Genomic DNA, 55819 nt, shown 5'->3' on the forward strand with positions numbered 1-55819 from the left:
ATAGGACCACATACCAAGTATTTATAGATTGTAAGAAAAGGTATATTAGAAAACTTACATGCGACGGCTTAATTGCAAGGCTAGTAAAACAGATCGATCAAATATTTAAATCAAATATTTCTGCTCAGCTAGAAAAAGGAATAGATGCAACAGAAGTCTTAGAGAATGCTATTCGAAAAATACCCAACGGCCGTCGGCTATGTATTGTATTTGATGAAATTGAATACATCACTCCATTATCGCCGACTGACTTGCAATGGAAAGAAGAATTTGTAGATTTTTGGCAAGCGGTTTGGGCAATTCAGTCTGAGACTCAGAAGCTATGCTTCATTATTTGCGGCGTTAATCCTTCAATTTGTGAGATAGATAGATTTGCTGACGCAAAAGGAGGTGGCTCCGTCCAAAATCCAATGTTTGGCATCGTAAACGTGCAATATTTGCACGGTCTCGGGCGTAATGCTTTAGCCGATATGATGCATTTCTTTGGAAAACGGATGGGGCTTCGTTTTTCGGAAGAAGCAATCCAGTATGTTTTTGACCGATTTGGCGGTCATCCACTGCTATCACGATTAGCGTGTTCATTTTACCATGAAACTTTGCTGGCGCGTTCCGAACGCAGGCCTATTGAAATCTCCCGGGCTATCGAGGAGAGAATGGAAGCAGAGTGCTATGCGGAAATATCAGCATATTGCGAGCATGTTGTGTCCGAAGTGCGAGAATTTTATCCGGATGAATTTGAACTTTTGAGTTTAGCAGCTCGAGGAGAAGCGGAGCAATTTTTGGATCGCGCTAGGTCTGGTCGGGGACTTGCTCATATTCGTAACTATGGCTTACTCGAACAAGTAGATGCAGGTAAGCCGATAGTGCTGATCCCGGTACTACGGCAATATTTGCAAGAGCAATTCAAGAGAGAGTCGGGCGAGAGGCATTTCAGGGTCATGCTGCAATTCGAAGCAAGGCCGTCTTGGTTAGAGCGAAAAAAACGCTCTCTTGACGAAGACATTTGTATTCTAAACGAAGAACTTAGAGCTACGGGTATGTACGATCTTTTTCCTGGGGGAAGTTTGCGGAAGATTAGCGATTTATTGAGATTAGACGTAGTTCAGACTCAATCTGATTTGACCAACTTCCTGGTTGTTATTAATAGAATTTTCGTAGAAAATATTGAACGTCATTTAAAAGATAGCGGACGTAAACTGTTTGTAGATGTAAAGTCGGATTTTCCGCATCTTTTTGAAGCATTGATGAGAATCAAGCTATATCGGCACTACTCAGGGCACATTGAATTAGATGACAGTTGGTTGCAACGATTTAAGTCTTACGTAGCAAATGATTTCGGTGACTTGGGTGAGAGCGTTTTTGTGGAATGTCCATTTTTGGTTCAACAAGTTGTTTTGGAAGAAATGCATGTCGGTTTGCAGTATGAAATTGCGCGATATTGATTAATGCGTCATCTATATTTAATTACACTGATCTAACTTGGCCATATGTATTGGAATCTATGTAAAAAGGATTGCTATTATCTTTTGCCGAATATGTCTTGATTATCTACCTTTCACTATCAGCCTATAACTATCTCGCGCACCAATTAGGTGGATGGATGAATTAGCTATCCAATCACCATTTGCATCCGCCCCCAATCCCTCGCATAACGCCCTCGACGTCGTGACGCGCGGCGTTGGGGATTAGTACCCCCTGCATAGCCGGTTAAGGTGTTGTTCGTAAACAGCACCACACTCTCTTGACCTTATGGTCGGGGAGCCTGTGGTGTATGTCCAGGGCTCGCCTAAAGACCATAGGACCGTGCTATGCCGGGTACTAACTCCCCGATCACCAGTGAGGATCAAGGGAGACACAGAGGGCGGGGGCGGACCGCTTTCTTTCTCTCATGCAGGGAGAAGTTTATGCCGCTTGGCACCACTCACCAGATCAGCGGAACCATCGCGCGCGGGCCCTGGGGCTATGTCCTGCATGTGGGTAATGGCGGGGTGTGGGAGCTCGACTGCGGCCTGTTCACCCGCCTCCGCCTCCGCTCTGCCCGCGCGCGGGCTGTGCGGGTGGAGGGGGAGCGGGTTGGCTTTAATGCGCTGGCGGTGCGGCGGGTGGTGGTTCTGGATTGATGGGGGGTGTGGGGCCTCCCCCTCTCCACTGCGTCTAATGGCTAAAGCCATAAGACTTCGTACCTCTCCCCTGAAGGAGAGAGGGAAAGGTGCTCTCCTCTCTCCTTTAGGGGAGAGGATACGCAGCCTTGGCCGAAAGGCCTAGGCGGAGTTGGAGAGGGGCTTCGGCACCGCAAGGGCAAAAAGAAACGGTACTTCCCAAATTGCTTTTTCTGCCGCTATGTCTTTTGGCAAATGGGGCAAGGAAATGGGGGTTACCGGATGAAGGGGTTTGTTTGGGCGGCGCTTTTGGGGTTGGGCGTTGCGGGTTTTACGCCGGCGGCGGTGGCGCAGGGGCGCGATTTTTACCTGATGCAGTATAATTCGACCGTCCGCGATATGAACAAGCTGGTCGACCGGATCAACGCGCTGAAAACCGATATCCGGACGGAGAAGGATTTTACCCGCGGTTGCTCCATGCTGGCCAGCCTGATTTCCGATATGAAAGAGGCGCAGATTCTGACCGAACGGCTGGCGGACTATGCCTATCAGATCGACGATATGGAAAACCACCGGGCTGCGGTGGACCAGCATAATGCCTATCTGGAAGAACGGCGGTTCTGGGAGGAGCAGCGGGACCGGATGTGTAAGTAGTGGAGGTGGCGGGGGTGGTGTGTGGCCTCCCCCTCTCCACTGCGTCTAATGGCTGAAGCCATAAGACTTCGTACCTCTCCCCTGAAGGGGAGAGGGAAAGTGCTCTCCTCTCTCCTTTAGGGGAGAGGATACGCAGCCTTGGCCGACAGGCCTAGGCGGAGTTGGAGAGGGGCCTGGTGGTGCCGATGTTCGCACCCCATACCAGTCCATTTTGGTTCCATCTCCGCTTGCCAACAATATCTATGCCTATAACTTTGAGTCGACCACTACGTCTGGGGGAAGACAGTTAGATGGAAAATCGCATTGTCGAGATTGCGCGGAAAAAGGCGCAGAAAAACACGGGCAAAAGTCGGCAGGCCGACTGGAAAAGCCGAGATACCAATCCCGCTTTCTTTGTCCGAACCGATGCCATCCGTCCTCCCACTTTTCCGCCTGATATCAAGCTTGAACGGCGCACTCTTCCCACCGATTCCGGAACCGCGCTGATCATCCCCTTGCCCTTGCGGGCCGTCACACCATCGGCAATCGCGCTGAAACCTGCAAAGCCTGCGACCAAGTCCAAAAAGACACGCACCGCCACCAAATCCAAATCTACCGCCGCAAAGCCCAGGGTCGCAAAACCTGCGGTACACAAGAAGACAGCCAAGAAGGCTGCCCCCCGAAAACCCCGCGCGAAGAAAACGGATGAACTTCGCGCGGGGGCAGAACCCCTTGTCATGGCGATCACGCCGCCCGCCACCGCGATCGCCGCGCCGGCCGTTGCCGAAATGGCGATGCCGGTTGCTGGGCCAGTAGCTGCTCCCGTGACGATGCCCGATGACCGGACCCCGCTGCCCCGTGCAAAGGCGGTTGCGGTTTACCGCAAAAACAATTTGCTGGATGTTGTCGGCTATTGGATGCGGACGCGGATGGCGGACCTTGCCAAGCTGTTCGCGCCCCGGCCGAAAACACGCAAGCGCGTGCCCAAAATGGCCGACCTGATCGCGGAAAACACCGCGCTACGCCAGGAAATCGCCCGCCTGCGCGCGTTGCAATAGGCAGGGGCTAGCGCCTTACCAGCCCCATGGCGTGGGCGGCGTGCCGACCGTCTGTGTCAGGTCGAATTCCACACGGAACAGGCGTGCCGTCGGCCCCGCCGGACGGCGCAGCTCATAGACAAATACCGCTTTGGCGTCGCGCGCGTCGCTGACCTCCACGCTCCACACATTGGTCACCGAACGGTCCAGCCCGTTGGCGCGGAAGCTGGCGATGCTTTCGGCGTCGACCGGAAAATCCTGCCGCCCTGCGGTCCCGCTTGCCGCGGTGTCGCCGCCATACATGGTAACCTTGTCGGCGCTGCCATCCTCATGCCGGTGGTCGTGTTTCAGCCGCAGGCCCGTGCCTGTGCGGGTGATGACCCAGGTGCGGCTGCGGTCGGTGCCGACATGGAAGGGGATTTCGATGCGGTCGCGGTCGCACCTGCGCACATGCATGACAAGCGGTTTGCCCGCCATATCGGCGTCCGCCCCCGCCGGTTCGCTTCCCGCGATACGCCCCGCAAATGCCTTACCGCACAGCGCCGACATGCGGGCCATGAAGGCATCCTGCGGATCGGGCGCGGCAGGGGTGGAGGCGCAACCGCCGAGCAGGACGGTGGCCGCGATGGCGGGGGCAAGGATCTTGTAAAGCATAACGCATCCTAACGCCCCACCGGCGCGGCGCAAGCGGGGAAGGGGGAGGCACCAACTTCCAATTACATCTTTCCTACATGGGTATTACTGTGGCTTTCTGGGGGTCTATGGAACAGGATATTTCACCCTCAAACGGGCCGGATGAAACCGGCGACCGTTTCGACTTCACCCCCGTACCTTTGCAGCGCAGCCGTTATGATGGCTGGACGCCGCGGGTGCAGAAACATTTTATCCATGCGCTGTCGGTCATGGGCTCGGTCGGGGCGGCGTGCCGGGCGGTGGGCAGGGGGCGGGTGTCGGCCTATCGTCTGCGCGAGCGCGAGGGCGCGGAAAGCTTTGCCGATGCGTGGGATGCCGCGCTGGAGGCCGGACGGGACCGGCAGTATAATTATCTGCTCGACCGGGCGGTCAACGGCGTGACGACGGTGCGCGTGATGCGCGGCGGGTCGGTGTCGGTGGAGGGCGGGCCGGACATGGCGCTGCTGCGCGGGGCGCTGGCGCGTTAATTTAAAGCAACAAAGGATACAGTTTCAGTGCCGTTTTGCGTGTCTTTTGTATCTTTAGGTAAAGCTTCTTGCTCCCCATGCCCATGCTGGTCATAAAGGCGAACAATCATTGGAAAGTTTAACAGGTACCATGCGCAAGAAAGATAATCCCAACTGGTTCAGTATTGGAATGGATGCATGGGCGCTGGCGGCGGAATCGAACATGGTGATCGCGATGCGCATAGGCGCGCTCGCCTTTGGCGGGCCGTCCGCGGTGAAAGAGGCGGAGCGGATGGTGGCCGAAAAGGTGGCGGCGAACCTGTCGCTGGGCGCGGATTTGCTGACCGGAAAGCTTGGCACCAGCCCTGAACAGATCGTCAGCGGCAGCATCGCGCATTATTCGCGACGGGTGACCGCGAACAGGCGGCGGCTGGGCTGGTAAACAGGCGGCGCGCCGTTGCCGACGCGCCCGCCTCTGTCAGCCGAGTTTGGCGAGCAGGCGCTCGGCCGCTTCCTCCGACGATGCCGGATTCTGGCCGGTGATCAGCAGGCCGTCCTCCACCACATGGGCCGCCCAGTCCACGCCCCGGCTATACTGTCCGCCCTGCTCTTTGTGGGAGGTCAGCACCATCAGGATATTCATACGCTCGTTTCTTCCATCCAAAGGGAGAGGTTGCGCGGATTAACCGGCCGCAAGGCAACCTGCGGTGCCAAGGAAAGTTCCCGAAATGCCCTTTACGGTCGGCAGGACCGGGTCAGTGCTTTGTCATCCGAACCAGAGACCAGTCATAACCCAGTTCCTGCACCCGGGCCTTCAACAAAGCGGCGGTGGGTTCGCTTGGTTTGGGGGTACGGGTCAACATCCACAAATAGCGGCCGCTGGGCTCACCAACGATCGACCAGCTATAATCCTCGGCATGGTCAAGTACCCAATAATCGCCGTAGAAAGGCCCGAAGAACGACACCTTGAGCTTTGCTCCGCCACTTCCCTCGACAATCTTGGCTTTGCCCTTTGCGGTGGAAAGCTTGCCATCAACCGCGTCTTTGCGGCAACTGTTGAGCACGCTCACCGCGCCGTCGGGAAGGCGCGCATATTCGGCGGTAACGGCTTCGCAGCCCTTTTGAAAACCAGCTTCATACCGCCCATATTCATACCACCGGCCAAGATACCGATCCAACTCGACCGCCTTTGCAGGTTGCGGCACATTCTGGTTGCCGACTGGCCCGCGATCCAAGGCTGCGCAGCCGGGCAAAAACAAGGCTGCTGCGACAAGAGAGAGGCTGACAGGAATAAGCTTGGCAGATTTTGGGGGCGGGGCGGATATCTTGTTCTTGGTCACTATAGACTCCCTAACACGGCGCCACTCACAACGCCCTTCAAGAGCGGTTATTCCGTTCGGCACCACGACGATGCTTTGCCGAGCGCTTTTTCTGCACCATAACCAAACCGAAAACAGCAAGACATGCCATAAGTGCGATGAGCGTATAGGCAATGATTAACCGGGTTTCCATGCAATGCTTCCTGTCTGCACTGATCCCAAATCATGATGGGATGCGCAAAATCGAACGAATGACATTCTCCAACGCATTGATCGTTCCAATGGTTCCGCTTTTTTTTGGGGCTGGACGCCCAAATCACCCATTTAGGCGATGGACCCAAACGCCCAACCGATGCAGACTCACAATTGTCATGGCTCAATAGGGAGATGGATTATGGGACGCGTACTTGGCTTAGGTGGCCTCTTTTTCAAATCGGCAGATCCAGCCGCAATGCGGGAATGGTATTCCCGCGTCTTAGGAATTGAGGTCGATGAATGGGGTGCGTTTTTCACGCCGGACGCTGCCGCCGGGCATCCGGGGGCCGGAACCGTTTTTTCTCCCTTTAGTGCCGAAACAGACTATTTTTCGCCGTCGGAGAAAGAATTCATGTTCAATCTGATGGTTGATAATCTCGACGAGGTTTTAGTACGCTGCGCAGAACATGGGGTCGTTCCTGTTAAATCTTTCCCCGACGAAGCAAATGGCCGCTTTGCGCATATCATGGATCCTGAAGGTCGCAAGGTCGAACTATGGCAGCCTATGCCGATGGAATAGGGTGACGGAACCTCGTTGAGATTTTGGCGTTTATGTTGAAATTCCAACGGGAGGCATTCGTGACCGATATTTTTTCCATATTGAAATCAGACCATGATCTTCATCGTGCGATGCTTGCCAAGATTGCTGAAACAAGTGGCGATACGGCAGAGCGTCGCGACCTTTTCGAAGCTTTTCGGATTGAGGTCACAGCCCATGCCGCGGCAGAGGAACAATCTCTTTACGCTACAATGCTGGCGGATCCTGATCTTCAGGATGATGGTCGCCATTCTGTGGCCGAACACAAAGAAATCGACGACATGCTCGGTGAATTGCAGGAAACGGACATGGCAACAGGTGCGTGGCTGACGAAATTCAAGGAAATGCGTCACAGATACGAACATCACATCGATGAAGAGGAAGAGGAGATGTTCCCGGCGGCACAGGAGCAGTTTAGCAGGACGAAAAGCATGGAGTTGGGCGCAACCTTTGACCGCCGCAAACCTGCCGAACTTGAGGTCGCAGAAGCCAGCGATAACGGCGACCATAAGGATTAATTTAGGCTTCCTGTGGTTCCAATTTGCTAAATATCATGATTGGGCGTATGCTGAGCCTTGCTATCGTCGAACGCGACGGAATTTGAGGCGCGTAACTGGCGTAATGCTGGATCCTCGCAAACGTTTTCCTACCACGACTTGGCTTCCCATGTGGCGCTGTTGCCACATGGTCACCTGTTTCGTGAAAGGAACATCAATATGCCTACTGGCACCGTAAAATTCTTCAATGCCGACAAAGGTTATGGCTTTATTGCACCCGATGGTGGCGGTGATGACAGCTTTGTACACATTTCTGCTGTGCAGGCCGCTGGCATGCACTCGCTTGATAAGGAACAGCGCGTAAACTACGAAGTTGAAGTTGGCCGTAACGGCAAAGCGTCAGCTGTTAACCTGTCGCAAGCGGACTAATTCACTAAAGTTATGAAAAAGGGCCGCTCTGCCGCGGCCCTTTTTTTGTGACTAATTCAGTATGGCGCCGGTCATCCACATGAATGACAAAGCAATAATGGCCAAAATCAAAGAAATTGCCAGCACGTAGCGGACCCCTTGATTCTTGATGCCGCCACTGACCTCCTGTTCGGTCACATCGATTTTATCGCCATCTTTATGCATTGTTATTGCTCCTGCTCTGGCAATTCAGCATCATCGCTGCTGTCCAAGCGCAATATAACACACAAAAGGGTTAGCTTGTTTCACGAAACGGCCAATTAATGACCCCACCAACCCAAAGGGCGAGCCATATCAGTATAGGCTGAAATGCAAGTCTCGGCCCATGGTAGTACCAGCTCAAATTGGTGCCGCCGATGTTTATGTCGTTTAATGCGTGGTTGAAATTCGCGGGCCACACGCAAACTGCATATAGAGCCAAACTGATGCCAGAGGCTTTCTGAAGTCTAGGGATCAGCAGTCCCAATGCTCCTGCAATCTCCGCCAATCCAGTTAAGAATACGACTTGAGCCGGAAAAGGAACCCAGTCCGGCGTGATTGACAGAAAACCGGTTGGCGATCGCAAATGTGCAACGCCCGCAGCAAAATAAAAGAGCGCCACGATGATGCGAAATATTGTGCGGATAATTCCCTTGCGCTTCATCTTTTGCGAACGAACTCGGCCCGCAACACCAAGCCCTTGATACCTTCATACTTGCAATCGATCTCTTGTGGATCGCCAGTTAGCCTTATGGATTTGATCAGGGTCCCGCGCTTAAGAGTTTGTCCGGCACCTTTGACAGTAAGGTCCTTGATTAGTGTTACTTGGTCGCCGTCTTTCAAAATGTTTCCAACAGAATCACGTACTTCCACATCATCAACCGCGGCAGCACGGCTTCTTGCTTCTTCGGCGGAAATCCAATCGCCTGAAGCTTCATCGTAAACATAATCGTCGTTGTCGCTCATCAGTCAGTCCCGCCCAATTTTCGTCGCCACATTATTTTGGCGATGCGAGTTAATGTCCGTTGCAATTTGCAACCATGTAAGTAAGATTTTTCTACAAGAGCGGAGAGATAAAGATGGCGCAAGAGGAAACAACCATAGATGTTTTGATCGTCGGCGCAGGATTGTCGGGTATAGGGGCAGCAGCGCATTTGACGATGCAATGCCCAAATAAGAGCTTTGCCATTGTTGAACAGCGCAAGGATATGGGCGGAACATGGGACTTGTTCCGGTATCCTGGTATTCGGTCGGATTCAGACATGCATACGCTCGGTTATCGTTTCAAACCCTGGCTGCATGAAAAGACGATCGCTGATGGCCCTGCAATTCACGATTATGTTCACGAAACTGCAGCTGAATTCGGGATTACTCCCCACATTCATTTCGGCCATCGCGTCGTATCCGCAAACTGGTCCAGTGCGGATGCGCGCTGGTATGTCATAGCCAAATCCGTAGATGGCGGCGCAGACCGTCATTTTGCTGCACGCTTCTTGTTCATGTGCGCAGGCTATTATGATTATGATCAGGGATACCGACCCGATTTTCCGGGTGAAAAAAACTTCAAAGGTCAGATAATCCACCCTCAGCATTGGCCTGAAGGACTGGACTATGTCGGTAAAAAAGTTGTCGTTATTGGTTCCGGAGCGACTGCAGTCACCATTGTACCGGTAATGGCAGAAGAGGGCGCTGATGTGACTATGTTGCAGCGTTCACCCACTTATATGGTTTCGCGTCCCGCGCGAGATCCGTTCGCCAATAACCTGCGGAAATTTCTGCCAGAAAAAATTGCCTATGCAATCACACGGTGGAAAAACATCAATCAACAGCGGTTCACTTATTGGTATGCCCGCCGCAATCCGGCGAAACTTGGCGAAAAGCTTGTGGAAATGGCACGACAGGAGCTGCCGGAAGCGATCGACGTGGATAAGCATTTCGTTCCAAAATATGGTCCCTGGGAACAGAGACTATGTCTCGTACCGGACAGCGACATGTTTAAAGCGATCGCCTCCGGCAAGGCGAAAGTCGTCACGGATCACATCGAGCAGTTTACAAAAACAGGCATTCAGCTGAAGTCTGGTGATCATCTCGACGCGGATATCATTGTCACTGCTACCGGACTTAATCTTGTAACGATGGGCAAGACGGCAATGAGCATTGACGGCCAGCCGATTAACTTTGGCGAGCATTTCAATTATAAGGGTGTGATGTATAACGACATTCCAAACCTTGCGAGTGTCTTTGGATATATCAACGCATCGTGGACGCTGAAAACGGATATTGTTGCCGACTATGTCTGCCGCCTGTTGTGGAAAATGGACGACAAAAATGCCACGATTGCGACACCACATTTGGAAGACGTGAATATGCCGCGACTTCCATTCGTATCCGACTTTAGTTCGGGATATTTTGCGCGTTCGTTCGACAAGTTGCCGAAAAATGGCGACCGTCACCCTTGGCGCGTTCTGCAAGATTACAAGGCGGAAAAGAAAATACTTTCCGAAGATCCGGTCGACGACGGTGTGATGGTCTTTTCAAACCCTATTGCCGTGACACGCGAAGAGATTGCGGAAACGCTTTTAGCTGCCGAATGAAGTTTTCATTTGGCGGCTGACATTCAGTCCAAATGCCGCACGGTTGCTGCAACCCGTCTTGTTTCCTGCACGGGATCGGGGGCGATGATGTGGGTGCGTCGCTTTACTATCCAGATGAGCAAAGCCAGGCCGAGTAAGGCGCATGCGGCGATCCCGCCCATTAGCCATTTGGTGAAGGTACGCATTTGCTGTGCATGAGCCAATAAGGGCGGCGGCTTTTGCGCCTTTTTTACGTCCCAATACTCAATTTCGAATTTTCCGTCTTTCGGCCTGTACAGCCGTATTTCTGCACTAAACCAATACTTTCCATCATGTGCGACATAAGTGACACTAACGTCGTCTCTGTCCGGACCGAATGTTTTTTGTTTGGGCACATAAAGGGCCGGCACCATTGGAGGGGCCTTTTTCAACAAGGCAGACATTTGCTCGAACTGGACCCGGCTGTCGTCGGCAAACGAAGGGGCTATCATCTTTTCCGTATTTTTATAGTCGCCGCGTTTCACGGCTCTAATAAAGGGATCGGTTGTCGCCGCCACGTCGGCGTCAAGATTTACCTTCTCCACCGCACCGGATGTGCATGACGCCGTGCCTAGAAAGGAAGCGATGAGCGCGAACGCAAGAAATATGCGTGCCATTTCTGAAAATTCTCCCCTTCAAATCGCTTTGCCGCTAACGAAGCTTCCATGCGTTATGACGATTTGATCCAGCCTGACAACGGCCAACCTGCCACGCCCATCCAATTAATCGAGAAGAGCGGCTTTGAATCCTGGCTTGCCTCACAAGCCGATGCTATTCGAACGGCTGTCCAAGCACAAAAATTTGAAGGCAACACTGGTGATTTTGCAATCTTACCGGGTGAAAAGCCGAAGGACTGGTCTGTAGTAGCGGGCGTGGCCGATGCCAAAAAACTCGCGATATGGTCATTAGCCAAACTTTCCGACATACTTCCCGAAGGCTGTTATCGTTTAACTGATATCGATGCAGGCGATGCCATGGTTGGCTGGATGCTCGGACAATATCGCTATCAGGAATATCTGAGTGAACCGAAATTGACGGGCGCGCGAATTTTGCTTGTAAAGGAACCGGGCCGCATTGCCGGTTCGGCGTTGCAAGCAACGGCAACTGCGTTGGTGCGCGACCTCGTCAATCGCCCAGCGGCAGATATGGGGCCTAACGCGCTTGAAGCGGAAACCAGACGTGTTGCAAAATCCTATCGAGCAGAAGTTGCGGTCATCGGCGGCGACGCGTTGGAATCGGGCTTCCCGCTGATTCATGCCGTGGGCAAAGCAGCCATGCGCGAACACGCCCCACGCCTCATCGAGCTGCATTGGGGTGACGACCGGCACCCGCGCGTTGCGATTGTCGGAAAAGGAATTACGTTCGACAGCGGCGGTTTAGATATCAAGCCCGCCAGCGGTATGCGGATCATGAAAAAGGACATGGGTGGTGCTGCGCATGCGTTGGCACTAGCCGAGATGATTATGGCAGCGCATCTGCCGGTCCGGCTACACTTGCTTATTGCTGCTGCAGAAAACAGCATTTCGGGTAACGCTTTGCGTCCCGGGGATGTGATCAAAAGTCGTAAAGGGATTACCGTAGAGATCGACAATACTGACGCCGAAGGCCGGTTGGTACTGGCGGATGCATTGGCAAAGGCCGTGGAAGACAAAGCTTCGCTGATAATTGACTTTGCAACATTGACGGGTGCCGCACGCACTGCTTTGGGACCTGATTTGCCCGCCATGTTCAGCAATCAGGATGAAGTCGCAGAAGGTCTTCTGGTTGCCTCGAAAACAGTTCAGGATCCAGTTTGGCGGATGCCATTATGGGCACCTTATTCGGAGATGCTCGACAGCGACATCGCGGATACCGCGAATAGCGGAGGGAGCTTTGCGGGCGCGGTGACGGCCGCATTGTTCATGCAGAAGTTCATATCCGATGATACCGCATGGGTCCATCTGGACACTTTCGCATGGCGACCAACTTCTAAGCCCGGACGTCCGAAAGGTGGCGAAGCCTTGGGATTGCGAGCGGTGTTTCGTTATTTGACGGACACTTATCCGGTCCGCTAAGAGCGTGACGGAATTTCAATGTCGCGTTGGCACTTTGCGAACGCCTGTTTCGTTGACCGGTATTGCCCGGATAACGCAAGAGACCTAGCAATAGCTGGTGTGACGCAGTCGGGGAAATGATCATTGGGTATCGAAAAGACCGGTGAGCGGCCAATTTACAAGCTGACAGGACATAGTCTGGTCGGCGACAAGCGAACTACGCCAATAAGGGGTGATCTTGCTGATATTAGCTTGGCAGGCAAGTTGTTCGCGCCTCACTATGCCGTGCCGATGCTGCGTACCGGGATTGCACCAGTCACGGAAATTCGCGCCGAACCACACGCCACCGCGATGCCTGTAAGTGCGTTGATGCACGGCGAAGAATTTGCAGTTCTGGATGTGGCAGGCGAGTGGGCTTGGGGCTATTGCCTGCATGACAATTATCTCGGCTATTTACGCTTTTCAGAACTGGGCGCAGATTTTGACGCGACGCATATCGTAAGTGCGCCTGCCACGCTTCTGGTGGCCTCCCCTTCGACAAAGTCACCTGTTGTGGCACGGTATCCAATGGGTGCACAATTGGCGTGCGGCGCACTCAGCGAATGCGGTAACTATCTCTCGTCAGAGAATGGCTTTGTGCCGGTAGCGCATTTATCCGAAATCGGTGAAGTAGAAGCATCGCCAGCGGATCTTGCCGAAAGGTTGATAGGCACACCCTATAGTTGGGGTGGGCGCAGCGGTGATGCAATTGACTGTTCAGGTCTGGTGCAACTTGTCTTTGGCCTGAAGGGGCTCCTGGCGCCTCGCGATGCTGATATGCAACAGGCCGAATTCGGGGACGATCTGCCCGAAGACGTCCCATTGGTGCGCGGCGACCTTGTGTTCTTCCCCGGTCATGTGGGAATTATGGCCGATGCGGATAACATTATTCACGCTAATGGAACGGCAATGGCTGTCAGTTTGGAACCTCTTGTTGCAGCGGCTGCGCGGTTTGCCGAACATGAACAATCGATTATCGCGCGCAAAAGAGTGGCGATGTGATCAGTCGAAAGGTGAAGATCACCTTTTAAAGGCTTCAATTTATGACTCAAACTGTGTTTATCGATGGTGCAGCCGGAACTACCGGATTGGAAATTGCGGACCGGTTGGCGGGACGTGACGAATTTGCCCTGATTACGCTTGACGACGAAAAGCGAAAGGATTTGGAACATAGGCGACAGGCATTGAACGATGCCGATTTTGTCATTCTCTGTTTGCCGGATGACGCCGCGAAAGAAGCTGTGGCTCTCACGACTTCAGCAAAAACCCGGATTATTGATGCTTCAACAGCCCATCGTACGGATCAAAACTGGGCCTATGGTTTTCCCGAATATCGGAAAGGTCAGCGGGAACGCATTGCTGCGGCACGGCTGGTGAGTAACCCTGGCTGTTATCCGACCGGCTTTCTCGGATTGGTTGCACCCTTGGTCGCCGAGGGTTTGATACCGGAAGACTGGCCCTATTCGGTCAACGCCGTATCGGGATATTCCGGTGGTGGAAAAGCCTTGATTGAGCGTTTTGAAGGTAAAGATGGTGCCGACATAGGTTTTCGCACCTATGGTCTGGATTTAAGCCATAAACATGTTCCGGAAATGCAGACGCATGCCGGTCTCGGACTCGCGCCGATTTTTTCTCCGGCGGTTGTGCGGGCCTTTCGCGGAATGATGGTTGAAGTACCGTTGCCGATCTCGGTCATGCCGGGCAGTGACAGTCCGGAAGAAATGCGATCCTGTCTGGCGGCTCATTACCAGGGTTCCCCTATTGTCACCGTGCATGAGCAGCTTGCACCTTCGGAATTGTTGATCCTGAACACTCAGGAACCATCTGACCGGCTTGATCTCTATGTCCTGGGGTCACCGGACAATACGCAAGTTAGATTATTGGCCATGCTCGACAATCTGGGAAAAGGCGCAAGCGGTGCAGCGGTCCAAAATCTGAATATCATGGCCGGTTTAGAAGAAACGACAGGCCTGAGATTGTGATTCAGTCGTTTCAGGCTAAATGCCTGAATGTATCGGAAATTCACCCGACAGCGGTCAATTTGTCATTTTGGCATTGGAGCGACAAAGCGTCGTGCAAGGCCATCGTCAATGACCCCGAAGGAAGGCTATATTCGAAACAACGGGCCGCTCAATAAGGGGGCTTATCGAAGCCCTTCGGGCTGGCCGTAAAAATCTCGCATCCGGTTTCGGTAATGCCGATGCTGTGTTCAAACTGGGCCGACAGGCTTCGGTCGCGGGTTACAGCCGTCCAGCCATCTTCCAGTACTTTGCCTGCTGCCTTGCCGATATTGATCATGGGTTCGATCGTAAAAATCATTCCCGGACGAAGCTCTGGGCCGGTTCCGGGACGGCCGACATGAACGATCTCCGGCGCATCATGGAAAAGCTGTCCTAGGCCATGACCACAAAAATCGCGCACCACCCCATAACGATGCTTTTCTGCATGCGTCTGTATCGCATGGCCAATGTCGCCCACATGATTTCCGGGTTTCGCCTGTTCGATGCCGAGCATCAGGCATTCATAAGTTACATCAACCAGCCGCTTTGCTTTGACCGGGACATCGCCAACTAGAAACATACGGCTAGTGTCCCCGTGCCAGCCGTCCAGCATCGGTGTCACATCGATATTGACGATGTCTCCATCTTTCAGGCGCTTATCTGAAGGAATCCCGTGGCATATAACGTGGTTGATGCTGGTGCAGCAGCTATGTGTGTAACCGCGATATCCGAGCGTTGCCGGCACGGCCCCAGCACGCAAGGTCATTTGCCGTACAATATCGTCCAATTCTTCAGTCGTCACACCGGGCACGACATGCGGCACTAGTGCATCAAGGATCTCGGCAGCAAGGCGACCGGCCTTGCGCATACCTTCAAAGCCTTCGGCTCCATGCAATTTAATGACCCCGTCGCGGGCCAGACCGGCCTCGGCGGGCGTGACTTCTACATAATGATCCATTGGTGCGATATAGAGCGTTATTCCCCACTTTGCGAGAGGGGTATTTATGCTATCGCATTGGCATGACAGAATCCCGTATCTACACCGCCGCGCTTGTAATCATAGGCGACGAAATCTTATCCGGAAGAACACAGGATAAGAATGTCAGTCAAATTGCCCTCTGGCTGAATATTCAAGGCATCCGACTAAAGGAAGTCCGTGTCGTTGCCGACGATATGGATGCGATTATAGAAGCAGTGAACATTTTGCGGGCGCGTAACGATTATCTGTTCACAACCGGCGGCATTGGGCCGACGCATGACGACATTACTGTTGATGCCATCGCTGCAGCACTTGGGGTCGACGTCGTTATCCATCCCGAGGCAAGTGCTGTTCTTCATAAATATTACGAAACGCGCGGAGGTATTAATCCCGGTCGGTTGCGGATGGCACGTGTGCCTGATGGCGCGGATCTGATTCCCAACAAAATGTCAGGTGCCCCCGGCATTCGGCACGGGAATATTTTCATCATGGCAGGTGTGCCGCATATAACCGCTGGCATGCTCGATGCTCTTACAGGAACTTTGGAGGGCGGGGCCCCGCTGCTTTCGCACCAGGTTGGCTGCTGGGTTGCCGAAAGTGAAGTTGCAAAATTGCTGGGCGACACCGAAAAACATCATGAAGGGTGCCAGATTGGGAGTTATCCATTTTTCCGCGATGGAAAAGTAGGCGCCAATTTCGTGGTCCGTTCCACAGACGCACATAAGTTAAATGAATGCGTCGAAGCGCTGCGGCTGGGCCTGCGTGGTTTGGGTTATGACAGCGTCGATGGTGGAATTTAAAGGGCGGTTCGTCGGCTCGTTCATCTGCCGTCAACCGTTATCTAGGATAGTGAGGCCGTAATGCGTAAATTCTCCCAAGCTCTCGCCCTCGCAGCTTTACTGCTTTCCTCAACCGCTTATGCCCAAACCGCTGCACCTGCTGCGGCGTCAGCGCCCAAATCGGTCAAACAGCCCTGGCTTTACGAAGGCAGTGATGTTCCGGTGGATGAAAGTTGGACATTCGGTGTCTTGCCCAACGGTCTGCGCTATGCGGTGAAAAAAAATGACGTTCCCGCAGGGCAGGTGTCGATCCGCGTTCGAATCGATGCCGGTGCGTTGCATGAGAATAACGAAGAACAGGGCTTTGCCCATCTGATTGAGCATCTCTCCTTCCGAGGATCGACCTTTGTTCCGGACGGCGAGGCAAAGCGTATCTGGCAGCGTTTTGGTGTCACATTCGGGAGCGACAGCAACGCACAAACGACGCCTACACAAACGGTTTACAAACTCGACCTGCCTAACGCGACGCCAGAAAAGCTGGATGAGTCGGTCAAAATTATTTCCGGGATGATCCGCAATCCCCGTATCTCTGACACTGCGCTGAATGCTGAGCGTTCGATTGTCTTGGCGGAACTGCGGGAGAATAGCGGGGCGCAACTGATTTACAGCGACGCACTTCGGCAACATGCATTCCAAGGGCAACGACTTGCCAACAGGTCCACTATTGGAACGCCAGAGACGCTTCAAGCGGCTACCGCACAGGCGCTCAACGCATTTCACGATCGCTGGTATCGACCAGAAAATGCAGTCATCGTTATGGCGGGTGATATGGAGCCGGCCCAGCTCGCCAATTTGATCCAGAAGTATTTTTACGATTGGAAAGGTACGGGGCCGCGCGCTCCAGAGCCCGAATTTGGTGATCCTACACCAACTGGAACACCGACCCGCGTGCTGGTAGAGGCGACGCTTCCTACCACCGTCAGCATGGCATATTTGCGGCCATGGCGGAAAGTTGACGACACCATAGCCTATAACCAGCAATTGTTGGTCGATGCGCTAGCCTTGCAGATCATCAATCGCCGCTTAGAAGTTCAGGCGCGAGGTGGCGGTAATTTTCTTTTTGCCGAAGTCGCGCAGGAAGATATTTCGCGGACTGCGGATGCCACATTGGTATCGGTGACTCCCGTAGGCGACCGATGGGAAGCCGCCACAAAGGATGTCCGTGCCGTTATTGCGGATGCTGTCGCAACGCCGCCATCCAAAGCCGACATTGACCGCGAGTTGGTTTTGTTCGGTAACGCACTACGCACTATGTTGGACAGTTACCCGTTTGAAGCGGCGGCAAAACAGGCAGACGATATCGTCAATGCGGTCGACATTCGGGAAACCGTGGCTGCGCCGAAAACGGTGGTTGAAGTTTTTGAGGGCATGAAAGACAAATTCACGCCCGAACGGCTGCTTTCCTCAACTCAGGCTCTGTTCAAAGCCGATGTCACCCGCCTGATGCTCTCGTCACCGGTCCCTGTTGCGGATGCTGATAATCGGACGTTGGCTGCGCTGCAGGCGCCTGTGACAGCCAACACCGGTGCGCGACTGGCCAATAATGCGTTGGGTTTTGACGCTTTGCCGAAACTCGGTGCTCCTGGAAAACTCGTCAGCGAAGAGAGCATTTCTCGATTGGAAATGACGAAGCTGGAGCTTTCGAACGGTGTCCGTGGATTGTTGTATCCCAACAAGGCAGAAAGTGGACAAATCCGTGTTCTTGTCCGTTTTGGAAAAGGGTACCAGTCTGTCACGCCGACGAACGGCAGGTTGCTGTGGGCCGGACCTTATGTGCTGCCAGAAAATGGCATCGGAAAACTGAAACGCACCGATATAGACCAGATGGTCAATGGACGTCGTATTGAGCTGAATTTTGCCATAGATGACGACGCGTTTGAATTTTCGGCGAGTACGCGACCTGATGATCTTGCCGATCAACTAACGCTCATCGCCACTAAATTGGAACATCCTGGCTGGGACGCCGCCCCTGTCGAGCGAGCGAAGGCGCTTGCTACATCGGGCTATGACAGCTTTGAGATGTCGGCCACCTCGGTCTTGCAGCGTGATCTGGAATATCTGCTACGAAGCAAGGATCCCCGATGGAAAGCCGCAGCGCCTGCAGACATCGCAAAAATTAATGCCGCGACTTTTCAGGCTTATTGGGCACCTTTGCTGTCTCAGGGCCCAGTAGAAGTTATGCTGTTCGGTGATTTTGACAAGACAACGGCTATTTCTGCTTTGGAAAAAAGCTTCGGCGCAATGCGTCCCCGTGCGCCGGTTGCGGTAGCGCCGGCCGCAAAAACGGTAAGTTTCCCTGCACCCATTGAGGCGCCATTGCGTTTGACCCACAAAGGTTCATCGGATCAGGCCGCGGCCGTCATGGCTTGGCCAACGGGCGGCGGTATTGCGGGGATTACGGAAGGCCGGCAGCTCGAAATCCTGGCCGCCGTTTTCCGGGACCGCCTTTTTGAGAAATTCCGTGCCGAGCAGGCAGCCAGTTACAGCCCGGATATGGCCGCCAGTTGGCCAAAAGATTTCAATAGTGGAGGCTATTTGATGGCTTACACCCAGGTGAAGCCAGCCGATGTTGACCGCTTTTTCGATTTTGCGAATAAAGTTGCAGCCGACCTGTCTGCAAATCCGGTCAGTGCCGACGAATTGCAACGTGCGGTCGAGCCAATGAAGCAGGCAGTTGAACGCGCCGCGTCAGGAAACACATTCTGGCTAAACCAACTCAAGGGCGCAACCTATGACCAGACGCGCTTTGCTGCGCTCGGTCGGCTCTACAACGATTACACGCAAGTAACCCCCGAGCAGTTGCAAGGTTTGGCCAAACGCTATTTCGTGAAGGAGAAGGCGTGGAAGCTGGTGGTTAGCCCTCAGGGTGGCGGAATGAGTCAGACTGTTTCGCGATAATCGACAAAACCTGAACTAATAGAGGGCAGCGCATAGCTTGTTACCCCGGAAAACGTTCGAACTTCGGCAGTTTTTCCAGTTCCAATGTCCATTCTAATTGTTCGGTCGTCTGCACGTGCAAATCCGGTTTCAAGGCCTCCGGATTGTCCAATGTGCATGTCTGGATATCCACCAACCCTGGCATCATCTGCTCGTTCACATAAAATAGACCAGTCCCACATTGCGCGCAGAAATAACGCACGGCGTCTGTCGATGATCTGTAGGCCTTTATATCGCCATTGGATTCAAATTCTGCGGACGGAAATGCCGCCCAGCTCACAAATGGTGCGCCCGAACACCGCCGACAATCGCCACAATGGCATATCGAAACATGCTGGGGCGTTCCGCTGGCTTTAAACCGTGAAACTCCGCAGTGGCATCCGCCTTCGTAAATCATGCTCATTTCCATCAATTGCCAGAAATCTAGCAAATGCGATGGAACGTTTAAAGAACATATTTAGAAAGGTCGGTGTCCTTCGCAATACCGGAAAGCTGCTTGGCGACATATTCGGCGTCGATTGTCAGCGTTTGCCCTTTGCGATCTTCCGCCTCAAAGCTGATTTCTTCCAGTAATTTCTCCATCACCGTCTGCAAACGGCGCGCCCCGATATTTTCGACGGTGGCGTTCACGTCCACGGCGATGCGCGCAATGGCGTCGATGGCGTCATCGGTGAAATTGAGAGACACTTCTTCGGTCGCCATGAGGGCTTTATACTGTTGTGGCAGATTTGCCCGCGTTTCGGAAAGGATGCGAACAAAGTCGGCATGCTCCAGCGCACGTAATTCGACGCGTATGGGCAGTCGCCCCTGCAATTCTGGAAGCATATCGCTCGGCTTCGAGACATGAAAAGCACCAGATGCGATAAACAGAACATGGTCGGTCTTCATCGGTCCATATTTGGTGGCAACAGTAGTACCTTCGATCAAAGGCAGCAAATCACGTTGAACACCTTCACGGCTTACCGAACCACCACGAACATCAGATACGGCGATCTTGTCGATTTCATCAAGAAACACGATGCCATTTGCCTCCGCATCTGCCAGCGCTACGCGGTTGACATCATCCTGGTCCAGACGCTTTTCGGATTCTTCCTCGACGAGCTTGGCCCATGCATCCGGCACTTTCATCTTTCGACGTTTCAGGTTGTTCTGGCCGAAAGCCTTGCCCATCATTTCGCTCAGGTTGATCATGCCTACATTGCCACCCATGCCGGGTATTTCCATCGGCATTGACGGACTGTCCGAAACCTCGATCTCGATTTCGACATCATCCATATGCTGGTCACGAATCCGTTGACGAAATGCCTCGCGCGTTGCCTCGCTGGCGGTCTCCCCGGCGAGTGGTTTTAGGATTCGCTCCATTGCTGCTGCTTCTGCAGCTTCGCGGACATTGCCCCGGCGCCGGTCCTTTTCGAGCCGTACAGCTTCTTCCGCCAGATCGCGGGCAATTTGCTCAACGTCGCGGCCCACATAACCCACTTCGGTGAATTTCGTCGCCTCAACTTTGATGAAGGGTGCATCTGCGAGTTTCGCAAGCCTGCGACTGATTTCGGTTTTGCCGCAGCCGGTCGGGCCGATCATGAGAATATTTTTAGGCGTGACTTCATCACGCAAGTCAGCACCCAGTCGCTGACGCCGCCAACGGTTCCTCAAGGCGACCGCAACCGCTTTTTTGGCATCGGCCTGACCGATGATATGCTCATCAAGGGCAGCAACAATGGCTTTTGGAGTAAGATTCTGGTTCATTCATTCATTCCAAAGGAGAGGTTTAAGCGACCGAGTCCATGACTTCGACGGTCAGCTGGTCATTGGTGTACACACAAATTTCGGCTGCGATTTTCATGGCATGGCGGGCGAGAGTTTCAGCGTCTGCCTCATAGTCAATAAGGGCGCGAGCCGCAGAAAGGGCATAGTTCCCGCCCGAACCAATAGCGGCAATACCGTCATTCGGCTCCAGGACATCACCATTTCCTGTCAGGATCAAAGTGACATCCTTGTCCGCAACGATCATCATTGCTTCCAGATTGCGCAGATATTTGTCCGTGCGCCAGTCTTTGGCAAGATCAACCGCCGCCCGCATCAACTGGCCCCGGTGCTGCTCCAGCTTTCGTTCCAGCCGTTCGAACAGGGTGAAGGCGTCGGCTGTCGCACCGGCAAATCCACCGATAACTGATCCATCGTGAAGCTGGCGTACTTTACGCGCGTTGGGTTTCATGACGGTTTGACCCATCGATACTTGGCCATCGCCTGCAATGACAACTTTACCATTTTTGCGAACCGAGAGGATCGTGGTGCCATACCATGAGGTGGGATTATTATGTGCGTGATTGTCCATGCGCCGGATATGGGATCACCGGTGGAGGAGTGCAAGACGCAAGCGGTCTTTCTATTCGTCCGCTATTGTTCGGGCCAGTAAGATATGGTGCCGACGCGTACGTCCGAATCAGGACCGGCGCTCGTCTAACTGGCGTTCCCAAGCCAGTGCATGTTTGACGATGGTGTCGAGATCGTCATATTTGGGCTGCCAGCCGAAGCGGCTGATAATGGCGCGGTTATCAGAGATGAGCGAATCAGGATCACCTGCACGGCGACCTTCCAAAATGCGCACCAATTTGTTGTTGGTCACCCTGTCGACTGCATCGAGAACCTGCAGCACCGAATAGCCATGTCCATAGCCGCAATTTAATGTGTGGCTGGTTTTCGGATCCGCGGTCAACGCCTCCAAGGCTATGACATGTGCGGCCGCAAGGTCAGCGACATGAATATAGTCACGCACACCTGTGCCATCCTCGGTTGCGTAGTCCGTGCCATAAACCCCAACACTTGCCCTTTTGCCGAGAGCAGCTTCGACCGCGATTTTGATCAGATGTGTGGCGCCAACCGTCGACTGGCCGCTACGACCTTTTGGATCGGCGCCTGCGACATTGAAGTACCGCAGCGCGCAATAGTTGAAATCATGTACGGCTGCGACATCGCGGAGCATGAATTCGGTCATGAGTTTGGAAGTGCCGTAGGGATTAATCGGCAGGGTCGGCATGTCCTCCCGTACCGGGCTTTCTTTAGGGATGCCGTATGTGGCGGCAGTTGAAGAGAAGATCATGTGCCGAATCCCGGCGGTAATCACGGATTCGATCAGCGATCGGGTCTTGGCCGTATTATTGTGATAATATTTCAGTGGGTTCTCTACAGATTCCGGTACGACAATCGATCCCGCAAAATGCATGACGGCTTGAATATCTTCTTTTTTGAAGATTTCTGCGACCAAGTCCTTGTCCGATATGTCGCCTTCGTAAAAAGGCGTACCCTCAGCAACGGCCCAGCGAAACCCGGTCACTAGGTTGTCGATTACGACCGGACGATGACCGGCGTCTAACAAAGCAAGGACGGCATGACTGCCAATATAACCCGCGCCACCTGTTACCAGTACATTCAGCTTTTCGCTCATCAATCATTCCTTCAGGCGGTGGGCGCGTATCCAATGCGGTGGCATTAGCTAAATTGTTTAAACGGCAGGTAAAAAAAAGGCGACCCGAAGGCCGCCTTTTCTAAATCCAAAACCTGAAGAACTCAGGGGCTGGTGGGTGCGTCGTCGTCGTTGCCAGCAGCAATTACAATGCCGCCTACAACAGCAACAGCAGCCAGAACAGCGACGATAACGCCACTGCCACCGCCGAGCTTGCTTTCTTCCTTGGTAGCGGCGCCAGCGCGCTTTACCTTGGAAGCTGCAACCGCCTTAACGGAAGGCGAAAGTGATTCAGCCATTACGGGGGCGCTTGCAAGTGCAGCGGCCGCAACAGCAGCGAGGGAAATCTTACCGAAACGCATTATTGTGCTCCTTTTTTTGCGAAGTGCTGTGCACTCGGCAGTGTCATTTGCACAAAGCACCTTCAAATTCAAGCATTGAATTGGCACGCGCCGTAAAAATGTCTCAATTTATCGGACTGTTGCATATTTCATACAATATAGCGGACAAGTGGATTAGAGACAAAATTAACCACTTCGCCACTGACTTTAAGTTGTCGAGTAAAGGAAAACCAATGAAAATCGCTGTTCATCAGATGTGCAGTGGTATAGATCCAATCTGCAATGCCGGGAAAATGGAGCAGGGCATTTACCAAGCTTCCGAAAACAAGGCTGTCATGTATTTTGCTCCCGAAATGGCGATTGTTCTGGACCGTGATCGAAAACGCGCCGCATCGCATATAGTCTCCGAATCGGACAGTTCGGCTCTAAAACGCCTGTGTGAAGCGGCACTTTCATGCCGAATGTGGGTACATGCTGGATCTTTGCCGGTTTTGACCGACAGTGGAATGAAATACGCAAACAGGTCTATTGTCATTGGTCCCGATGGCCGAATACATGCGCGTTACGACAAAATGCATCTGTTTGATGTGGACCTGTCCACGGGGGAAAGCTGGCGTGAATCGGCTGCTTATATCGGTGGATCGGGTCCAGTGGCTGTGCAGACACCGCTTGGATTACTTGGCCTCACTATTTGTTATGATCTGCGCTTTCCGGATCTATACAGTGCCTATTCAAAGGCTGGGGTCGACATAATTGCGATTCCCTCGGCTTTTACCGTTCCGACCGGTCAGGCGCATTGGCAAACAATGGTGCGGGCACGGGCGATCGAAGCCCAGGCCTTTGTCGTCGCAGCGGCACAATCCGGAAGTCATGAAGATGGGCGGCAGACTTACGGACATTCGCTCGTGTTTGACCCGTGGGGAGAGACATTGTTAGAAATGGGTGACGGCGAAGGAGTTGGCTACGCAACCCTTGATCTGAACCGCATTAGTGAGGTGCGCGCCCAGGTGCCCATACATGCAAACCGGCGTGTCATCGATATGCGAGTGGATATACAATCCGGAGCTTGACCATCTCTTCTTCGCACACCACATCCCGCGCATGGCATGGTTCACATCCGCTTTTGAAGGGCTTCAGTTCTGGACTTCGATGTCCTTGTTTTCGGCCATGGTCGTGGCCATCAGCAGCTTTGCCGATTGGAGACGATCCCGGCGTCGAGACATTAATGCCGTTGGCTTCATGCCTTGGACCGCGATCACCTTACTCGGCGTACTGGCCTCGGTCATTTCGGCGGCGTTGGCTTTAAAGGGATTTTAGCCCAGGCACGCTTCTAGGAAGGGCTGGTCGAATCCAAATTGGCGGGCTTTTTCAAGGGTGTAGGGGCGTACGCCGCCGGCCACCCATTCGCCGTGAATCTTACCATCCGCGTCTTCGTCACGATATTCGAATTTGAACAAATCCTGCGTAACGATCACATCGCCTTCCATGCCGATAACTTCGGTGATCTGTGTCGTGCGGCGTGATCCATCACGAAGACGTTTTACCTGAACGATCAAATCGACCGATTCGGCAATCTGGCGTGAAATCGCTTCCTTCGGGATCTTGATGTCGCCCATCAAGATCATGTTCTCCATACGGCCAAGGCACTCACGCGGATTGTTGGCGTGCAAGGTGCACATGGATCCATCGTGGCCGGTGTTCATCGCGGCGAGAAGGTCGAAACATTCCGCGCCACGAATTTCGCCGAGGATGATACGGTCAGGACGCATACGCAGGGCGTTCTTCACAAGGTCGCCAATCGTAATCGCACCTTCGCCTTCCAGGTTTGGCGGGCGTGTTTCGAGTGGAAGCCAGTGAGGCTGTTGCAGACGCAATTCGGCGGCGTCTTCAATCGTTAGCACGCGCTCGCCAGGGTCGATCATTTTCGACAGGGCGTTGAGCATGGTTGTCTTACCCGAACCGGTACCGCCGGAGATTACGATGTTCATGCGCGACGCGCCGGCAATTTTGAGCGCAGTTGCCATCGGTTCCGACATGGAGCCGAAACCTTTGAGCATATCGATGGTGATCGGCTTTTCAGAAAACTTACGAATCGAAATTGCGGTTCCGCGAAGCGACAGCGGCGGCACGATGACGTTAACGCGCGAACCATCTTTCAAACGGGCGTCAGCAAGCGGAGTCGTCTGGTCGACACGGCGACCGACCTGGTTCACGATGCGTTGGGCGATCTGGAACAGATGCTCTTCGTCACGGAACTGGATTGGCGCGATTTGAAGCTTGCCCTTCTTTTCAATATAGGTCTGCAACGGGCCATTGACCATGATATCGGAAATATCCGGATCCCCGAGCAATTCTTCGAGCGGACCGAAACCGAGCAGTTCGTCCACCAGTACCTTTTCAAGCGCAAATTGTTCACGGCGGTTGAGGGTCAGTTTAAGTTCGGCCAGCACCTCAAGGATGATCGGCCGGAACTCTTCGGTCAGTTCTTCCTTATTCAGCGACGCAGCCGCCTCGGGATCGACGCGCTCCAAAAGACGGGGAAGTACCTGTTCCTTGATCTTGTGCACCGAAGCTTCGAAGCCTTGAGGGCCTTCATCGACTGGAGCAACCGAGGATGCACGTTCCGACAGGCGCGACATGGCGTCCTGCATCGGTGTCTGAGGATTAGGCGCTGTGCCGGGTAATTCTACGGAATGCAGCGGCGGAAACTGTTCTCCGCCTTCAGGAAGCTGGGGTTCGGGTATGGGAGCCGGTGCGGGCTGAGGTTGTTGATTCGTGGGGGAGGACCCGCCGCCCGTCATGGGCCGCGCAACGCCGAAAGAAGGGCGTCCCGGTGTTAGGCCTGGTTTCTTGCCAAATGCACTCACAGCTATACCGCTCCGATTTAATCCAGTTGCAACGTAAATGGTTGCTACCTGCAAATGGTGAATAAATCGGTAATGCTATCGGTCAGCCACGATTTCATTCGTCCTTTCATTGCCCTTTCCAATGCTATCGATGCACATTAAGGCGGCACCCAGTTTAGGGAAATTTCCGTGCATACTCATTCGGCCAGATCAGGCCTTCTTTTCGCTCTTTGTGGCTTTGCGTTATTGTCCTGTGGGGACGCCGTGATCAAATCGATCGCTGGCGCGTGGCCGGGCACGGCTGTTGCAGCCTTGCGTTATTCGGTCGGCGCAACAGGGTTAGGAATGTTCTTGCTGATAAAAGAAGGCCGGCGTGGCTTTGCGCTGCCTAATCCACGCATACAGTTAATGCGCGGCGCTGCCGTTGCGGCGGCAACCATCCTTTTCTTTTCATCTATTTTCCTCATGCCTTTGGCTGAAGCCACGGCTATCGGATTTACAACGCCTATGATCACAGCGTTGCTGAGCGCTCTTTTTCTGAAAGAACGCACGAGCAAGGCCACCTGGTTCGCGTCGCTGATTGCCTTTGCAGGGGTGCTCATCATCTTGCGTCCGAATGTCGCTGCACTTGGCTGGGTCGCGCTGATGCCGCTTGCTGCCGCGATATGTATGTCACTTATGATGATGGGAAACAGGGCGGTCGCTGGACAAGGCTCTCCTTTATTGATGCAATTTCTGGTGGCGTCCATCGCGGTACCTTTCGTATTGGGCGCGGCCATCATCGGACATTTTTCCGGCTTTGAACCGCTTCATGTCGGGGTGCCTGATTGGACAGTCGTCGCGCGGGCCTGCATTGTTGCCGTCTCGGCAAGCTTTGCACATTGGCTGATTTTCATGGGCACGACGCGTGCATCCGCCGCCGAGATTGCACCGATGACTTATGCCCAGTTGTTGATTGCAATGGCACTTGGGATCCTGTTGTTCGGCGACTGGCCAGACCTGACATCTTTGTTGGGGTCGGCAATCATCATTGGCGCAGGGTTGTACTTGTGGCATCAAAAGCCTTCCTAAAGGAGGGACGTGATGCAAATGCGTATTGGATTGGCTTTGGTGCTGCTGATGCTTGCACCTATCAACTCCGCCATCGCGGAAGAAGCGGAGCTACCCGGTTGGATGACCGGAGCATGGGCGCGCGAAGATGGTGATAATTGGGCCGACGAATATTGGACTCCACCACGCGCAGGTCTGATGATTGGCGCAAGTCGGTCGGGGAAGGGCGATACGCTCCAATTCTGGGAGCATATGCGTATAGTCCGGGAGGCTGACGGGAGTTTGGTATTCTGGGCAATCTCGGCCGATCAGAAACCGGTTCGGTTTGCGGCAACACGGAAATCAGCAGAGGAAATCATATTCGAAAATGCCGGACATGATTATCCGCAACGCATTCGCTATTGGCGCGAAGGCAAGCTGTTAAAGGCGCAAATTAGCTTGATAGATGGCAGCAAGCCCGTCGATTTCGAGTATAGGATGATGGGTCAGTAACTGGAATAAAATCGTCGAAGAAGCGCTGATCTGACTCCGTCATGGCGTTGACTTGGGTATCAACGCTACGGTGACGAAAACTTGAATTCCCCGACCTTCATCCCGGGTCATCTGTGGGCCGTTGACGATGGTGATCATATGTCCTGATTTGATTACCAGTTCGTCCTTCATATAACCATTCGCCGTGCCTGATCGCCGCGTGTCATAGATCCATGATGATGTCGCGCGCAGGCGGTCGACGAATTCGAGCCGTGCATTGAGTGCAGCATCGGTGTCCGACACCACCACCCGGCAAGCCGTTGAATCGACGGCGGTTACAACGAAAACAGTACTCCCTCCGTCACCGATCTTCGCAAAGAGCGGATTTTCAGGAAACAAAGGAGCCGAATTATCCCTTACGTCTTGTGGAACGCCTTCGACCATGCGCGCGCCGAGCTCTGCCAACTGATCGCTATGGTCAGCCGAGAGAATTCCGTCACGCAAAATATGTTTTGCGCATAGTTTGAACCCGAGCTCGATGCGGCCACTAACTTCCGCAACTCGTTCTTTAAAGGGGAGAGGTGCCTGAACAGCTAGGGCTGGCGCCAGAAAAAAGCTGGCCAGCATCAGATCTATGCGGCCTCAACCACCTGTTCGGCGAGGACGGTCAGGCCTTTTTCGTTCACTTCAGCAAAGCCGCCTGCAACGGTGAGCTTTTCAGGGGTCGCCCCTTGCGAAGCATAGATTTCTAGGGCAGCATCGCTGCGCAACGTGCTCATCATGGGGCTGTGGCCTTCAAGCACGCCAAAATCGCCTTCTGTGCCGGGGACCACGACCATATAGACGTCGTCCGAGCGATAAAGCTTCTCTGGGGTTACGAGTTCAAATTTGAGTGCCATCTGCTTTTCCCAATCTTCCCCTCTCCATCGGGAGAGGATTATGAAGACTTGGCAGCTCGCTGCCTAGTCGTAGCTGGGTGAGGGGCTTTCCCTATACCGGGGCAGTACCCCTCATCCAACTTTGCCAAAGCTGCTAGGCAGCCAAGGCTTTCTGTCCTTATCCCAGCGGGAAGAGGTGTTTAAGCCGCTTCGGCCGCCAGCTTGGCTGCCTTGGCAACTGCTTCCTCGATGCCACCAACCATGTAGAAGGCTGCTTCGGGAAGGTGGTCATATTCGCCGTCGACGACTGCCTTGAACGATTTAACTGTGTCTTCGACCTGAACAAACTTGCCGGGGATGCCGGTGAAAACTTCGGCCACGTGGAAGGGCTGCGACAGGAAGCGCTGGATCTTGCGTGCGCGGGTCACGGTCAATTTATCGTCTTCCGACAGTTCGTCCATGCCCAGAATCGCGATGATGTCCTGGAGCGACTTGTACTTCTGCAGCGTTTCCTGAACGCGGCGGGCGGTGTCATAATGCTCTTGTCCGACAACCGCAGGTGTCAAAACGCGGCTGACCGAGTCAAGCGGGTCCACAGCGGGATAAATACCGAGTTCCGAAATGGCGCGGTTCAACGTTGTCGTTGCATCCAAGTGAGCGAACGATGTTGCCGGTGCAGGGTCGGTCAAGTCGTCTGCAGGAACGTAAATGGCCTGAACCGAGGTAATGGAACCCTTGGTGGTCGAGGTAATGCGTTCCTGCAACTGACCCATGTCGGTTGCCAAGGTTGGCTGATAACCCACAGCCGAAGGAATACGGCCGAGAAGCGCCGACACTTCGGAGCCTGCCTGCGTGAAGCGGAAGATGTTGTCGACGAAGAACAAAACGTCCTGACCTTCCTGGTCACGGAAATATTCCGCCATTGTCAGACCCGACAAGGCAACGCGTGCACGTGCGCCAGGAGGTTCGTTCATCTGGCCGAACACCAGAGCAACCTTTGAACCATCAGGGGTCGGATTACCGTCGGCGTCTTTGGCAATAACGCCAGCGTCAAGGAATTCGTGATAAAGGTCATTACCTTCGCGGGTACGCTCACCCACGCCAGCGAATACGGACACGCCGCCATGGCCTTTTGCGATGTTGTTGATCAGTTCCTGAATAAGAACGGTCTTGCCCACGCCTGCGCCGCCGAACAGACCGATCTTGCCACCCTTTGCATAGGGAGCGAGCAGGTCGATAACCTTGATGCCCGTCACCAGAATCTCGGCTTCGGTCGACTGGTCCGTGAACAACGGAGCTTCTGCGTGGATAGGTGCAACCTGAGCCGCGCCAACGGGGCCACGTTCGTCGATCGGTTCGCCGATAACGTTCATGATTCGACCAAGAGTCTTCGGGCCAACAGGAACCGAAATCTGTGCACCGGTGTCGCGAACAGGCTGACCGCGGGTCAAACCTTCGGTCGCGTCCATAGCGATTGTACGAACCGTGTTCTCGCCGAGATGCTGCGCAACTTCGAGGACAAGGCGGTTGCCGTTATTGTCCGTTTCCAGTGCGGAAAGAATAGCGGGCAGGGTGCCGGTAAAGGTTACGTCGACAACAGCGCCGATGACCTGACTGATACGACCGGTAGCGCCAGCAATGTTCGTCTTTGTTGCGCTGGAAGTTGCCTTTGCGGCAGCTTTCGGTGCAGCAGTCTTTGTGGCAGCAGCCTTGGCTGCGGGAGCCTTTGCAGCGGCGGCTTTAGGAGCTGCTGCCTTCGGTGCTGCGGCCTTCGGAGCGGCGGTTTTCTTCGGGGCGGTTGCCATTTGCTTCTTCCTTGCCTTGGGATGTCGTTAGAGCGCTTCTGCGCCCGCGATGATTTCAATGAGTTCGGTGGTAATCGCTGCCTGACGCGTCCGGTTGTACTGGATCGTCAGTTTATTGATCATTTCGCCCGCGTTGCGTGTTGCGTTGTCCATGGCGGTCATTTTGGAACCCTGTTCCGACGCCGCATTTTCGCGATTTGCGCGAAGCAACTGGACAGCCACATTACGCGGCAGCAGGTCGGCGAGAATTTCTTCCTCGTCCGGTTCATATTCGACCGACGCAGACGCACCGGAAGCCCCGCCGTCCGGAGCAGCAACAGATACCGGCATCAACTGGATCGCGGTAGGTTCCTGTGTCAGGACCGTCACAAATTTCGAAAACAGCAGGTGCGCGACATCAAATTCGCCGGCTTCGAACCGGGCAGTAAGGTCTTCTGCCCAGACTTGGACATCGGCGAAGCTCAACTTGCCCAGATCACCCGGTTCAATACTATGGATGATATCGCTGCGGAAGCTGCGGCCAAGCTGGTCTTTGCCCTTCTTGCCGATGGTGTAGAATTTGACCGTCTTGCCCGCGGCCTTCAATTCTTCAGCCTTGCGGCGGGCGAGGCGGACAATATTGGTGTTGAAAGCACCGGCCAAACCCTTGTCGGAGGTGGCGACGACAAGAAGGTGAACATCATCCTTGCCCGAACCAGCCAGCAATTTGGGCGATTGCGGACCAACCGTCACCTTCGATGCGATGCTCGAAACGACCGATTCCAGCCGCTCGGCATAGGGACGTGACGCTTCGGCCGCATCCTGCGCACGGCGCAGCTTGGCCGCAGCGACCATCTTCATCGCCTTGGTGATCTTCTGGGTCGATTTGACCGAGTTGATCCGGATTTTAAGGGCCTTAAGGCTCGCCATTCTGGTTTCCGATTATGCGAAGTTTTTCGTGAACTTGTCGAGTGCAGCAACCAGCGCTTTCTTGCTGTCATCGCTGAAGTCGCGGCTATCGCGGATGCCCTTCAGAACGTCAGCATGGTTGGCGCGCAGATCGGCCAGCATCGCTTCTTCATAACGGGTCACTTCGGATACCGGGATATTGTCCAGATAGCCATTGGTGCCGGCGAAGATCGAGGCTGTCTGCTCTTCGAAGGGAAGCGGGCTGAACTGCTTCTGCTTCAACAACTCGGTCAGTCGTGCACCGCGGTTCAGAAGCTTCTGAGTCGATGCGTCAAGGTCCGAACCAAATTGCGCGAACGCAGCCATTTCGCGATATTGCGCGAGTTCGAGCTTAATCGACCCCGACACCTTCTTCATCGCCTTGGTCTGTGCGGCCGAGCCAACGCGGCTAACCGATAGACCAACGTTAATAGCAGGGCGGATGCCCTGGAAGAACAGGTCGGTTTCAAGGAAGATCTGGCCGTCGGTGATCGAGATCACGTTCGTCGGAATGTAAGCTGAAACGTCGCCGGCCTGCGTTTCGATGATCGGCAATGCAGTCAACGAACCGCCGCCATTGGCGTCGGACATTTTTGCAGCGCGTTCAAGCAGGCGGCTGTGCAGATAGAAAACGTCACCGGGATAAGCTTCGCGGCCGGGAGGACGACGCAGCAGAAGCGACATCTGACGATAGGCCACAGCTTGCTTCGACAGATCGTCATACACGATTACGGCATGCATGCCGTTGTCGCGGAAATATTCACCCATTGCCACGCCGGTATAGGGTGCGAGATACTGCAGCGGCGCAGGCTCGGATGCAGTCGCTGCGACAACGATCGAATATTCCATCGCGCCTTGCTCTTCCAATGCCCGGACGATCTGGGCAACGGTCGAACGCTTTTGGCCAACAGCAACATAGATGCAGTACAGCTTCTTCGATTCATCTGTGCCCTTGTTGACTTCCTTCTGGTTGATGAAGGTGTCGATGGCAACGGCGGTCTTGCCGGTCTGACGGTCGCCAATGATAAGTTCGCGCTGTCCACGGCCCACAGGTACCAGAGCGTCAAGCGCCTTAAGACCAGTTTGCACCGGTTCGTTAACCGACTGGCGCGGGATGATGCCGGGCGCCTTGACTTCAACGCGGCTGCGCTGGGTCGTTTTCAGCGGGCCTTTGCCGTCAATCGGATTGCCGAGGCCGTCTACAACGCGACCGAGCAGTTCCTTACCGACGGGAACGTCCACAATCGTACCGGTCCGCTTAACGACGTCGCCTTCACGAATTTCGCTGTCCGAACCAAAGATAACGACACCGACATTGTCGGCTTCGAGGTTCAGCGCCATGCCCTGAATTCCGTTAGAGAATTCAACCATCTCACCAGCCTGCACATTGTCGAGGCCGTGGATACGGGCAATACCGTCACCCACGGACAGCACGCTGCCTACTTCCGAAACCTTTGCTTCGGTGCCGAAATTGGCGATCTGGTCCTTAATGACCTTTGAAATTTCTGCGGCACGGATATCCATGATCTGTACTTAGCCTTTCATCGCAGCTGCGAGGGTGTTGAGACGGGTTTTGATACTATTATCGATCATCTGGCTGCCGATACGGACAGTCATGCCACCCAAAAGGGAGGGATCGACCTTGGTTTGAATGGCAACGTCGCTACCGACGCGGGCCTTGAGCTTTGCCGACAGCGCCTTCATTTGCGCGGCGGTGAGCGTGTGGGCCGAGGTTACTTCGGCGGTTACTTCGCCGCGATGCGCAGCGGCAAGGGCGGTGTAAGCGCGGGCGACGGAAACCGTTTCGCCGAGCCGACGGTTTTCGGCCAGCACGCCCAGTGTCTTTGCCGACAACGGATCCAGCTTCATTGCCTTGGCAACGGCAGCAATAGCCTTTTTGGCATCGGCGCGTGTCAGAACTGGGTTGGAAGTCAGCGCTTTCAGGTCTGCCGATTCGCCCACCGCTTTGGCCACTGCCGACATGCTTTTCTCGACGGCATCAATCGCCTTGGAATCGCGTGCCAGTTCAAACAACGCAGTAGCGTAACGCCCAGCTAAACTGGCCTGTATATTAGCAGATGTGCCGCCGGAATGATCCACGCGTGAAAGTCCTCGAATGTGAGACTGAAGAAATGTGCTGACCGGGCCGAAAGGTTACCCTTTCACTGAAGTCGACGCGCGCCTAGCAGGGGTTTTGCTGCGATGCAAGATGGGGATTTCCAGAAACTCCTTGTCTTCGGTGCGGTTCGGCGCGTCTCCCTCTTTTCAACGGCATGCCCGATGCGCAATGTAGGCGAAGAAGAGGAGTACCCTATGGGCAAAATGATTCGCATGGCCATGGACGACGGCGTAGAAATTGCCGTCTACCATGCCGAACCGGAAGGCGAGCGGCGCGGCGGTCTGGTTCTTGTTCAAGAGATATTTGGCGTTACGGACCATATTCGCGAATTGTGCGACGAATATGCAGCCGACGGATATGAGGTATTGTCTCCATCGATCTTTGATCGGGAGCATCCGGGATTTGAGGCGGAATATACTGGACCCGATTTTGAGCGGGCCGTGCAATTGGCGCGGGAACTGCATCCTTTTGTCAAAAGCCTGGATGACGCGCAGGTTTGCATTGACGCATTAAAAGATAAAGGGCCGGTCTTCATTACCGGTTATTGTTATGGCGGCTCTGTTGCCTGGGCCATGGCTGGCATAAGTGACGATCTGGCCGCAGCATCCTGCTACTATGGCAGTCTCATCCCTACTCTCTATGCCGACAAGACGCCGAAATGCGCCACTATCGCCCATTTCGGCCGCTATGATCAGGGTATCCCTATGGAAGGGGTCGAAGCATTAATCGCCAAAAATCACCCGACGGCGCAGATTTTTGTTTATGATGCTAATCATGGTTTCAATTCGGACCGACGTAAAGATTATCACGAACCAAGTGCGGAACTTGCGCGCGAACGGACTTTAGCTCTTTTTAAGGCGTGTGGCGGTTGATCTGCTTTGAAAGCAAGTTTCGGGAAGCACCGGGTTTATAGGGCTTCTATTCTGGGTTCATTGAACAAGGAGCCGGAATATGAGCTATAGAATTATCGGACTGGATCATGAACCATTCGCACATTTGTTTGAAATGCAGGATGACGCGCTAGCGGAACATGGTGCAATTCGCGTTACTGCTGCTGCCGATAGAGGCTGGCCTTGCCGCATCAGCCTCGAAGATGCAAAGGCAGGCGAGGAACTGATTTTGCTCAATCATATCAGCCATGATGTGGCGACCCCCTATCGGTCGGCTTATGCAATCTATGTTCGCAAGGCCGCTCGCAAAGCGGCGGAATTTGTCGATAAAACACCCCCCGTCTTCGACGGCCGTCCGATGGCGTTACGGGCTTTCGATGCCGGCGGCATGCTTCGTAATGCCGCTCTTGCAATGCCGGGTGAGGCGGACGACAAAATCCGTGCGCTTTTTACCCAACAGGAGATCGCCTATATTCATGCGCATAATGCCGCGCATGGTTGTTTTTCGGCGCGTATCGAGAGGGCTTGAGTATGACCTCTTTCCTGTTGTTAAGCCTGGTCGCGAACTGGAGGCGTTTCGAAAATGGCTGATGCACTTGCCATCGACCCAGACTTTGCCTGGAGAACATTTCTTGCACGCGATCGGTCTTATGACGGCCAGTTTGTTGGCGCGGTCAAAACGACAGGAATTTATTGCAAGCCGAGCTGTCCGGTACGGCATCCCAAGCGTGAAAATGTGCGCTTTTATGCGACGGCCGCAGAAGCGAAAGAAGCCGGATTCCGGGCATGTTTACGCTGTCGACCCGACGATATTGCGCGGGACGAGGTTGCTGTGGTGAACGCCCTCAAGCTGCTGGCACGCGAAGAGCCGATAAGTTTGGAAGAACTTGCCGCTGCTGTCGGCTATGCACCCCATCATTTTCATCGTTTGTTCAAGCGTGCGACAGGCGTAACGCCTGCCCAATATGCGCGGGGGTTACGGGCAGGACGCGCCGAACAGGCGCTCGCTTCCAATGACCGGGTGACAGATGCGATATATGATGCCGGATATTCCGGACCGAGCCGCTTTTACGCGGCAACAAAAGGACGATTGGGAATGACACCGAGTGCATGGAAAAATGGCGGGGCCGGGGCGGTGATCCGATGGGCGGTTGTAGAGACATCGCTCGGAACCATGCTGGTCGCCGCGACAGATAAAGGGATATGCCGCCTCTCCTTCGATGAAGATGAAACTGAGCTTCAACGACGCTTTCCTGCCGCGACAATCGAGCAGGGCGGCGAGGCGTTGACAGACCTCGTCAACGGCGCGATCGCGGCGGTCGAAAATCCTGCGAATATGCCGGATCTACCGCTTGATATCGCCGGAACAGTTTTCCAGCAGGCCGTGTGGAAGGAATTGCAACGTATTCCGCCGGGTGAAACCCGCACTTATGCCGAGATCGCCGCGGCGGTTGGGAAACCCAAGGCCGTTCGCGCCGCCGGAAGTGCCAATGGCGCGAATAATGTCGCTGTTCTCATTCCATGCCATCGGGTGATCCGCACCGACGGTAGTCTGGGGGGATATGCCTATGGTCTTGAGCGCAAGGAGAAATTGCTTAACGCCGAACGCAAGATGTGACGTTATTTTACATGTAAACAGATGGTTGGCGCTATGTCCCGAAACGGGACCGCGCTGAATTTGCGCCAAAATTTTGGTTAATACTAACGGTCTGTTCACCCTTTTTGTCCATAGCACAGTCCATTCTGCGAGAGTTGCAGGTCCGTCAATGGGGGCGTGACTGTCTGATTCGTCGCAGGTTCAGAAGGACTGGCGATGAAGAACGCGTTGAAAATCAGACTGATGCTGGCGCTAGGCGCAACGGCCACGGTGGTGACGGGATGCAGTTCTATGGCTGGCGGCCCGGAGTTGCCCCAGGCGCCGACTGTTTCGGTTCGCGAAGGTCCGGGTGAAGATTACATGATTGGTCCGCTGGACCAGTTAACGGTTTTTGTATGGCGGAACCCGGAGCTGGGTGCGAAGGTGCAGGTCCGACCTGATGGACGGATAACCACTCCGCTGATTACGGATATGCCTGCTGTTGGCAAAACGCCAACCATGCTGGCGCAGGATATCAAGCTGCAGCTCTCCCAATATATCAACGATCCCATTGTATCGGTCATCGTCAATGAATTTGCCGGAACCACATCCCAGCAGGTGCGCATTGTGGGCGCCACGGAAAAGCCTGCATCAATTCCTTACCGGGCAAATATGACCGTGCTGGATGCCATGATCGCCGTAGGCGGCCTGTCGGAATATGCCGCCGGGAACAAGGCCCGCTTGATCCGGCACAATAAGGGCACGGGTGTTCAGAAGGAGTATTCTCTTCGACTGGGTGACTTGCTGAAGCGTGGCGACAGCAAGGCAAATGTTCTCCTCGAACCGGGCGATGTCATCATCATTCCCGAAAGCATGTTCTGAAAATAGTTGGACCGAAGAAAGCCAATCCCCTGACATGAACAGCCTTTACGACGAATTTCGAATTGCTGTGCACAGCGTGTGGAACCGCCGCTGGCTTGCGCTGGGCGTTGCGTGGGGAATCTGCCTTCTGGGTTGGCTGGTGATCGCGATGATCCCCAACAAATATGAATCCAAGGCCCAGATCCAGGTACGCACACAATCGATCTTGTCCGATCAGGTTGGCATCACACCACAGGACCAGCGTCGCAATATCCAGCAGTTGGAACAAACGCTCACTTCGTCGGAAAATCTGGCGAAGGTGGTGCGTGGAACCGATCTTGGTGCATCGATTGCAACCGACCAGGAACTCGCGGCAAAGGTAGAAAGCCTGCGTGCCAATGTCGAGGTAAAGGCAGAGCAGGACGACTTCTTCGCAATCAGCGCACAATTGCCGAGTGGGAAGCTTGCGCGCGACGTGGTGCAGAAGCTGATCGATGTTGCCGAAGAAGATAATATTGCCGGGGACCGCAAAACGACCAGCCAGACTTTGCGTTTTCTGGATGCCCAGATTGAAGGACGGCAAAAGGAACTGGCAGATGCCGAGGCCAAACGTGTTGCTTATGAAACCCAGAATCTAGGCTTGCTACCCGGCGTGGGTTCGGTGTCGCAGCGCATGGAAGCAGCACGAGCAGAGTTAAGTCAGATTGATTCCCAACTGATCCAGGCCCGCAGCGCATTGGCGGCTCTAAACGGGCAACTGGCAGGAACGCCTGCAACACTAAACACCCCATCTGCTGGTGGCGGTTCGCCAACGGCTTTGGGCCAAGCACAAGGTGAGCTGGCTTCCATGCGGGCGCGCGGCTTTACCGACAGCCATCCTGATGTGGTGGCGATCCGCAACCAGATTGCCAATCTGCGCGCGCAAGGTGGCAATGCGGCGGCAGGCGGTTACAGAACGCCCAATCCGGCCTATAGCTCACTACAATCGATGCGCGCCGAACGCGAAGCGGCGGTTACCGCGTTGCAAGCACGCAAATCTGCCCTGCAATCCGATATGGCGCAAATGGCCGCAAAGCAAACGGCCGAGCCGGGTGTTGCTGCCGAATATCAACGCATCAACCGCGACTATGAAGTGCTGAAAACGCAATATGACAAGCTGGTTACCGAACGTGACCAAATCCGCTTGCGCGGTCAGGTCGAAACGCAAACCGATGCCGTGCAGTTCAGGGTTGTGAAGGAGCCATCGCTGTCTAACGTTCCTGCCGCACCCAACCGCCCCCTGTTGCTCGCCGCCGTATTGATCGCCGGTGTTGGTGCAGGTGTCGGCGCCGCTTTTGCCTTGGGCCAGTTGCAGACGAGTTTCCCGACCGCAGCCAAACTGGAGCGGGCGAGTGGTCTTCCGGTCATCGGTTCGATTTCGCAAATGCTGAGCAGCGAGGAACGGGCGCAGCGCAAACAGAAGATGAAATTGTTTTACGGCGCCACAGGCGGGCTTGTCTGCGTCTTTGCGCTGCTGCTGGTCGCCGAATTTGTCCAGCGCGGTTTGACGGCGTGAGAGGGCAAAAGACATGAACAAGCATAGCTCAATCAAATCGTCGGGTTCGCTGCTGGAGCGGGCATCCGAGCTTTATGACTTTGGTGCGGCGCTGCGCGGCGGGGCTGCTGCACCAGCCGTTCCGCCAGTGGTCGAAATACAGGCGGTTGCACCAGAGCAGACGCACGCTCCCGAGCAGGCTCCCGTAATAGCGCCAGTCCGGCCGGCCATGGCAGCAGCACCTGTTAGCCGCACGCAAGTAACCATCAGCCGTGAGCGGTTGGCGGCGCATAATTTCATCGTACCGGACGACCCAGTTACTGGTCTTTCTGAAGAATTCCGTATCGTAAAGCGGCAACTTCTTCTCGCTGCGCGTGGTGGCAAGGGTTTCGATGCACTCCCCCATGGTGAACGCATCCTTATCTGTTCCGCCAATCCCGACGAAGGCAAAACCTACTGTGCCATCAATCTGGCACTGTCGATGGCCAGCGAAAAGGATAACCGCGTCCTGCTGGTCGATGCCGATTTTGCCAAGCCCAGCATTCTTTCAACATTGGGCATCGAAAAACATCGTGGTTTCATGGACGCCTTGGCTGATCCTGAATGCGATGCGGAATCGCTCGTCCTGCAAACGGATATTGATGGCCTTTCGATTCTTCCGGCAGGTAGCCAGACCAATCAGGATACCGAATATCTTGCCGCATCCCGTACGGCGGAAATCATCGATCAACTAACCCGGAACGATCCGGCGCGAATTTTGATATTCGACTCGCCGCCTGCACTTGCTGCGTCGCCGGCTTCGGTTTTGGCACTGCATGTGGGGCAGACCCTCATGGTCGTTCATGCGGATGTGACGACCGAAAGCGCCCTGCGCGACGCGCTCGGCCTTCTGAGTGGCTGTGAACATATCCAGCTTTTGCTCAACCGCACCAAATTCTCCCCGACCGGACGCAAGTTCGGCAATTACTACGGATATGGAGCTTCGTAATGCACATGCCTGTTTTCAAGATTGCATTGCTGGCAGGGGTCGCACTCTCGCCGTTACCGGCCTTGGCACAACAGATTGATTCAAGCTGGTCGCCGGTCGAAGATAACTATGCCAGTTCCGATGAGGCGCCCGACGATGCGGCACCTGTAAGCAAAAAACGCGGCAAGAAGCGCGCCGAACCCCGTTTGGAAGTCGTACCCTATATTGAGGCGCAGCAGGTCTTGGTCGCCGACCTTAAAAACGGCGGGGATGTATTGACCTATTCTACGATTGCAGCGGGTGTGGACGCATCCATGTCGACCCGCCGTGCCGAAGGTCAGGTCAGCGTTCGTTACGAGCGGCTGATTGGATATGACAATGACGTTGACGATCAGGACATCGTGACAGGTCTTGCGCGCGGTTCTCTGGCGGTCACACGGAACCTCAGTCTGGAGGCAGGCGCAGTTGCTGCGCGGTCACGCGTTGATGGCCGTGGTGCGGCACCTGTCAATCTTGTTGGTAATCCCGACAATATCACGCAAGTCTATTCGGTTTATGGCGGGCCTACATTTGCCACACAGGCGGGTGATCTCAGCATTAATGCCGCCTATCGGGCTGGCTACACGAAAGTTGAGACGAAAGATAATGTTGTGCTTCCCGCGGGACAGCAGCGTTTTGATCAGTTCGACGACAGTGTCAGTCAGCTGGCAACGGCATCGGTGGGGATGCAGCCGGGGCCTTTACCGGTCGGCTGGGCTATTAGCGGAAGCTGGCAACGCGAAGACGCAGGGCAGCTTGATGGCCGATTTGACGGCAAATATGTCCGCGGCGATGTGACAGTTCCCGTTTCGCCGACCTTGGCGATTGTCGGCGGGATCGGTTATGAAGATATCGAGATCTCGGAACGTGATGCGCTGCGCGATGCAGGCGGCGTCCCGATTGTTGGTTCGGACGGACGGCTCGTCAAGGACCCGAACTCGCCCCGTTTAATTGCCTATCAAACCGATGGCCTGATTTGGGATGCGGGCGTATTGTGGCGCCCCAGTCCACGGACGTCGGTCGAGGCGCGTTATGGACGGCGTTATGGATCGGATATCTATATCGGCAGCCTCAGCTATCGGCCCGGTCGCGACTGGGCGGTGAATGTGTCGGTTTATGACACGGTAACCGGCTTTGGCAGCCTTCTGAACGATAATCTTGCGGCATTGCCGACCCAGTTCAGGACCACGCGTAATCCGCTTTCGGGTGATATCGGCGGATGCGCCTTCGGCCAGAGCGGGGGACTGTGCCTGAACGATGCGTTGCAAAACGCTTCTTCGGCAGCATTCCGCCAGCGGGGCGTAACGGCATCGTTCAGCGGTACGACCGGAGGTTGGGATACCGGCGTGGCGCTCGGCTACAACCGGCGCAAGGCGATTGCCTCAAGCCTGGGTGCGCAGGCCGTGGTGAACGGTGTAACCGATGAATTTTTCTTTGCCGCTGCCTATCTGGGAACCAATATCGACCAGCGAACACGATTTGAATCAAATATTTATGCAAGTTATTTCGATTCAGGATTTGCAAGCGCTAACGATGTTCTGCAAACTGGGGCAAATGCAGCGCTTTACCGCCAGATTATTCGCGGACTTTCTGCCAAGGCCGCGGTCAGCCTCGACAGCTATCGCCAAGAGGATTTCGACAGCGAACTGACGGCGTCGGCTCTGCTGGGTCTGCGGTATAGTTTTTAAGGGGCATCACGATGTACGACCAATATTACAATCTATCCTCCCGCCCTTTTCAGCTAACCCCTGATCCGCAATTCTATTTCGAAAGCGCAACGCATCGCAAAGCCTTGTCCTATCTTGGCTATGGCCTTGCCCAGGGCGAGGGGTTTATTGTCATCACCGGTGAAGTTGGCGCTGGCAAATCGACCTTGGTCAGCCATTTGATGCAGAGTGTCGATAAAGCGCGACTGACCGCGGCGACGATTGTTACGAGCCAGCTCGACGGTCTGGATATGGTCCACATGACGGCGGAATCCTTCGGCATTGATACGCGCGGACTAGACAAGGCGGCTACGCTTAAAAGCATCGAAAACTTCCTGCATGCCGAGGCGCGTGCAGGACGCCGTTGTCTTCTGGTAGTGGACGAAGCACAGAATCTTTCGGTGGATGCATTGGAAGAGCTTCGAATGCTGTCCAATTTCCAGCTTGGTTCCTCCGCTTTGCTGCAGATTTTCCTGCTCGGCCAACCTGAATTCCGCGATCTGGTCCGCGATGCTCCAGAACTGGAACAGCTTCGCCAGCGGGTCATCGCGACGCACCACCTTGAGCCGATGGATGCCAATGAAGTCGAGCCCTATATCGTGCACCGCCTTTCGCGTGCCGGCTGGAATGGTCGGCCTGAAGTGACGGCCGACGCATATGCCGCGCTTTATGCAGAAACGGCGGGCGTGCCGCGGAAGCTCAATACGGTGATGAACAGGGTCATGCTGATGGGCGCAGTGGAACAGGTTGATGTTTTGGATGGCCGTATGGTCGCCGCCGTTATTGCGGACATGGCTGGTAAGCCTTTCGCTTATGAAGCGCCGATGTCGACCCATGCTCCCATTCAGGACAACTCCCGCGATGTCGAGATTCCGGCCGTCACTGCAGCCAGTGACATGACCGATGTGCCGGTCGAGGAAAAGACGTACGAGCAGGTTGCCAATAGCGTTCAACCGGCACCGTCCATTGCAAACAGCGCGGAATTGGAGGCTCTGACGGCCCGCATCGCTTTGCTGGAACAACGTGTGACGGAACAGGAGGCGGCGCTCCGTCGCGTGCTGTCGATGATGATTGATTGGATGGACAAGGAAACACGCCTCGACGCGCGGTTCATGCAGAATAATCGCGCAGCCTAAACGCGACGCGCATGTCGCTTGTTAAAGGGATTATCCGTCTGTGCTTAATGCGCTCTCCGTGGATGTTGAAGACTGGTTTCAGGTCGGGGCGTTTGAAACCGTCATCGACCGGAACAGTTGGGATTCGCGGGAGTGCAGGGTCGAACGCAATACCGATCTTGTATTGGAATTGTTTGACGACGCAGGTGTAAAGGCAACTTTCTTCACGCTGGGATGGGTGGCTGAACGCTATCCCGCCCTGATCCGTCGCATCGTTGAAAACGGGCATGAGATTGCCAGCCATGGTTACGGCCACGACCGGGTATTTACCTTCACCCCCGAACAATTTGCCGCTGACCTTGTCCGGTCGCGTAATTTGATTGAGAATTCTGCAGGCGTTGCCGTCACAGGCTATCGTGCCCCCAGCTTTTCCATCGATCAGCGCACGCCATGGGCGCACGAGATTCTGGCCGAGCAGGGCTACGCCTATTCCTCCAGCGTCGCGCCGATCAAACATGACCATTATGGCTGGGCAGAGGCACCACGCTTTGCGTTCCGTCCCGTCGCCGGGAGTGACTTTCTCGAAATTCCTGTGACCACGGCCGAACTGGGCCCAAAACGTCTGGCAGCGGGCGGCGGAGGCTTTTTCCGTCTTTTACCCTATGCCTTTTCGCGCTGGGCTATCCATCAGGTCAATGAACGCGATGGACGGCCGGCAGTTATCTATTTCCACCCGTGGGAAATCGACCCTGAGCAGCCTCGGGTTCCAAATGCCCCGCTGAAATCCAAGATAAGGCATTATACCAAGCTGGATGTGATGGCCGCCAAATTGCGGCGCTTGCCTCAAGATTTCCAGTGGGAGCGACTGGACAGCATTGTCGCGCGGGAAAAAGCAAGGCTCGCGGCATGAACGCTCCTTTGTTACGGTCCAGAATGACGGTGCGCCTGGCCGATCTTGGAGCGGCGGATGAGCTGGCGCGCCTTGATGCCTGGGTAATGGCACATGAACTCGGATTGCCCTTTCACAGGCCGGACTGGCTATTGGCGATCGAGGAATCAACCGGGCAAAAGGCACATTGCCTGATTGCCGAGCGGGCAGGGGATATTGCGGCAATCCTGCCATTTCATCTCGTTCACTCACCGCTTTTCGGGCGCGCACTTGTGTCTTCTGCCTTTGCCGTGGGCGGAGGCATTTTGTCGGTTAGCGATGCAGCCACACGGCGATTGGCAGGGCAAATCTGTGAACTTTCCGAACGGTGGAGCTGCCCGACGGTCGAACTGCGCGGCGGGGCGATGCCCGGGCGTGGCTGGATTGAAAAGCGGGATTCGCACGCAAATTTCTTGAAACCCCTGCAAACAGATAGCGAGGCAGAGCTTTTGGCGATACCGCGCAAACAGCGTGCCGAAGTGCGTAAAGGTCTGGAAAACGGGCTGACCATTGTTACGGGGCGCGAAGAACGGGATCTGGAATGGCATCATGGCGTTTACGCGCAGAGCGTGCGCAATCTGGGTACGCCCGTTTATCCCAAAAGCCTGATGGCAAAGGTGTTGCAGCGTTTCGGTGATAATGCTGACATTCTAACGGTGCTGCACGAAGGCCAGCCGGTCGCCAGCGTCTTTAGTCTGTATCATAAGGGCGTTGTCATGCCCTATTGGGGCGGCGGTATCTGGGATGCGCGACGGCTACGGGCAAATGACGTCATGTATTTTGCCCTCATGGACCACGCGCGTGGACGTGGGTGCGACACTTTCGATTTTGGTAGGTCAAAAACAGATTCAGGAGCCTATCATTTCAAGAAAAACTGGGGGTTTGAGCCCGAACCGATGGCCTATGCCATCCATACCGCCGATGGTCAGGAACCGCGCGACATCAATCCAAATAGTCCAAAGTACCGGGCGCAGATTGCGCTCTGGCAAAAATTGCCTTTGCCTATAGCCAATTTTCTGGGGCCATGGATTGCCAAAGGATTAGGTTGATGCGCGAGATCCTTTTTCTCGCCCACCGCATACCTTGGCCAGCCGATCGGGGCGATAAAATCCGTTCGCACCACATATTGAAACGGCTGTGCGAAATGGCCCCGGTGCACGTCGGGACTTTTGCCGATGATGATCGCGATATGGGCTTTGCAGAGGCCATGGATGGACTTGTAGCCTCCCGCCATGTCGAATTGCGCAGCAAGCCGCAATGGCAGGCAGGGATTGAGGGGCTCTTGACCGGACAACCGATATCGGTCCGAAGTTTTGCCAGCCCATCCATACAAAGCTGGGTGAATGCACGGATCGCGTCCGGCGTAGTCAGCCATATCTTCTGCTTTTCCGGACAAATGGCGCAATATGTCCCCATGGATTTTCGCGGTCGTTTCATCATGGACTTTGTCGACGTCGATAGCGCCAAATTCGAAAGCTATGCTGGAGAAGGGCACAGCTTGATGCGGTGGGTGAACCGACGTGAAGGACGCGTTCTGGCGCGGTTCGAAAGCGAAATAGCCCAGCGCGCAGATGCCAGTTTGCTGGTGAGTGAGGCAGAGGCGAAACTGTTTCAGGATCGCACCGGTGCCAGCACCGTTATGGCCATGGGGAATGGTATCGACACCGGCTTCTACGATCCCGACGGCCAGTATAACAAACTGCATCCGCCTTTTCCCGATCCGTTAATAGTCTTTACCGGCCAGATGGATTACCGGCCAAATGTCGAAGCCGTTTCGGATTTTGCGCACCATGCCATGCCCATGATCCGCGCCCAGCATCCCGAGGCTACATTTGCCATTGTAGGGCGCAATCCGACGCAGGCCGTTTCGGATTTGTCCATGTTGCCGGGTGTACAGGTCACAGGTGCCGTAGATGACGTACGGACATGGCTTGCTGCCGCGGATGTAATTGTCGCTCCGTTACGGATTGCAAGGGGTATCCAGAACAAAGTGCTCGAAGCGATGGCCATGGCGAAACCTGTCATAGCTTCGCCCGCCGCAGCGGAAGGCATTGATGCCGAACATGGGCAACATCTTTTCGTGGAAGAAAATATTGCTGCGGAGGCCGCACGTGTCTGCGCCCTCTTGGCTGAGCCCGGTTCGGGTCTTGCCATCGGACAGGCCGCGCGTATGCATGTTATCGCCCATTATGGATGGCGCAGCCAATTGGCGCTTCTTGATCGCCTGATGGGCCTTGTCACGGACGATCCGCAATGAGCGATGCTGTGCCGCAAAACGGACCGGAAGAGGGCATTCAACCAGAACCCATTCCGGTCGAGGCTGAAGAGGTAGTTTCCCTCGCGCCCGCTGATTTTACCGAACAATGGAATCGCCCGCTCAGGTTTCTTGCGGCGATTTGGGGTGCTCTGCTCCTGCTGTTCTGGCGGGACACAGCGGACATGGTGGCCATTTGGTGGAACAGCTCCACCTTCAATCATTGCCTTTTGATCGTACCAATTCTCGGTTGGCTGGTCCTGCAACGCAGGGAATTGCTCGTCCAGTTGAAGCCGGAACCTTGGACACCGGCTATGCTTTATGGTGCCGTAGGCGCAGGCGGCTGGCTGCTCGGCGATGCAGCAGGGTTGGCGGTCGCGCGGCAATTAGGCCTGATCATGATGCTGCAGGGCAGCGTTGCTGCGGTGCTGGGTGCGAACGTCGCCCGGGGTCTGCTCTTCCCGCTCTTCTACATGTTCTTTCTGGTGCCCATTGGCGAAGAGGCCGTGCCGGCACTGCAAACGCTGACTGCAAAAATGTGCATGATACTGCTCGGCTGGACAGGAATCCCTGCGCATATCGACGGGATATTCATCACAACACCCACGGGCTATTTCCGTGTGGCCGAGGCATGTTCGGGCGTCAAATTCCTGATTGCAATGATTGCCTATGGTGTTTTGGTTGCCAATTTGTGTTTCAACCAATGGCCACGGCGTATAGCCTTTCTTGCGGCATGTGTTGTCGTGCCCATTCTGGCCAATGGCGTTCGCGCTTTTGGTACCATCTATATTGCCCATCACAGCAGCAATGAATTTGCATCCAATTTTGACCATGTCTTTTACGGATGGATATTTTTCGGCATCGTTATCGCGCTCGTGATGGCTGCAGGCTGGCCCTTTTTCGATCGCAAGGCGGATGCACCCGCCTTTGATCCGGCCGCGCTGCAGGCCCCTGTCGGCCAATCCACTACTTATCTGCGTGCCGCCGTCGCTGTCATGTTGATTGCCGCCCTGCCTTTTGGATGGTCCACCTACAGTGCCACCAAATTCTCACCGACGCCGGAACGCATAGCATTGCCGCAGGTAGAGGGTTGGGACATTGTTCCTTATGCGCCCACAGTCCACTGGACCCCGCGGTTCGTTGGTGGCAGCCATTATTTGTCCGGCAGATATCGTAACGAGGCGGGGCAAGAGGCCGATCTGTTCGTAGTCGTCTATGACCGGCAGAGCGAAGGTCGCGAATTGGTCGGCTTTGGCCAAGGTGCCATTGATCCTGATGGATTCTGGTCCTGGACCGCAAATACACCGGCACCACGCAACGGGAAGGCAGAGCGTATAAAGACCAAAGGTGCTGCACGCGAAGTGGTTAGCTTTTACCGCGTAAATGGTGTCACGAGCGGCTCTGCGGCTCGTATCAAATTGGCAACATTGCAGGCCCGTCTCCTGGCGGGTGACCAGCAAGCGGTGGCAATCATTGTATCATCCGAACAGATCGGAAATCAGTCCCCCCGTCCCGCTATCGACGCCTTTGTCAAATCCTTGGGGGATATCAATAAAATGGCTGACCGCTTCGCCGGTTTGCGATAGGGACCGCCCCCATGTGTGGCATTGCGGGTATATTTCATATCGAAACGGCCAAGCCGGTTGACCCCGAGCGGGTAAAGCGGATGACCGATGCTATCGCGCACCGGGGCCCCGACGGATCAGGTATATGGACTGCCCCGGGGGTGGGGCTAGGCCACCGGCGCTTGTCGATCATTGATCTTGAAGGCGGCGCACAGCCCATGCATTCGGACGATGGTGCACTATCCCTGAGTTTTAACGGGGAAATCTATAATTTCCGGGAATTGCGAACAGAACTGGAAGCGGCGGGTTACAGTTTTGCCACCCAGAGCGACAGTGAGGTCATCCTGCATGGCTGGCGTCACTGGGGATCCGCCTGTGTTTCACATTTTCACGGCATGTTCGTGTTCGCGATCCATGATGCCCGAACAAAGCAGCTTTTCCTCGCCCGGGATCGGTTGGGGGTAAAGCCGCTATTTTACGCGGCGATTCCGGATGGCAGTATCCTCTTCGGCTCAGAGCTAAAGGCGCTGACGGCCCATCCGGCATTGCGCCGTGAAATAGACCTGTCCGCAGTCGATGACTATCTTACCTTTGGTTATGTGCCCGACCATAATTGCATTGTGCGCGGGGTCAGCAAACTGCCGGCCGGGCATTATCTTCTGCTGCAACTGGGACAACCGCTTGGCAAGCCGGTTCAGTATTGGGATCTGGACTTTAGCAAGCGGATGCGCGGCAGTCAGGGTGAACTGTCCGAAGAACTGCTGCGTCTTATGCGGCAGGGTGTGACTTCACGTATGGTGGCGGACGTTCCGCTCGGGGCATTTCTGTCCGGCGGTGTGGACAGCAGCAGTGTCGTCGCACTCATGGCGGAAGCATCGCGACAGCCGATCAAAACCTGCTCCATCGGTTTCGATGTCGGCGCGCTTGATGAAAGCGAATATGCCGAAACGATCGCCCGCCGTTTTGCGACAGACCACCGCAGCCGCAAGGTTGCCGCCGATGATTTCGGCCTGATCGACACACTCGCCCATCATTTTGACGAACCCTTTGCGGATGCATCGGCCCTGCCAACATATCGGGTCTGCGAACTGGCGCGCGAACAGGTAACCGTCGCCTTGTCGGGGGACGGTGCGGACGAGGCTCTTGCCGGGTATAGACGGCATGTATTTCATCATAAGGAAGAACAATTGCGCGGGCTTCTCCCGCAAAATGTGCGCGGCCCGTTATTTGGCACATTGGGCAATATTTACCCAAAGGCGGATTGGGCACCGCGACCTTTCCGGGCAAAGACAACATTGCTGTCGCTGGCCCGCACCGGGGCCGAAGGTTATACCGATGCCGTCAGCCTGACCAATATGGACCAGCGGCACAGATTATATTCGCAGCGTATGCGTAGCGCACTGGATGGCTATCGTGGCGAAGCGCATATGGAAAGCCTGATGGCAAAGGCGCCTGCGCAAAGCGGTCTCGATCAGGCACAATATGCCGACATGAAGATGTGGCTGCCGGGAGATATCCTGACCAAGGTCGACCGCACCAGCATGGCCGTGGGTCTCGAAGCACGCGAACCCTTATTGGACCACCGCCTGCTGGAATTCGCGGCCAGCCTTCCGGAACGAATGCGTATCCGTGGCGGGCAGGGCAAATGGCTGATGAAGAAGACGATGGAAGACCACCTTCCGCATAACATTCTCTACCGGCCCAAAATGGGGTTTGTAACGCCAATTGACCAATGGTTTCGGGGGGCGTTGGCCGATGAAGCGCGTGCCCTTTCGGCCAGCCGCTTGTTTTCGCAAATGGATCTGTTCGACAGCAGGATGATCGCAAAGGCAGCGGAGGACCACATCGCGGGCCGTGTCAATAACGGCCGCCTATTGTGGCAACTTGTCATGCTGGAAAAGTCGTTGGCCGGTCTATTCGGCTGACGGAGATAACATGTCCGTTTTTCCAGTTACGGATAACGCGCCGACACGAAATACAGGCCTTCCGGCGGGGCATTTTCTGCCAGCGCAGAACGGTTGCGGGCGGCTAGGGCGGCCTGCAAATCATCTGCGGTCCAACGACCCAGTCCGACCGCGGCAAGGCAACCAACCATGGAACGAACCTGGTGGTGCAGGAAGGATAATGCAGCGGCTTCCACGATGATATGATCGCCCTCGCGTCGCACATCAAGACGGTCGAGTGTTTTGAGTGGGCTCGCAGATTGGCACGCTGTTGAACGGAATGTCGTGAAGTCATGCTGGCCTACCAGCAATTGGGCGGCATCGTGCATTGCCGCGGCATCCATTTCTGGCCCGATCCGCCAGACGCGTCCTTTTTCTAAGGTAAGAGGCGCGCGGCGGTTGAGGATGCGATATTCATAGGAACGGCCGATGCAGGTGTACCGGGCGTGCCATTCCGGATCCACTTCCTCACAAGCCAAAATCGCGATTGGATGAGGACGCAGATGGGCATTGATTGCGCCCATCAGACGAAAGGGTGGCAGCGGCTTCTGGATATCGACATGTGCCCGCATACCCAGGGCATGCACGCCCGCGTCCGTCCGGCCTGCGCTGTAGACAAGGGTTTTTTCGCCGGTGGTTTTGAAAATAGCCTCTTCAATGGCACCTTGCACGGATGGGCCGTGGTCCTGCCACTGCCATCCCATATAGGGACCGCCGTCAAATTCGATGGTGAGGGCAAACCGGGTCATGCGAGAATCGTACCCGGCGCAATAGGCTTGCCGCGCAGCAGATCGGCAGTGGGCATGGCAGGCTTGCCAGCACGCTGGATCAAGGTCGGGCGAATGGAATCGGTTCCGCAGGCTATAGTGAGGTGATTGTCCAAAACTTCGCCGGCAACATTGGGCTGAGCGGGAATGACCTGCGCCTCTAATATGCGATAACGCTCGCCTTCATATTCAAACCATGCACCGGGGGCCGGGTTGAATGCCCGCACTTGCCTTTCGACCGCTGCGGCAGATTGTGAAAAATCGATGCGCGTTTCGGATTTGTCGATCTTTGCGGCATAGGTGACGCCCTCGCCGGATTGGGGGATCGCTGGATGGGCGGCCATGTCTTGCAAGACGACGACCATCAATTCCGCCCCGAGCTCGGCGAGCTCGGTGGTAAGCTCGCCTGTTGTTTTGCGGCCGATTTCAATTTCGGTCGTCGCGCGAACGGGGCCTGTGTCCAGCCCTGCCTCCATTTGCATGACCATGACGCCTGTGGTCCGGTCGCCAGCCAAAATGGCCCGTTGCACCGGTGCCGCTCCGCGCCAGCGCGGAAGGAGGGAGCCATGGACGTTGAGACAACCGAACTTCGGTGCATCCAGAATTGCCTGGGGCAAAATCAGGCCATAGGCTGCGACGATAGCTGCATCGAGGTCGAGTTCGGCAAATTCTGCCTGCGCTTCGGCGTTGCGAAGAGACAGCGGGCTTCGGACCGAAAGGCCAAGTTCCTCCGCGCGCGTTTGCACCGCCGATGGAGTCAGCATTTTGCCGCGATTGGCGGGACGCGGGGGCTGGGTATACACCGCGACAACCTCATGCCCCGCGGCAACCAGGGCATCAAGGCTTGGAACGGCAAATTCCGGTGTTCCCATAAAGGCAAGGCGCATCGTGACTTTTCCTTTGTTTGAAAGCCCCCTAAGACGTGGTGCATGGCATCGCAAGAAATAGACGCACTGGCACAAGCCCTGTCGAAACTGCCGGGTCTTGGCCCCCGTTCGGCGCGGCGTGTGGTTTTGCACCTCATGAAGAAACGCGAAACCGTACTGCGGCCGCTCCTGCGCGCGTTGGAGCAGGTGGAGCAGCGTCTGGTCGTCTGCGACATCTGCGGTAATATCGACACAGGAAACCCGTGCGGAATTTGCGTCGACCCCCGTCGCGATACGCGTTCCATTTGCGTGGTCGAAGATGTGCCTGACCTGTGGGCGCTGGATCGTTCACGCCTGTTTCCCGGCAAATATCATATTTTGGGCGGTCGTCTGTCCGCTCTGGACGGCGTCCGGCCGGAGGATTTGAATATCGACGGCCTTATCGCCCGCGTCGCCGCAGGCGGCGTCGACGAAGTCGTTCTGGCGATGAATGCGACGCTGGAAGGGCAGACCACCGCACATTATCTGGCGGAACGGTTGGAGGAATATCCTGTACGCCTGACGCAATTGGCACATGGTGTGCCGGTCGGCGGAGAGCTGGATTATCTCGACGATGGGACATTGGCGCAGGCGTTGCGCGCACGCCGTCCGGTGGGATGATAAGAGGGCGTTGATTTCCCCCTCAGCCATGCCTATCTGCGACCCATGGCCATTTTACCTATTCTTGAAGTGCCCGATCCGCGGCTGAAAACAATCTCCACACCGGTGGAAAGCTTTGACGCGGACCTGAAAAAGCTTGTCGATGACATGTTTGAAACCATGTACGCCGCGCCCGGTATCGGTCTTGCAGCTATCCAGGTCGGGGTGCCCAAGCGCCTGTTGGTCATTGATTTGCAGGACGAAGGACCTGATGGCGAGAGTGTCCGCAATCCGCGCGTTTTTGTGAATCCCGAAATACTTGATCCATCGGAAGAGCTATCTGCCTACAATGAAGGCTGTTTGTCGGTTCCCGATCAATATGCCGAAGTAGAGCGCCCGGCGAAGATCCGTGCGCGCTGGCAGGATCTGGAAGGTAATGTGCACGAAGAGACGATGGACGATTTAATGGCCACCTGTCTGCAGCACGAGATGGACCATCTTGAAGGCATTTTATTCATCGACCATCTGTCGCGTTTGAAGCGGCAGATGGTGCTGAAGAAGATCGAAAAAGCCCGCAAAATGGGTGGCGGCCACGTTCATAACGAACATTGCAATCACTAAGTTTTTTCCGAGTGGTGCCTATTTCGTAAAGGCAGTCGGCGCCGCGTCGATCGTAACAAACTTGCCCGCCTGAATTTCCTGTACCTCCAACGTACGTTCGGTCAGTCCGTTCGCCATGAACCGGAACGCGCCGTCTACGCCGATAAAGCCTTGCGGATCGGTCAGTTGTGACACCGGAAAGGCCGTGCCGGGGCGCCAGTTGCGTGCAACGCGCGCCATCAGCAGGATGGAATCATAGCCAAGGCTCGACAGGCGAAGCGGTGCGCGTCCGAAGCGGGTGCGGTATTTGGCCGCATATTGGTTGTATAGCGTGTCCGAAACGCTGGCAAACCATGCGCCGTACATCGTGCTGTTGCTGGCGAGCGATCCGTCGATATTCCACAAATCGGTTCCCAATATCTTTGCATTGCGCAGTCCGTTACGCCGAAGAGCCGGAATGGTAATAATGGCGGCACGCCCGCTGTCGGCCACTAGGACCACATCCATCGCTCCGCGTGCTGACAAGCGCTTTGTCGCCGCATCGACTGATGCCGCGCCACCTTCAACCTCTTCGACACCCACCAGAGTGCCACCGGCTGCCCGTACCGACTGGGTCACCGTCGCATAGGCGCGCTGACCATAAGTGCTTTTGGGGACCAGTGCGCCAAAACGTGAAAAACCTTTCGCCCGGGCATAGCGTACCACACGGTCAATCGACTGGTTTGGCAGATGTCCCAGCAGGAAGACATTGCGCCCGGCAACGCCGATATCATTGGAAAAGCTAAGGATCGGGATGTTCTTCGGACGCGCGATATTCGCTACTTCCAGCACCTGATCGCCACGTAGCGGTCCAAGGATAACCTTGTTTCCATCTGCTACAGCCCGGTTGGCGGCGGCCGTGACACCCAAATTGGTGTCGTAGGACGTCAACTGAATGTTGGTTGATTTCGTATCGCTGAGCGCCAGAGCCGTCGCGTTGGCAAGCGAGAGGCCAACATCTCCGTCAGGCCCTGTCAGCGGAAGCAACAGCGCAACACGGTGCATTCCGTCGAGCGGGTCAGGCGAAACCACAGGCGGCGGACCTTCGCCGCCACGTGGAACCGCGGCACATGCTGCCAGAAACACCAGCAAGGCCAGCGCCAGAATCCGTTTAAGTCCGTTCGCTATGGCTTGCGGCTGCGCGCCGGTTGCTGCAATGGTTGCGCTCATGATTGGGTCCTCAGCGAATAGCTTGTATTTTTAATGTCGTTCGAGTCGGGCTTATATGTCGTTGCGACCCCCATCGGCAACCTTGCAGATATGTCACAACGCGCGATCGCCGTTCTGGATGCGGCAGAAATCGTAGCGGTTGAGGATAGCCGCGTTACCGGTAAATTGTTGCATCATCTCGGCCTGAAAAAGAAAATGCGTCGCTATAATGACCATAGCAGCGCCGGAGACCGGGACAGTTTGATTGCCGCGGCGCGGGAGGGTGTTGTGGCCTTGGTGTCGGACGCCGGTACTCCGTTGATATCCGATCCGGGTTACAAACTCGTCCGCGCGGCGCGGGAGGCGGGCGTCTCTGTTTATACCATACCAGGCGCGAGCGCGGTGATCGCGGCGCTTTCGATCTGTGGTCTGCCAACAGACCGCTTTCTGTTTTCCGGCTTTTTGCCCCATAAGGCAAAGGCCCGGGCCGACGCGCTATCGGAACTGGCGCATATCAAGGCGACACTGGTTTTCTACGAAAGCGGCCCGCGTCTGGCAGCCTCTCTGACCGCTATCGCCGACCTTTATGGTGACCGCGAAGTGGCGGTTGCGCGCGAATTGACGAAGAAGTTTGAAGAGGTTGTGACCGGAACCGCCGCAGAGTTAGCCGCCCGCTATTCTGCGCAGGAACCCAAGGGGGAGATTGTCCTGATTATCGGTCCACCGTCGGAAGATACGGTGGCTGACGCCGGGGATGTCGATGCGGCTTTGCGCGAGGCGCTGCAAAGCATGTCCGCGGCCAAGGCCGCCGGTGCCATTGCGAAGAAATTCGGACTGGAGCGGGCCGCCCTTTATGCACGGGCGACGGAGATGAAAGGGCAATGAAGCATGTCCTTGCCGAAAGACGGGGGCGTTGGGGCGAAGCGGCAGCGGCGTGGTTTTTGCGTTTGCGCGGGTGGCGGATCGTTGGCGAACGCGTCAAAACACCGCGTGGAGAGATCGACCTGATAGCGCGCCGAGGAAAAACGGTCGCTTTTGTGGAGGTCAAGATGCGCAGCCGGGCCGTGGACCTTGCCACGGCGATTGACGCATACCGGCTACGCCGCGTCGCGGCAGCGGCCGAAATTCTCTTGCCCAGATATGGCAAGAATACCGAAAATATGCAGATTGACGTAATATTGGTTGCACCTTGGCGGTGGCCACACCATCTGCAAAATGTCTGGCACGGATAGGGACCCACAGAATGACAATCAGAGTTGCAGTCCAGATGGACCCGATGGACGGCATCAATATCCATGGCGATTCCAGCTTTGCGCTGATGCTGTCGGCTCAAGCGCGTGGATATGAAATCTGGCATTATGATGTCGGTACGCTGACACTGGACGCAGCCGATCGGCTGACGGCATGGGCGCGTCCTGTTTATGATCTGCAACGGGTCGAGGGTGCGCATTACCGGTTTGGCGAAGGCCGCCGTATTGATTTGGGGTCCGATATCGATGTCGTTCTGATGCGGCAGGACCCGCCTTTTCACGTCGGCTATATCACCGCCACCCATCTCCTCGAACGGATCGACAGCGAGACCCTTGTGGTCAACAATCCGGTCAGTGTTCGCAACGCACCTGAAAAGGTCATGGTGCTGGACTATCGCCAGTTCATGCCGCCTACGTTGATTACCCGATCAACCGAAGAAATCCGTGCATTCCAGAAACAACATGGTGCCGTGGTGTTAAAGCCGCTGCACGGGAATGGGGGCAAGGCAATTTTCCGTGTCCCATCCGAAGGTGACAATCTGGGTGCCTTGCTGGAGGTGTTCAACGGTACCTGGCCCGAACCCCATATGGTCCAGCCTTTCCTGCCTGACGTTGCCAAGGGGGACAAACGTATTGTCCTGATCGACGGGGTGGTGGCCGGTGCCATCAACCGGCGTCCGGGCGAGGGTGAGTTCCGCTCAAATCTCGCGGTAGGGGGCAGCGCCGAGGCAACCGAACTGACCCCGCGCGAACAGGAAATTTGCGCGGCAATGGGACCGCGCCTTAAGGAACTCGGCCTCATATTTGTCGGCATCGATGTTATCGGAGGGGAGTGGTTGACCGAGATCAACGTGACGTCCCCAACAGGAATAGTCGCCATTGACCGTTTTAACGGAACCGATACGGCGGGAATGATCTGGGATGCCATAGGGGCCCGATTGGGACGCTAAGCTATGGATGACTGGATAATCCGGCTCGTCGATCAGGGCGGCTATTGGGGTGTTGCCCTTCTGATGTTTTTGGAAACGGTATTCCCGCCTGTGCCTTCGGAAGTGATCATGACCGTAGCGGGTGTATCGGCATCGCGCGGTAACATGACCTTTACAGGGGTCGTAGGCGCCGGCACCGCAGGTGCCATGTTGGGCAATTATCTATGGTTCTGGCTGGCGATCAAATTCGGTTCCGACCGGCTGCATCGTTTTGCCGACCGCTATGGCCGCTGGCTGACGCTGAACTGGAAAGAGATTGAGCGGGGTCACGAACTGTTTCGGAAACATGGCTCGATCATCGTTCTCGTCGCGCGCATGCTGCCGACCCTACGTTCGCTGATTTCGATACCTGCCGGGATATTTGGAATGTCCCATCGCCGGTTTCTGGTGTTCTCCACCATCGGAACTGCGGGATGGAGCGCCGCGCTTGCCGGGGCAGGCTATGCTCTCGGTTCCCAATTTGAAGATGTCGAAAGGATATTGGGCCCGGTTTCAACGGCGGTGATCGTCCTGATCATATTGGGCTATTTCTGGCGGCTCATACGCTGGAAACCGGAATAGTCCTCTGTTTGAAAAGGGCTGAGGCTGCCTTAGCCCGATGCGCGTGGATGGGCGTTGAAATATTCGTCGAGTAACATTGCGGTATCCACCGCCGTATAGACTTGCGTCGACGACAGGCTGGCATGACCCAGTAGTTCCTGCAGGCTCCGCAAATCCGCCCCGCCTGCCAGAAGGTGCGTCGCAAAGCTGTGGCGCAGTGCATGGGGCGTAGTCCGTTCCGATAGCCCCAGCCGGCCACGCGCACCCTGCACCGCGCGGCGGACAAGGGCAGGCGACAA

63 protein-coding genes (2 of these 63 only partly in view) are annotated in these 55819 nt (G+C 55.2%); 38 read left to right on the forward strand and 25 right to left on the reverse strand.

What is annotated here, in order from left to right; all coding sequences use genetic code 11:
• The 4 genes from FOM92_RS00875 to FOM92_RS00890 all read left to right on the forward strand — a co-directional run.
• Positions 1 to 1442, forward strand: partial view of an ATP-binding protein gene (locus FOM92_RS00875; protein ID WP_143774903.1) — the 3' portion only. It extends 655 nt beyond the left edge of the window; the window shows 1442 of its 2097 coding nt (coding positions 656-2097); the start codon falls outside the window, past its left edge; it ends in the stop codon at positions 1440 to 1442.
• Between the two features lie 462 nt (positions 1443 to 1904).
• Complete coding sequence (locus FOM92_RS00880) at positions 1905 to 2120, forward strand: DUF5818 domain-containing protein (RefSeq protein ID WP_143774904.1); 216 nt, start codon at positions 1905 to 1907, stop codon at positions 2118 to 2120.
• Positions 2121 to 2381: 261 nt separating this feature from the next.
• The gene (locus tag FOM92_RS00885) at positions 2382 to 2753 is read left to right on the forward strand and encodes a hypothetical protein (protein ID WP_143774905.1); all 372 of its coding nucleotides are present in this window, start codon (positions 2382 to 2384) and stop codon (positions 2751 to 2753) included.
• Between the two features lie 290 nt (positions 2754 to 3043).
• Positions 3044 to 3790: a hypothetical protein gene (locus tag FOM92_RS00890; protein WP_143774906.1), complete on the forward strand. Its 747-nt coding sequence runs from the start codon at positions 3044 to 3046 to the stop codon at positions 3788 to 3790.
• A 15-nt stretch (positions 3791 to 3805) separates the two neighbouring features.
• Here FOM92_RS00890 and FOM92_RS00895 read toward each other — a convergent pair whose 3' ends face one another.
• Positions 3806 to 4423 (reverse strand): hypothetical protein, encoded by a 618-nt coding sequence (locus FOM92_RS00895; RefSeq protein WP_143774907.1) that lies wholly within the window; start codon positions 4421 to 4423, stop codon positions 3806 to 3808.
• 107 nt (positions 4424 to 4530) lie between these two features.
• Between FOM92_RS00895 and FOM92_RS00900 the strand changes: the two genes are divergently transcribed.
• Both FOM92_RS00900 and FOM92_RS00905 read left to right on the forward strand, forming a co-directional pair.
• Complete coding sequence (locus FOM92_RS00900; protein ID WP_143774908.1) at positions 4531 to 4929, forward strand: hypothetical protein; 399 nt, start codon at positions 4531 to 4533, stop codon at positions 4927 to 4929.
• A gap of 109 nt (positions 4930 to 5038) precedes the next feature.
• A complete protein-coding gene (locus FOM92_RS00905) occupies positions 5039 to 5350 on the forward strand; it encodes a hypothetical protein (protein ID WP_211347332.1) in 312 nt (103 codons plus the stop codon).
• A gap of 36 nt (positions 5351 to 5386) precedes the next feature.
• On the opposite strand, the gene FOM92_RS00910 is transcribed toward FOM92_RS00905, so the two are convergent.
• The 3 genes from FOM92_RS00910 to FOM92_RS16165 form a co-directional block, all read right to left on the reverse strand.
• Complete coding sequence (locus tag FOM92_RS00910; RefSeq protein WP_211347333.1) at positions 5387 to 5551, reverse strand: hypothetical protein; 165 nt, start codon at positions 5549 to 5551, stop codon at positions 5387 to 5389.
• Between the two features lie 112 nt (positions 5552 to 5663).
• Positions 5664 to 6248, reverse strand: coding sequence for a lipocalin family protein (locus tag FOM92_RS00915; RefSeq protein WP_246087105.1), 585 nt, complete (start codon positions 6246 to 6248; stop codon positions 5664 to 5666).
• Between the two features lie 37 nt (positions 6249 to 6285).
• Complete coding sequence (locus FOM92_RS16165) at positions 6286 to 6420, reverse strand: hypothetical protein (RefSeq protein WP_281285536.1); 135 nt, start codon at positions 6418 to 6420, stop codon at positions 6286 to 6288.
• A gap of 201 nt (positions 6421 to 6621) precedes the next feature.
• Between FOM92_RS16165 and FOM92_RS00920 the strand changes: the two genes are divergently transcribed.
• The 3 genes from FOM92_RS00920 (at position 6622) to FOM92_RS00930 (ending at position 7946) form a co-directional block, all read left to right on the forward strand.
• Entirely contained in the window at positions 6622 to 7002 is a 381-nt protein-coding gene (locus FOM92_RS00920; protein WP_143774910.1) for a VOC family protein, read from the forward strand.
• A 59-nt stretch (positions 7003 to 7061) separates the two neighbouring features.
• Positions 7062 to 7538, forward strand: a complete 477-nt coding sequence (locus FOM92_RS00925) for a hemerythrin domain-containing protein (protein WP_281285537.1) — start codon at positions 7062 to 7064, stop codon at positions 7536 to 7538.
• A gap of 198 nt (positions 7539 to 7736) precedes the next feature.
• Positions 7737 to 7946 (forward strand): cold-shock protein, encoded by a 210-nt coding sequence (locus FOM92_RS00930; RefSeq protein WP_143774912.1) that lies wholly within the window; start codon positions 7737 to 7739, stop codon positions 7944 to 7946.
• 51 nt (positions 7947 to 7997) lie between these two features.
• Here FOM92_RS00930 and FOM92_RS15865 read toward each other — a convergent pair whose 3' ends face one another.
• The 3 genes from FOM92_RS15865 to FOM92_RS00940 form a co-directional block, all read right to left on the reverse strand.
• Entirely contained in the window at positions 7998 to 8150 is a 153-nt protein-coding gene (locus tag FOM92_RS15865; RefSeq protein WP_170226756.1) for a hypothetical protein, read from the reverse strand.
• 70 nt (positions 8151 to 8220) lie between these two features.
• Complete coding sequence (locus tag FOM92_RS00935) at positions 8221 to 8628, reverse strand: DoxX family protein (protein ID WP_143774913.1); 408 nt, start codon at positions 8626 to 8628, stop codon at positions 8221 to 8223.
• Positions 8625 to 8930 carry an alkylphosphonate utilization protein gene (locus FOM92_RS00940; protein ID WP_143774914.1) on the reverse strand — a complete coding sequence of 102 codons (306 nt, stop codon included), beginning with the start codon at positions 8928 to 8930 and terminating at the stop codon, positions 8625 to 8627. The genes FOM92_RS00935 and FOM92_RS00940 overlap by 4 nt, the downstream gene beginning before the upstream one ends.
• A 113-nt stretch (positions 8931 to 9043) precedes the next feature.
• On the opposite strand from FOM92_RS00940, the gene FOM92_RS00945 reads away from it, so the two are divergent.
• Positions 9044 to 10558: a flavin-containing monooxygenase gene (locus tag FOM92_RS00945; RefSeq protein ID WP_143774915.1), complete on the forward strand. Its 1515-nt coding sequence runs from the start codon at positions 9044 to 9046 to the stop codon at positions 10556 to 10558.
• A gap of 23 nt (positions 10559 to 10581) precedes the next feature.
• Here the strand turns inward: FOM92_RS00945 and FOM92_RS00950 are convergent, their stop codons facing one another.
• Positions 10582 to 11094: a hypothetical protein gene (locus FOM92_RS00950; protein ID WP_143774916.1), complete on the reverse strand. Its 513-nt coding sequence runs from the start codon at positions 11092 to 11094 to the stop codon at positions 10582 to 10584.
• A gap of 147 nt (positions 11095 to 11241) precedes the next feature.
• On the opposite strand from FOM92_RS00950, the gene FOM92_RS00955 reads away from it, so the two are divergent.
• From FOM92_RS00955 to argC, 3 genes are all read left to right on the forward strand, one after another.
• Complete coding sequence (locus tag FOM92_RS00955; protein ID WP_143774917.1) at positions 11242 to 12630, forward strand: leucyl aminopeptidase family protein; 1389 nt, start codon at positions 11242 to 11244, stop codon at positions 12628 to 12630.
• A 123-nt stretch (positions 12631 to 12753) separates the two neighbouring features.
• Entirely contained in the window at positions 12754 to 13650 is an 897-nt protein-coding gene (locus FOM92_RS00960) for a C40 family peptidase (RefSeq protein WP_143774918.1), read from the forward strand.
• Between the two features lie 41 nt (positions 13651 to 13691).
• The gene (argC, locus tag FOM92_RS00965) at positions 13692 to 14630 is read left to right on the forward strand and encodes an N-acetyl-gamma-glutamyl-phosphate reductase (RefSeq protein WP_143774919.1); all 939 of its coding nucleotides are present in this window, start codon (positions 13692 to 13694) and stop codon (positions 14628 to 14630) included.
• A gap of 148 nt (positions 14631 to 14778) precedes the next feature.
• Here the strand turns inward: argC and map are convergent, their stop codons facing one another.
• Positions 14779 to 15606, reverse strand: a complete 828-nt coding sequence (map, locus tag FOM92_RS00970; protein ID WP_143774920.1) for a type I methionyl aminopeptidase — start codon at positions 15604 to 15606, stop codon at positions 14779 to 14781.
• A gap of 62 nt (positions 15607 to 15668) precedes the next feature.
• Between map and FOM92_RS00975 the strand changes: the two genes are divergently transcribed.
• Positions 15669 to 16427: a competence/damage-inducible protein A gene (locus FOM92_RS00975; RefSeq protein ID WP_143774921.1), complete on the forward strand. Its 759-nt coding sequence runs from the start codon at positions 15669 to 15671 to the stop codon at positions 16425 to 16427.
• 60 nt (positions 16428 to 16487) lie between these two features.
• Positions 16488 to 19364, forward strand: coding sequence for a M16 family metallopeptidase (locus FOM92_RS00980; RefSeq protein WP_143774922.1), 2877 nt, complete (start codon positions 16488 to 16490; stop codon positions 19362 to 19364).
• A gap of 40 nt (positions 19365 to 19404) precedes the next feature.
• Here the strand turns inward: FOM92_RS00980 and FOM92_RS00985 are convergent, their stop codons facing one another.
• From FOM92_RS00985 to FOM92_RS01005, 5 genes are all read right to left on the reverse strand, one after another.
• Positions 19405 to 19812: a GFA family protein gene (locus FOM92_RS00985; protein ID WP_342778150.1), complete on the reverse strand. Its 408-nt coding sequence runs from the start codon at positions 19810 to 19812 to the stop codon at positions 19405 to 19407.
• Positions 19813 to 19847: 35 nt separating this feature from the next.
• Positions 19848 to 21149, reverse strand: a complete 1302-nt coding sequence (gene hslU, locus FOM92_RS00990; RefSeq protein WP_143774924.1) for an ATP-dependent protease ATPase subunit HslU — start codon at positions 21147 to 21149, stop codon at positions 19848 to 19850.
• A gap of 22 nt (positions 21150 to 21171) precedes the next feature.
• Positions 21172 to 21738 (reverse strand): ATP-dependent protease subunit HslV, encoded by a 567-nt coding sequence (gene hslV, locus FOM92_RS00995; protein WP_143774925.1) that lies wholly within the window; start codon positions 21736 to 21738, stop codon positions 21172 to 21174.
• Positions 21739 to 21846: 108 nt separating this feature from the next.
• A complete protein-coding gene (gene galE / locus FOM92_RS01000) occupies positions 21847 to 22848 on the reverse strand; it encodes a UDP-glucose 4-epimerase GalE (RefSeq protein ID WP_143774926.1) in 1002 nt (333 codons plus the stop codon).
• Positions 22849 to 22970: 122 nt separating this feature from the next.
• Entirely contained in the window at positions 22971 to 23228 is a 258-nt protein-coding gene (locus tag FOM92_RS01005; RefSeq protein ID WP_246087107.1) for a hypothetical protein, read from the reverse strand.
• Positions 23229 to 23275: 47 nt separating this feature from the next.
• Here FOM92_RS01005 and FOM92_RS01010 point away from each other — a divergent pair, with 47 nt between their 5' ends.
• Positions 23276 to 24277: a carbon-nitrogen hydrolase family protein gene (locus FOM92_RS01010; protein ID WP_342778151.1), complete on the forward strand. Its 1002-nt coding sequence runs from the start codon at positions 23276 to 23278 to the stop codon at positions 24275 to 24277.
• A gap of 79 nt (positions 24278 to 24356) precedes the next feature.
• On the forward strand, positions 24357 to 24524 hold the full coding sequence (locus FOM92_RS15870; RefSeq protein WP_170226757.1) for a hypothetical protein: 168 nt from the start codon (positions 24357 to 24359) through the stop codon (positions 24522 to 24524).
• Here FOM92_RS15870 and FOM92_RS01015 read toward each other — a convergent pair.
• Positions 24521 to 26074: a TadA family conjugal transfer-associated ATPase gene (locus FOM92_RS01015; RefSeq protein WP_143774927.1), complete on the reverse strand. Its 1554-nt coding sequence runs from the start codon at positions 26072 to 26074 to the stop codon at positions 24521 to 24523. The genes FOM92_RS15870 and FOM92_RS01015 overlap by 4 nt on opposite strands.
• 168 nt (positions 26075 to 26242) lie before the next feature.
• On the opposite strand from FOM92_RS01015, the gene FOM92_RS01020 reads away from it, so the two are divergent.
• Together FOM92_RS01020 and FOM92_RS01025 are read left to right on the forward strand one after the other, a co-directional pair.
• The gene (locus FOM92_RS01020; RefSeq protein ID WP_143774928.1) at positions 26243 to 27124 is read left to right on the forward strand and encodes a DMT family transporter; all 882 of its coding nucleotides are present in this window, start codon (positions 26243 to 26245) and stop codon (positions 27122 to 27124) included.
• Positions 27125 to 27136: 12 nt separating this feature from the next.
• The gene (locus tag FOM92_RS01025; RefSeq protein WP_246087109.1) at positions 27137 to 27595 is read left to right on the forward strand and encodes a DUF6265 family protein; all 459 of its coding nucleotides are present in this window, start codon (positions 27137 to 27139) and stop codon (positions 27593 to 27595) included.
• 39 nt (positions 27596 to 27634) lie between these two features.
• Here FOM92_RS01025 and FOM92_RS01030 read toward each other — a convergent pair whose 3' ends face one another.
• The 6 genes from FOM92_RS01030 to FOM92_RS01060 form a co-directional block, all read right to left on the reverse strand.
• Complete coding sequence (locus FOM92_RS01030; RefSeq protein WP_143774929.1) at positions 27635 to 28201, reverse strand: hypothetical protein; 567 nt, start codon at positions 28199 to 28201, stop codon at positions 27635 to 27637.
• Positions 28202 to 28206: 5 nt separating this feature from the next.
• Positions 28207 to 28473, reverse strand: coding sequence for an ATP synthase F1 subunit epsilon (locus FOM92_RS01035; protein WP_143774930.1), 267 nt, complete (start codon positions 28471 to 28473; stop codon positions 28207 to 28209).
• 179 nt (positions 28474 to 28652) lie between these two features.
• A complete protein-coding gene (atpD, locus tag FOM92_RS01040) occupies positions 28653 to 30257 on the reverse strand; it encodes a F0F1 ATP synthase subunit beta (protein ID WP_246087110.1) in 1605 nt (534 codons plus the stop codon).
• A gap of 27 nt (positions 30258 to 30284) precedes the next feature.
• On the reverse strand, positions 30285 to 31166 hold the full coding sequence (locus FOM92_RS01050) for a F0F1 ATP synthase subunit gamma (RefSeq protein ID WP_143774931.1): 882 nt from the start codon (positions 31164 to 31166) through the stop codon (positions 30285 to 30287).
• A 12-nt stretch (positions 31167 to 31178) separates the two neighbouring features.
• On the reverse strand, positions 31179 to 32708 hold the full coding sequence (gene atpA, locus FOM92_RS01055; protein ID WP_143774932.1) for a F0F1 ATP synthase subunit alpha: 1530 nt from the start codon (positions 32706 to 32708) through the stop codon (positions 31179 to 31181).
• A 9-nt stretch (positions 32709 to 32717) separates the two neighbouring features.
• Complete coding sequence (locus FOM92_RS01060; protein ID WP_143774933.1) at positions 32718 to 33284, reverse strand: F0F1 ATP synthase subunit delta; 567 nt, start codon at positions 33282 to 33284, stop codon at positions 32718 to 32720.
• A gap of 213 nt (positions 33285 to 33497) precedes the next feature.
• Between FOM92_RS01060 and FOM92_RS01065 the strand changes: the two genes are divergently transcribed.
• The 13 genes from FOM92_RS01065 to FOM92_RS01125 all read left to right on the forward strand — a co-directional run bounded on the left by FOM92_RS01065 (position 33498) and on the right by FOM92_RS01125 (position 48663).
• Positions 33498 to 34175, forward strand: a complete 678-nt coding sequence (locus tag FOM92_RS01065; RefSeq protein WP_143774934.1) for a dienelactone hydrolase family protein — start codon at positions 33498 to 33500, stop codon at positions 34173 to 34175.
• 79 nt (positions 34176 to 34254) lie between these two features.
• Positions 34255 to 34722, forward strand: a complete 468-nt coding sequence (locus FOM92_RS01070; RefSeq protein WP_143774935.1) for a DUF1203 domain-containing protein — start codon at positions 34255 to 34257, stop codon at positions 34720 to 34722.
• 54 nt (positions 34723 to 34776) lie between these two features.
• On the forward strand, positions 34777 to 35811 hold the full coding sequence (gene ada / locus FOM92_RS01075) for a bifunctional DNA-binding transcriptional regulator/O6-methylguanine-DNA methyltransferase Ada (protein ID WP_143774936.1): 1035 nt from the start codon (positions 34777 to 34779) through the stop codon (positions 35809 to 35811).
• A gap of 222 nt (positions 35812 to 36033) precedes the next feature.
• Entirely contained in the window at positions 36034 to 36651 is a 618-nt protein-coding gene (locus FOM92_RS01080) for an XrtA/PEP-CTERM system exopolysaccharide export protein (RefSeq protein WP_425473370.1), read from the forward strand.
• A gap of 34 nt (positions 36652 to 36685) precedes the next feature.
• The gene (locus tag FOM92_RS01085; protein ID WP_143774938.1) at positions 36686 to 38185 is read left to right on the forward strand and encodes an XrtA system polysaccharide chain length determinant; all 1500 of its coding nucleotides are present in this window, start codon (positions 36686 to 36688) and stop codon (positions 38183 to 38185) included.
• 13 nt (positions 38186 to 38198) lie between these two features.
• Entirely contained in the window at positions 38199 to 39152 is a 954-nt protein-coding gene (locus FOM92_RS01090) for an AAA family ATPase (protein WP_143774939.1), read from the forward strand.
• Positions 39152 to 40858, forward strand: coding sequence for a porin family protein (locus tag FOM92_RS01095; protein ID WP_143774940.1), 1707 nt, complete (start codon positions 39152 to 39154; stop codon positions 40856 to 40858). Before FOM92_RS01090 ends, FOM92_RS01095 begins: the two co-directional genes overlap by 1 nt.
• An 11-nt stretch (positions 40859 to 40869) precedes the next feature.
• Positions 40870 to 42012 (forward strand): XrtA/PEP-CTERM system-associated ATPase, encoded by a 1143-nt coding sequence (locus FOM92_RS01100; protein ID WP_143774941.1) that lies wholly within the window; start codon positions 40870 to 40872, stop codon positions 42010 to 42012.
• A gap of 40 nt (positions 42013 to 42052) precedes the next feature.
• On the forward strand, positions 42053 to 42901 hold the full coding sequence (locus FOM92_RS01105; protein ID WP_143774942.1) for an XrtA system polysaccharide deacetylase: 849 nt from the start codon (positions 42053 to 42055) through the stop codon (positions 42899 to 42901).
• A complete protein-coding gene (locus FOM92_RS01110; RefSeq protein WP_143774943.1) occupies positions 42898 to 43968 on the forward strand; it encodes a FemAB family XrtA/PEP-CTERM system-associated protein in 1071 nt (356 codons plus the stop codon). The genes FOM92_RS01105 and FOM92_RS01110 overlap by 4 nt, the downstream gene beginning before the upstream one ends.
• Positions 43965 to 45176 carry a TIGR03087 family PEP-CTERM/XrtA system glycosyltransferase gene (locus FOM92_RS01115; RefSeq protein ID WP_246087111.1) on the forward strand — a complete coding sequence of 404 codons (1212 nt, stop codon included), beginning with the start codon at positions 43965 to 43967 and terminating at the stop codon, positions 45174 to 45176. Before FOM92_RS01110 ends, FOM92_RS01115 begins: the two co-directional genes overlap by 4 nt.
• A complete protein-coding gene (gene xrtA / locus FOM92_RS01120; protein WP_143774945.1) occupies positions 45173 to 46759 on the forward strand; it encodes an exosortase A in 1587 nt (528 codons plus the stop codon). The genes FOM92_RS01115 and xrtA overlap by 4 nt, the downstream gene beginning before the upstream one ends.
• A gap of 11 nt (positions 46760 to 46770) precedes the next feature.
• Positions 46771 to 48663, forward strand: coding sequence for an XrtA/PEP-CTERM system amidotransferase (locus tag FOM92_RS01125; RefSeq protein WP_143774946.1), 1893 nt, complete (start codon positions 46771 to 46773; stop codon positions 48661 to 48663).
• Positions 48664 to 48689: 26 nt separating this feature from the next.
• Here the strand turns inward: FOM92_RS01125 and truA are convergent, their stop codons facing one another.
• Together truA and fmt are read right to left on the reverse strand one after the other, a co-directional pair.
• Entirely contained in the window at positions 48690 to 49430 is a 741-nt protein-coding gene (truA, locus tag FOM92_RS01130) for a tRNA pseudouridine(38-40) synthase TruA (RefSeq protein ID WP_143774947.1), read from the reverse strand.
• Entirely contained in the window at positions 49427 to 50335 is a 909-nt protein-coding gene (fmt, locus tag FOM92_RS01135) for a methionyl-tRNA formyltransferase (protein ID WP_143774948.1), read from the reverse strand. Before fmt ends, truA begins: the two co-directional genes overlap by 4 nt.
• Positions 50336 to 50377: 42 nt before the next feature.
• Here fmt and recR point away from each other — a divergent pair, with 42 nt between their 5' ends.
• Complete coding sequence (recR, locus tag FOM92_RS01140) at positions 50378 to 50974, forward strand: recombination mediator RecR (protein ID WP_143774949.1); 597 nt, start codon at positions 50378 to 50380, stop codon at positions 50972 to 50974.
• Between the two features lie 45 nt (positions 50975 to 51019).
• Positions 51020 to 51574 carry a peptide deformylase gene (def, locus tag FOM92_RS01145; RefSeq protein ID WP_143774950.1) on the forward strand — a complete coding sequence of 185 codons (555 nt, stop codon included), beginning with the start codon at positions 51020 to 51022 and terminating at the stop codon, positions 51572 to 51574.
• An 18-nt stretch (positions 51575 to 51592) separates the two neighbouring features.
• Here the strand turns inward: def and FOM92_RS01150 are convergent, their stop codons facing one another.
• Positions 51593 to 52762, reverse strand: a complete 1170-nt coding sequence (locus FOM92_RS01150; RefSeq protein WP_143774951.1) for a penicillin-binding protein activator — start codon at positions 52760 to 52762, stop codon at positions 51593 to 51595.
• Between the two features lie 33 nt (positions 52763 to 52795).
• Between FOM92_RS01150 and rsmI the strand changes: the two genes are divergently transcribed.
• From rsmI to FOM92_RS01170, 4 genes are read left to right on the forward strand one after another with little or no spacing between them, the layout of a single operon-like run.
• Positions 52796 to 53626: a 16S rRNA (cytidine(1402)-2'-O)-methyltransferase gene (gene rsmI, locus FOM92_RS01155; protein WP_143774952.1), complete on the forward strand. Its 831-nt coding sequence runs from the start codon at positions 52796 to 52798 to the stop codon at positions 53624 to 53626.
• Positions 53623 to 53973, forward strand: a complete 351-nt coding sequence (locus tag FOM92_RS01160) for a YraN family protein (protein WP_143774953.1) — start codon at positions 53623 to 53625, stop codon at positions 53971 to 53973. Before rsmI ends, FOM92_RS01160 begins: the two co-directional genes overlap by 4 nt.
• 11 nt (positions 53974 to 53984) lie before the next feature.
• Entirely contained in the window at positions 53985 to 54941 is a 957-nt protein-coding gene (gene gshB / locus FOM92_RS01165) for a glutathione synthase (protein ID WP_143774954.1), read from the forward strand.
• 3 nt (positions 54942 to 54944) lie between these two features.
• On the forward strand, positions 54945 to 55541 hold the full coding sequence (locus FOM92_RS01170) for a DedA family protein (RefSeq protein WP_143774955.1): 597 nt from the start codon (positions 54945 to 54947) through the stop codon (positions 55539 to 55541).
• 29 nt (positions 55542 to 55570) lie between these two features.
• Here FOM92_RS01170 and FOM92_RS01175 read toward each other — a convergent pair whose 3' ends face one another.
• Positions 55571 to 55819, reverse strand: partial view of a tyrosine recombinase XerC gene (locus FOM92_RS01175; protein WP_143774956.1) — the end only. The gene runs 645 nt beyond the window's last position; 249 of the gene's 894 nt are visible here — the last part of the coding sequence; its start codon lies beyond the right edge, outside the window; it ends in the stop codon at positions 55571 to 55573.

The organism is Sphingorhabdus contaminans (assembly GCF_007280415.1).
Lineage (GTDB): Bacteria > Pseudomonadota > Alphaproteobacteria > Sphingomonadales > Sphingomonadaceae > Sphingorhabdus_B > Sphingorhabdus_B contaminans.

Excerpts from the sequence above, each read along its gene's own strand:
- FOM92_RS00880 (WP_143774904.1), top strand. The coding sequence starts at position 1,905 with ATGCCGCTTGGCACCACTCACCAGATCAGCGGAACCATCGCGCGCGGG.
- FOM92_RS00885 (WP_143774905.1), top strand. The coding sequence starts at position 2,382 with ATGAAGGGGTTTGTTTGGGCGGCGCTTTTGGGGTTGGGCGTTGCGGGT.
- FOM92_RS00890 (WP_143774906.1), top strand. The coding sequence starts at position 3,044 with ATGGAAAATCGCATTGTCGAGATTGCGCGGAAAAAGGCGCAGAAAAAC.
- FOM92_RS00895 (WP_143774907.1), bottom strand. The coding sequence starts at position 4,423 with ATGCTTTACAAGATCCTTGCCCCCGCCATCGCGGCCACCGTCCTGCTC.
- FOM92_RS00900 (WP_143774908.1), top strand. The coding sequence starts at position 4,531 with ATGGAACAGGATATTTCACCCTCAAACGGGCCGGATGAAACCGGCGAC.
- FOM92_RS00910 (WP_211347333.1), bottom strand. The coding sequence starts at position 5,551 with ATGAATATCCTGATGGTGCTGACCTCCCACAAAGAGCAGGGCGGACAG.
- FOM92_RS16165 (WP_281285536.1), bottom strand. The coding sequence starts at position 6,420 with ATGGAAACCCGGTTAATCATTGCCTATACGCTCATCGCACTTATGGCA.
- FOM92_RS00920 (WP_143774910.1), top strand. The coding sequence starts at position 6,622 with ATGGGACGCGTACTTGGCTTAGGTGGCCTCTTTTTCAAATCGGCAGAT.
- FOM92_RS00930 (WP_143774912.1), top strand. The coding sequence starts at position 7,737 with ATGCCTACTGGCACCGTAAAATTCTTCAATGCCGACAAAGGTTATGGC.
- FOM92_RS15865 (WP_170226756.1), bottom strand. The coding sequence starts at position 8,150 with ATGCATAAAGATGGCGATAAAATCGATGTGACCGAACAGGAGGTCAGT.
- FOM92_RS00935 (WP_143774913.1), bottom strand. The coding sequence starts at position 8,628 with ATGAAGCGCAAGGGAATTATCCGCACAATATTTCGCATCATCGTGGCG.
- FOM92_RS00940 (WP_143774914.1), bottom strand. The coding sequence starts at position 8,930 with ATGAGCGACAACGACGATTATGTTTACGATGAAGCTTCAGGCGATTGG.
- FOM92_RS00945 (WP_143774915.1), top strand. The coding sequence starts at position 9,044 with ATGGCGCAAGAGGAAACAACCATAGATGTTTTGATCGTCGGCGCAGGA.
- FOM92_RS00955 (WP_143774917.1), top strand. The coding sequence starts at position 11,242 with ATGCGTTATGACGATTTGATCCAGCCTGACAACGGCCAACCTGCCACG.
- argC (WP_143774919.1), top strand. The coding sequence starts at position 13,692 with ATGACTCAAACTGTGTTTATCGATGGTGCAGCCGGAACTACCGGATTG.
- map (WP_143774920.1), bottom strand. The coding sequence starts at position 15,606 with ATGGATCATTATGTAGAAGTCACGCCCGCCGAGGCCGGTCTGGCCCGC.
- FOM92_RS00975 (WP_143774921.1), top strand. The coding sequence starts at position 15,669 with ATGACAGAATCCCGTATCTACACCGCCGCGCTTGTAATCATAGGCGAC.
- FOM92_RS00980 (WP_143774922.1), top strand. The coding sequence starts at position 16,488 with ATGCGTAAATTCTCCCAAGCTCTCGCCCTCGCAGCTTTACTGCTTTCC.
- FOM92_RS00985 (WP_342778150.1), bottom strand. The coding sequence starts at position 19,812 with ATGGAAATGAGCATGATTTACGAAGGCGGATGCCACTGCGGAGTTTCA.
- hslU (WP_143774924.1), bottom strand. The coding sequence starts at position 21,149 with ATGAACCAGAATCTTACTCCAAAAGCCATTGTTGCTGCCCTTGATGAG.
- hslV (WP_143774925.1), bottom strand. The coding sequence starts at position 21,738 with ATGGACAATCACGCACATAATAATCCCACCTCATGGTATGGCACCACG.
- galE (WP_143774926.1), bottom strand. The coding sequence starts at position 22,848 with ATGAGCGAAAAGCTGAATGTACTGGTAACAGGTGGCGCGGGTTATATT.
- FOM92_RS01005 (WP_246087107.1), bottom strand. The coding sequence starts at position 23,228 with ATGCGTTTCGGTAAGATTTCCCTCGCTGCTGTTGCGGCCGCTGCACTT.
- FOM92_RS15870 (WP_170226757.1), top strand. The coding sequence starts at position 24,357 with ATGTCCTTGTTTTCGGCCATGGTCGTGGCCATCAGCAGCTTTGCCGAT.
- FOM92_RS01025 (WP_246087109.1), top strand. The coding sequence starts at position 27,137 with ATGCAAATGCGTATTGGATTGGCTTTGGTGCTGCTGATGCTTGCACCT.
- FOM92_RS01030 (WP_143774929.1), bottom strand. The coding sequence starts at position 28,201 with ATGCTGGCCAGCTTTTTTCTGGCGCCAGCCCTAGCTGTTCAGGCACCT.
- FOM92_RS01035 (WP_143774930.1), bottom strand. The coding sequence starts at position 28,473 with ATGGCACTCAAATTTGAACTCGTAACCCCAGAGAAGCTTTATCGCTCG.
- atpD (WP_246087110.1), bottom strand. The coding sequence starts at position 30,257 with ATGGCAACCGCCCCGAAGAAAACCGCCGCTCCGAAGGCCGCAGCACCG.
- FOM92_RS01050 (WP_143774931.1), bottom strand. The coding sequence starts at position 31,166 with ATGGCGAGCCTTAAGGCCCTTAAAATCCGGATCAACTCGGTCAAATCG.
- atpA (WP_143774932.1), bottom strand. The coding sequence starts at position 32,708 with ATGGATATCCGTGCCGCAGAAATTTCAAAGGTCATTAAGGACCAGATC.
- FOM92_RS01065 (WP_143774934.1), top strand. The coding sequence starts at position 33,498 with ATGGGCAAAATGATTCGCATGGCCATGGACGACGGCGTAGAAATTGCC.
- FOM92_RS01070 (WP_143774935.1), top strand. The coding sequence starts at position 34,255 with ATGAGCTATAGAATTATCGGACTGGATCATGAACCATTCGCACATTTG.
- ada (WP_143774936.1), top strand. The coding sequence starts at position 34,777 with ATGGCTGATGCACTTGCCATCGACCCAGACTTTGCCTGGAGAACATTT.
- FOM92_RS01080 (WP_425473370.1), top strand. The coding sequence starts at position 36,034 with ATGCTGGCGCTAGGCGCAACGGCCACGGTGGTGACGGGATGCAGTTCT.
- FOM92_RS01085 (WP_143774938.1), top strand. The coding sequence starts at position 36,686 with ATGAACAGCCTTTACGACGAATTTCGAATTGCTGTGCACAGCGTGTGG.
- FOM92_RS01090 (WP_143774939.1), top strand. The coding sequence starts at position 38,199 with ATGAACAAGCATAGCTCAATCAAATCGTCGGGTTCGCTGCTGGAGCGG.
- FOM92_RS01095 (WP_143774940.1), top strand. The coding sequence starts at position 39,152 with ATGCACATGCCTGTTTTCAAGATTGCATTGCTGGCAGGGGTCGCACTC.
- FOM92_RS01100 (WP_143774941.1), top strand. The coding sequence starts at position 40,870 with ATGTACGACCAATATTACAATCTATCCTCCCGCCCTTTTCAGCTAACC.
- FOM92_RS01110 (WP_143774943.1), top strand. The coding sequence starts at position 42,898 with ATGAACGCTCCTTTGTTACGGTCCAGAATGACGGTGCGCCTGGCCGAT.
- xrtA (WP_143774945.1), top strand. The coding sequence starts at position 45,173 with ATGAGCGATGCTGTGCCGCAAAACGGACCGGAAGAGGGCATTCAACCA.
- FOM92_RS01125 (WP_143774946.1), top strand. The coding sequence starts at position 46,771 with ATGTGTGGCATTGCGGGTATATTTCATATCGAAACGGCCAAGCCGGTT.
- truA (WP_143774947.1), bottom strand. The coding sequence starts at position 49,430 with ATGACCCGGTTTGCCCTCACCATCGAATTTGACGGCGGTCCCTATATG.
- fmt (WP_143774948.1), bottom strand. The coding sequence starts at position 50,335 with ATGCGCCTTGCCTTTATGGGAACACCGGAATTTGCCGTTCCAAGCCTT.
- recR (WP_143774949.1), top strand. The coding sequence starts at position 50,378 with ATGGCATCGCAAGAAATAGACGCACTGGCACAAGCCCTGTCGAAACTG.
- def (WP_143774950.1), top strand. The coding sequence starts at position 51,020 with ATGGCCATTTTACCTATTCTTGAAGTGCCCGATCCGCGGCTGAAAACA.
- FOM92_RS01150 (WP_143774951.1), bottom strand. The coding sequence starts at position 52,762 with ATGAGCGCAACCATTGCAGCAACCGGCGCGCAGCCGCAAGCCATAGCG.
- rsmI (WP_143774952.1), top strand. The coding sequence starts at position 52,796 with ATGTCGTTCGAGTCGGGCTTATATGTCGTTGCGACCCCCATCGGCAAC.
- FOM92_RS01160 (WP_143774953.1), top strand. The coding sequence starts at position 53,623 with ATGAAGCATGTCCTTGCCGAAAGACGGGGGCGTTGGGGCGAAGCGGCA.
- gshB (WP_143774954.1), top strand. The coding sequence starts at position 53,985 with ATGACAATCAGAGTTGCAGTCCAGATGGACCCGATGGACGGCATCAAT.
- FOM92_RS01170 (WP_143774955.1), top strand. The coding sequence starts at position 54,945 with ATGGATGACTGGATAATCCGGCTCGTCGATCAGGGCGGCTATTGGGGT.